The sequence below is a fragment of the Ectobacillus funiculus genome, assembly GCF_004138295.1.
In the GTDB taxonomy this organism is placed as follows: domain Bacteria; phylum Bacillota; class Bacilli; order Bacillales; family Bacillaceae_G; genus Ectobacillus; species Ectobacillus funiculus.
On sequence record NZ_SCFM01000046.1, the window covers coordinates 1 to 55,265 of the forward strand.

57 protein-coding genes, 4 tRNA genes and 1 riboswitch are annotated in these 55,265 nt (G+C 42.8%); of the genes, 17 read left to right on the forward strand and 44 right to left on the reverse strand.

Annotated elements, in window-relative coordinates; translation table 11 throughout:
- The 3 genes from EP737_RS26075 to EP737_RS20840 form a co-directional block, all read right to left on the reverse strand.
- The coding region (locus EP737_RS26075) for a hypothetical protein (RefSeq protein WP_205650993.1) at positions 1-244 on the reverse strand (244 nt) is incomplete at its 3' end.
- Between the two features lie 450 nt (positions 245-694).
- Positions 695-838, reverse strand: a complete 144-nt coding sequence (locus EP737_RS20835; RefSeq protein ID WP_129730597.1) for a glycogen biosynthesis protein GlgD — start codon at positions 836-838, stop codon at positions 695-697.
- Between the two features lie 16 nt (positions 839-854).
- Positions 855-1,118, reverse strand: coding sequence for a DUF2524 family protein (locus EP737_RS20840; protein ID WP_129730599.1), 264 nt, complete (start codon positions 1,116-1,118; stop codon positions 855-857).
- Positions 1,119-1,304: 186 nt separating this feature from the next.
- Between EP737_RS20840 and mnmL the strand changes: the two genes are divergently transcribed.
- Complete coding sequence (gene mnmL, locus EP737_RS20845) at positions 1,305-2,258, forward strand: tRNA modification radical SAM protein MnmL/YtqA (protein WP_129730601.1); 954 nt, start codon at positions 1,305-1,307, stop codon at positions 2,256-2,258.
- Positions 2,255-2,827, forward strand: coding sequence for a tRNA 5-(aminomethyl)-2-thiouridylate-methyltransferase MnmM (mnmM, locus tag EP737_RS20850; RefSeq protein ID WP_129730603.1), 573 nt, complete (start codon positions 2,255-2,257; stop codon positions 2,825-2,827). Before mnmL ends, mnmM begins: the two co-directional genes overlap by 4 nt.
- A gap of 247 nt (positions 2,828-3,074) precedes the next feature.
- On the opposite strand, the gene EP737_RS20855 is transcribed toward mnmM, so the two are convergent.
- The gene (locus EP737_RS20855; RefSeq protein ID WP_129730605.1) at positions 3,075-4,130 is read right to left on the reverse strand and encodes a tetraprenyl-beta-curcumene synthase family protein; all 1,056 of its coding nucleotides are present in this window, start codon (positions 4,128-4,130) and stop codon (positions 3,075-3,077) included.
- Position 4,131: 1 nt separating this feature from the next.
- Positions 4,132-4,923: an alpha/beta hydrolase gene (locus EP737_RS20860; protein WP_129730607.1), complete on the reverse strand. Its 792-nt coding sequence runs from the start codon at positions 4,921-4,923 to the stop codon at positions 4,132-4,134.
- 75 nt (positions 4,924-4,998) lie between these two features.
- Between EP737_RS20860 and EP737_RS20865 the strand changes: the two genes are divergently transcribed.
- The 3 genes from EP737_RS20865 (at position 4,999) to EP737_RS20875 (ending at position 7,629) form a co-directional block, all read left to right on the forward strand.
- Positions 4,999-5,514 carry a gamma carbonic anhydrase gene (locus EP737_RS20865; RefSeq protein WP_129730609.1) on the forward strand — a complete coding sequence of 172 codons (516 nt, stop codon included), beginning with the start codon at positions 4,999-5,001 and terminating at the stop codon, positions 5,512-5,514.
- A gap of 416 nt (positions 5,515-5,930) precedes the next feature.
- Positions 5,931-6,470, forward strand: coding sequence for a phosphatase PAP2 family protein (locus EP737_RS20870; protein WP_129730611.1), 540 nt, complete (start codon positions 5,931-5,933; stop codon positions 6,468-6,470).
- 16 nt (positions 6,471-6,486) lie between these two features.
- A complete protein-coding gene (locus EP737_RS20875; protein ID WP_129730613.1) occupies positions 6,487-7,629 on the forward strand; it encodes a glycosyltransferase family 4 protein in 1,143 nt (380 codons plus the stop codon).
- A gap of 186 nt (positions 7,630-7,815) precedes the next feature.
- On the opposite strand, the gene EP737_RS20880 is transcribed toward EP737_RS20875, so the two are convergent.
- The 16 genes from EP737_RS20880 to EP737_RS20955 all read right to left on the reverse strand — a co-directional run bounded on the left by EP737_RS20880 (position 7,816) and on the right by EP737_RS20955 (position 21,404).
- Complete coding sequence (locus EP737_RS20880) at positions 7,816-8,007, reverse strand: hypothetical protein (protein ID WP_129730616.1); 192 nt, start codon at positions 8,005-8,007, stop codon at positions 7,816-7,818.
- Complete coding sequence (locus tag EP737_RS20885; protein WP_129730618.1) at positions 8,000-8,530, reverse strand: QcrA and Rieske domain-containing protein; 531 nt, start codon at positions 8,528-8,530, stop codon at positions 8,000-8,002. The genes EP737_RS20880 and EP737_RS20885 overlap by 8 nt, the downstream gene beginning before the upstream one ends.
- A gap of 26 nt (positions 8,531-8,556) precedes the next feature.
- Entirely contained in the window at positions 8,557-9,099 is a 543-nt protein-coding gene (locus EP737_RS20890) for a 4Fe-4S dicluster domain-containing protein (RefSeq protein ID WP_129730620.1), read from the reverse strand.
- Positions 9,100-9,112: 13 nt separating this feature from the next.
- Entirely contained in the window at positions 9,113-11,254 is a 2,142-nt protein-coding gene (locus EP737_RS20895; RefSeq protein ID WP_129730622.1) for a molybdopterin oxidoreductase family protein, read from the reverse strand.
- 14 nt (positions 11,255-11,268) lie between these two features.
- The gene (locus tag EP737_RS20900) at positions 11,269-12,417 is read right to left on the reverse strand and encodes an MFS transporter (protein WP_129730624.1); all 1,149 of its coding nucleotides are present in this window, start codon (positions 12,415-12,417) and stop codon (positions 11,269-11,271) included.
- Positions 12,418-12,629: 212 nt separating this feature from the next.
- The gene (locus EP737_RS20905) at positions 12,630-13,319 is read right to left on the reverse strand and encodes a Crp/Fnr family transcriptional regulator (RefSeq protein ID WP_129730626.1); all 690 of its coding nucleotides are present in this window, start codon (positions 13,317-13,319) and stop codon (positions 12,630-12,632) included.
- A gap of 21 nt (positions 13,320-13,340) precedes the next feature.
- Positions 13,341-14,354: a ThiF family adenylyltransferase gene (locus EP737_RS20910; protein WP_129730628.1), complete on the reverse strand. Its 1,014-nt coding sequence runs from the start codon at positions 14,352-14,354 to the stop codon at positions 13,341-13,343.
- A gap of 5 nt (positions 14,355-14,359) precedes the next feature.
- Positions 14,360-14,848, reverse strand: a complete 489-nt coding sequence (moaC, locus tag EP737_RS20915) for a cyclic pyranopterin monophosphate synthase MoaC (RefSeq protein WP_129730630.1) — start codon at positions 14,846-14,848, stop codon at positions 14,360-14,362.
- A gap of 12 nt (positions 14,849-14,860) precedes the next feature.
- A complete protein-coding gene (gene moaD, locus EP737_RS20920) occupies positions 14,861-15,094 on the reverse strand; it encodes a molybdopterin converting factor subunit 1 (RefSeq protein ID WP_129730632.1) in 234 nt (77 codons plus the stop codon).
- On the reverse strand, positions 15,091-15,546 hold the full coding sequence (locus EP737_RS20925; protein WP_129730634.1) for a molybdenum cofactor biosynthesis protein MoaE: 456 nt from the start codon (positions 15,544-15,546) through the stop codon (positions 15,091-15,093). Before EP737_RS20925 ends, moaD begins: the two co-directional genes overlap by 4 nt.
- A complete protein-coding gene (gene mobB, locus EP737_RS20930; protein ID WP_129730636.1) occupies positions 15,539-16,048 on the reverse strand; it encodes a molybdopterin-guanine dinucleotide biosynthesis protein B in 510 nt (169 codons plus the stop codon). The genes EP737_RS20925 and mobB overlap by 8 nt, the downstream gene beginning before the upstream one ends.
- Entirely contained in the window at positions 16,039-17,304 is a 1,266-nt protein-coding gene (locus tag EP737_RS20935; RefSeq protein ID WP_129730638.1) for a molybdopterin molybdotransferase MoeA, read from the reverse strand. Before EP737_RS20935 ends, mobB begins: the two co-directional genes overlap by 10 nt.
- Before the next feature lie 228 nt (positions 17,305-17,532).
- Positions 17,533-18,105: a molybdenum cofactor guanylyltransferase gene (locus EP737_RS20940; RefSeq protein ID WP_129730706.1), complete on the reverse strand. Its 573-nt coding sequence runs from the start codon at positions 18,103-18,105 to the stop codon at positions 17,533-17,535.
- Complete coding sequence (locus tag EP737_RS20945; RefSeq protein ID WP_129730640.1) at positions 18,102-18,611, reverse strand: MogA/MoaB family molybdenum cofactor biosynthesis protein; 510 nt, start codon at positions 18,609-18,611, stop codon at positions 18,102-18,104. The genes EP737_RS20940 and EP737_RS20945 overlap by 4 nt, the downstream gene beginning before the upstream one ends.
- Positions 18,612-18,625: 14 nt before the next feature.
- The gene (gene moaA / locus EP737_RS20950; protein ID WP_213084044.1) at positions 18,626-19,648 is read right to left on the reverse strand and encodes a GTP 3',8-cyclase MoaA; all 1,023 of its coding nucleotides are present in this window, start codon (positions 19,646-19,648) and stop codon (positions 18,626-18,628) included.
- 430 nt (positions 19,649-20,078) lie between these two features.
- Positions 20,079-21,404, reverse strand: a complete 1,326-nt coding sequence (locus EP737_RS20955) for a NarK family nitrate/nitrite MFS transporter (protein WP_129730644.1) — start codon at positions 21,402-21,404, stop codon at positions 20,079-20,081.
- Between the two features lie 206 nt (positions 21,405-21,610).
- Between EP737_RS20955 and EP737_RS20960 the strand changes: the two genes are divergently transcribed.
- Positions 21,611-22,117, forward strand: a complete 507-nt coding sequence (locus tag EP737_RS20960) for a hypothetical protein (RefSeq protein WP_129730650.1) — start codon at positions 21,611-21,613, stop codon at positions 22,115-22,117.
- 312 nt (positions 22,118-22,429) lie between these two features.
- Here the strand turns inward: EP737_RS20960 and EP737_RS20965 are convergent, their stop codons facing one another.
- The 3 genes from EP737_RS20965 to metK all read right to left on the reverse strand — a co-directional run bounded on the left by EP737_RS20965 (position 22,430) and on the right by metK (position 25,571).
- Positions 22,430-22,633, reverse strand: coding sequence for a hypothetical protein (locus EP737_RS20965; RefSeq protein ID WP_129730652.1), 204 nt, complete (start codon positions 22,631-22,633; stop codon positions 22,430-22,432).
- 120 nt (positions 22,634-22,753) lie between these two features.
- Positions 22,754-23,575: a DUF2785 domain-containing protein gene (locus tag EP737_RS20970; protein ID WP_129730654.1), complete on the reverse strand. Its 822-nt coding sequence runs from the start codon at positions 23,573-23,575 to the stop codon at positions 22,754-22,756.
- 796 nt (positions 23,576-24,371) lie between these two features.
- A complete protein-coding gene (gene metK, locus EP737_RS20975) occupies positions 24,372-25,571 on the reverse strand; it encodes a methionine adenosyltransferase (RefSeq protein WP_129730656.1) in 1,200 nt (399 codons plus the stop codon).
- 142 nt (positions 25,572-25,713) lie between these two features.
- A riboswitch (SAM riboswitch) is annotated at positions 25,714-25,823 on the reverse strand.
- A 302-nt stretch (positions 25,824-26,125) separates the two neighbouring features.
- On the opposite strand from metK, the gene pckA reads away from it, so the two are divergent.
- From pckA to EP737_RS20995, 4 genes are all read left to right on the forward strand, one after another.
- Entirely contained in the window at positions 26,126-27,712 is a 1,587-nt protein-coding gene (gene pckA / locus EP737_RS20980; RefSeq protein ID WP_129730708.1) for a phosphoenolpyruvate carboxykinase (ATP), read from the forward strand.
- A 223-nt stretch (positions 27,713-27,935) separates the two neighbouring features.
- Positions 27,936-28,934 carry an ABC transporter substrate-binding protein gene (locus EP737_RS20985; RefSeq protein ID WP_129730658.1) on the forward strand — a complete coding sequence of 333 codons (999 nt, stop codon included), beginning with the start codon at positions 27,936-27,938 and terminating at the stop codon, positions 28,932-28,934.
- A 12-nt stretch (positions 28,935-28,946) separates the two neighbouring features.
- The gene (locus EP737_RS20990; RefSeq protein WP_129730660.1) at positions 28,947-29,714 is read left to right on the forward strand and encodes an ABC transporter ATP-binding protein; all 768 of its coding nucleotides are present in this window, start codon (positions 28,947-28,949) and stop codon (positions 29,712-29,714) included.
- Between the two features lie 34 nt (positions 29,715-29,748).
- Entirely contained in the window at positions 29,749-30,516 is a 768-nt protein-coding gene (locus tag EP737_RS20995; protein WP_425455945.1) for an ABC transporter permease, read from the forward strand.
- Between the two features lie 185 nt (positions 30,517-30,701).
- On the opposite strand, the gene ytkD is transcribed toward EP737_RS20995, so the two are convergent.
- Positions 30,702-31,211, reverse strand: a complete 510-nt coding sequence (ytkD, locus tag EP737_RS21000) for an RNA deprotection pyrophosphohydrolase (protein WP_129730664.1) — start codon at positions 31,209-31,211, stop codon at positions 30,702-30,704.
- A 77-nt stretch (positions 31,212-31,288) separates the two neighbouring features.
- Positions 31,289-31,603, reverse strand: coding sequence for a hydrolase (locus EP737_RS21005; protein ID WP_129730666.1), 315 nt, complete (start codon positions 31,601-31,603; stop codon positions 31,289-31,291).
- 407 nt (positions 31,604-32,010) lie between these two features.
- On the opposite strand from EP737_RS21005, the gene ytzI reads away from it, so the two are divergent.
- Complete coding sequence (gene ytzI / locus EP737_RS21010) at positions 32,011-32,169, forward strand: YtzI protein (RefSeq protein WP_129730668.1); 159 nt, start codon at positions 32,011-32,013, stop codon at positions 32,167-32,169.
- Here ytzI and EP737_RS21015 read toward each other — a convergent pair.
- Positions 32,166-32,639 carry an S-ribosylhomocysteine lyase gene (locus EP737_RS21015; protein ID WP_129730670.1) on the reverse strand — a complete coding sequence of 158 codons (474 nt, stop codon included), beginning with the start codon at positions 32,637-32,639 and terminating at the stop codon, positions 32,166-32,168. The two genes, ytzI and EP737_RS21015, sit on opposite strands and share 4 nt — an antisense overlap.
- A 125-nt stretch (positions 32,640-32,764) precedes the next feature.
- Between EP737_RS21015 and yidD the strand changes: the two genes are divergently transcribed.
- Entirely contained in the window at positions 32,765-32,995 is a 231-nt protein-coding gene (gene yidD, locus EP737_RS21020) for a membrane protein insertion efficiency factor YidD (RefSeq protein WP_205650994.1), read from the forward strand.
- Here yidD and EP737_RS21025 read toward each other — a convergent pair.
- From EP737_RS21025 to EP737_RS21055, 7 genes are all read right to left on the reverse strand, one after another.
- Entirely contained in the window at positions 32,992-33,555 is a 564-nt protein-coding gene (locus EP737_RS21025) for a beta-class carbonic anhydrase (protein WP_129730672.1), read from the reverse strand. The genes yidD and EP737_RS21025 overlap by 4 nt on opposite strands.
- 205 nt (positions 33,556-33,760) lie before the next feature.
- On the reverse strand, positions 33,761-34,873 hold the full coding sequence (gene menC / locus EP737_RS21030) for an o-succinylbenzoate synthase (protein WP_129730674.1): 1,113 nt from the start codon (positions 34,871-34,873) through the stop codon (positions 33,761-33,763).
- Positions 34,870-36,321 carry an o-succinylbenzoate--CoA ligase gene (locus EP737_RS21035; protein ID WP_129730676.1) on the reverse strand — a complete coding sequence of 484 codons (1,452 nt, stop codon included), beginning with the start codon at positions 36,319-36,321 and terminating at the stop codon, positions 34,870-34,872. The genes menC and EP737_RS21035 overlap by 4 nt, the downstream gene beginning before the upstream one ends.
- 215 nt (positions 36,322-36,536) lie before the next feature.
- A complete protein-coding gene (menB, locus tag EP737_RS21040; protein WP_129730678.1) occupies positions 36,537-37,355 on the reverse strand; it encodes a 1,4-dihydroxy-2-naphthoyl-CoA synthase in 819 nt (272 codons plus the stop codon).
- A 1-nt stretch (position 37,356) separates the two neighbouring features.
- Entirely contained in the window at positions 37,357-38,184 is an 828-nt protein-coding gene (menH, locus tag EP737_RS21045; RefSeq protein ID WP_129730680.1) for a 2-succinyl-6-hydroxy-2,4-cyclohexadiene-1-carboxylate synthase, read from the reverse strand.
- Positions 38,174-39,937: a 2-succinyl-5-enolpyruvyl-6-hydroxy-3-cyclohexene-1-carboxylic-acid synthase gene (menD, locus tag EP737_RS21050; protein ID WP_129730682.1), complete on the reverse strand. Its 1,764-nt coding sequence runs from the start codon at positions 39,935-39,937 to the stop codon at positions 38,174-38,176. Before menD ends, menH begins: the two co-directional genes overlap by 11 nt.
- Positions 39,934-41,331, reverse strand: coding sequence for an isochorismate synthase (locus EP737_RS21055; protein ID WP_129730684.1), 1,398 nt, complete (start codon positions 41,329-41,331; stop codon positions 39,934-39,936). The genes menD and EP737_RS21055 overlap by 4 nt, the downstream gene beginning before the upstream one ends.
- 193 nt (positions 41,332-41,524) lie before the next feature.
- Here EP737_RS21055 and EP737_RS21060 point away from each other — a divergent pair, with 193 nt between their 5' ends.
- The gene (locus EP737_RS21060; RefSeq protein WP_129730686.1) at positions 41,525-42,478 is read left to right on the forward strand and encodes a 1,4-dihydroxy-2-naphthoate polyprenyltransferase; all 954 of its coding nucleotides are present in this window, start codon (positions 41,525-41,527) and stop codon (positions 42,476-42,478) included.
- A 248-nt stretch (positions 42,479-42,726) separates the two neighbouring features.
- Positions 42,727-43,467 carry a TraR/DksA C4-type zinc finger protein gene (locus EP737_RS21065; RefSeq protein WP_129730688.1) on the forward strand — a complete coding sequence of 247 codons (741 nt, stop codon included), beginning with the start codon at positions 42,727-42,729 and terminating at the stop codon, positions 43,465-43,467.
- A gap of 98 nt (positions 43,468-43,565) precedes the next feature.
- Here the strand turns inward: EP737_RS21065 and EP737_RS21070 are convergent, their stop codons facing one another.
- Positions 43,566-43,766, reverse strand: a complete 201-nt coding sequence (locus EP737_RS21070; protein ID WP_129730690.1) for a cold-shock protein — start codon at positions 43,764-43,766, stop codon at positions 43,566-43,568.
- 321 nt (positions 43,767-44,087) lie between these two features.
- On the opposite strand from EP737_RS21070, the gene EP737_RS21075 reads away from it, so the two are divergent.
- On the forward strand, positions 44,088-44,873 hold the full coding sequence (locus EP737_RS21075; RefSeq protein WP_129730692.1) for a TIGR00266 family protein: 786 nt from the start codon (positions 44,088-44,090) through the stop codon (positions 44,871-44,873).
- Positions 44,874-45,194: 321 nt separating this feature from the next.
- Positions 45,195-45,920: a lipase family protein gene (locus EP737_RS21080; RefSeq protein ID WP_129730694.1), complete on the forward strand. Its 726-nt coding sequence runs from the start codon at positions 45,195-45,197 to the stop codon at positions 45,918-45,920.
- A gap of 262 nt (positions 45,921-46,182) precedes the next feature.
- On the opposite strand, the gene EP737_RS21085 is transcribed toward EP737_RS21080, so the two are convergent.
- From EP737_RS21085 to glgB, 5 genes are read right to left on the reverse strand one after another with little or no spacing between them, the layout of a single operon-like run.
- A complete protein-coding gene (locus tag EP737_RS21085) occupies positions 46,183-48,591 on the reverse strand; it encodes a glycogen/starch/alpha-glucan phosphorylase (RefSeq protein WP_129730696.1) in 2,409 nt (802 codons plus the stop codon).
- Between the two features lie 19 nt (positions 48,592-48,610).
- Positions 48,611-50,041 carry a glycogen synthase GlgA gene (glgA, locus tag EP737_RS21090; protein WP_129730698.1) on the reverse strand — a complete coding sequence of 477 codons (1,431 nt, stop codon included), beginning with the start codon at positions 50,039-50,041 and terminating at the stop codon, positions 48,611-48,613.
- The gene (locus EP737_RS21095) at positions 50,038-51,063 is read right to left on the reverse strand and encodes a GlgC family sugar phosphate nucleotidyltransferase (protein ID WP_129730700.1); all 1,026 of its coding nucleotides are present in this window, start codon (positions 51,061-51,063) and stop codon (positions 50,038-50,040) included. Before EP737_RS21095 ends, glgA begins: the two co-directional genes overlap by 4 nt.
- 17 nt (positions 51,064-51,080) lie before the next feature.
- Positions 51,081-52,211, reverse strand: coding sequence for a glucose-1-phosphate adenylyltransferase (locus EP737_RS21100; protein ID WP_129730702.1), 1,131 nt, complete (start codon positions 52,209-52,211; stop codon positions 51,081-51,083).
- Positions 52,159-54,093, reverse strand: coding sequence for a 1,4-alpha-glucan branching protein GlgB (gene glgB, locus EP737_RS21105; protein ID WP_129730704.1), 1,935 nt, complete (start codon positions 54,091-54,093; stop codon positions 52,159-52,161). The genes EP737_RS21100 and glgB overlap by 53 nt, the downstream gene beginning before the upstream one ends.
- Before the next feature lie 696 nt (positions 54,094-54,789).
- On the opposite strand from glgB, the gene EP737_RS26625 reads away from it, so the two are divergent.
- Entirely contained in the window at positions 54,790-54,915 is a 126-nt protein-coding gene (locus EP737_RS26625; RefSeq protein ID WP_281278913.1) for a hypothetical protein, read from the forward strand.
- A 12-nt stretch (positions 54,916-54,927) separates the two neighbouring features.
- Here the strand turns inward: EP737_RS26625 and EP737_RS21110 are convergent.
- The 4 genes from EP737_RS21110 to EP737_RS21125 form a co-directional block, all read right to left on the reverse strand.
- Positions 54,928-54,999: transfer RNA gene (locus tag EP737_RS21110), tRNA-Glu, on the reverse strand.
- Between the two features lie 4 nt (positions 55,000-55,003).
- Positions 55,004-55,094, reverse strand: a tRNA-Ser gene (locus EP737_RS21115).
- A 3-nt stretch (positions 55,095-55,097) separates the two neighbouring features.
- A tRNA-Asn gene (locus EP737_RS21120) sits at positions 55,098-55,172 on the reverse strand.
- 19 nt (positions 55,173-55,191) lie between these two features.
- Positions 55,192-55,265 (reverse strand) — tRNA-Ile (locus EP737_RS21125).

Below are 55,265 nucleotides of genomic sequence, written 5' to 3' on the forward strand. Positions count from 1 at the left end.
AAAAATTTGTGTAGCTAAGCCAAACTTTTTCATGTACATCCTCCTTGTTAACGCTTTCATTTAGAACTAATGAATCTGAAATCATCTTATAAACCGATCTACAAAAAACGACAAAAACCTTCAAAACTATTTTTAAAAAATTTAAGCGTTTACAGCTTTTATAATTAAAAAAAATTTTTCTCAACTCATTCGCGGCCTTAGGCATAGCTTCTATCCCTTCTTTTATGGGGATCCTTCTCCACATCTATCAACTTAAGAAATAGGTTGTTCCTCAAAACAAAAAATCGGGCTAAATTCTCATAAATAACTATAGAGGGATAAAATCGCTTACAAGTAATGCACCTCCATTATAAAAAGGAGTTCACATTCTTCCTTTAAAGAATGTGAACTCCTTTCTCTTTGTTTATTTGATAGATCCCATGGATCTGTTATATCTACAGAAATATTGATAGTTGCTTCTCTTAGCGCTTTGCCCCAATTTTACAATATTTATAATTTCCGCTCGATCCTCTTCAAATAAAGAATGCGACATAACACACGGCTCGATACTCTAGCTTATCAAGTGACGGAGAAATATAAAAACAATTGGCAAGCCCTCAGAGGAACCTTAAGTGCTGATAGTGTTTCTCTGAGGGCTCTTTTCATTTAATAATTAGGCAGGTGAACTGCCGTTTCGTTTATCGTCAGTACGATATTATTGCTTTGCTCTTTGAGGCTGTCCTTGACGTGCATAGTTTTTCTTTGCTTGCACAACTGGGTCCATCTCATTGGAAAACTCCTGGTTATGACCGTTTTGTGTTTTTTGTTCTGGATTGTTTTGCTTTGAGCGTTTCTTCATTGTTCCATTTCTCCTTTTAATGAAGTGTGGTAATCATTTCATGCTGCATGTTGCGCAGTTGGATCAGCGCACGGTCAATCCGCTCACGCTGCTGTTCATTCGCATTATGCTCCATTTTTTCAAGAGCTATCACAGCTTGCTCAAGCTGCAATTGCGCGTCTGAATATTCCATCATATTGTAGTGCTCCTGTTGCTTACCTCGATCAAGCTGCTCCTTTGCATATTGCAATGCTTGCTCCGCGTTGTCAATGCATTGGTTTAACGAATCACGTGTCGTCATGCTTAACCCCCTAATGTTTCTGTATATCACTAACTACCAAACGGCAGGATGCGCCGATGGAAGTCTCGTTTTATTATCTCCCATCCTGCAAACTATATGAGCCCGTGTGCTATAATGAATACTGTTTCCTTTTGAATGGATCGAATCGCTCACATAAATAGTACTTGCTCAAAGGAGGGACATTCGATGAATAACCCATTTCCGTATTCAACCGATAACAAACGTTATCACACATGGAACTACCATCTGCGCCAAACATTTGGCAGCAAGGTGTTTAAAGTATCATTAGATGCAGGCTTTGATTGCCCAAACCGCGATGGTACAGTTGCCTTCGGCGGTTGTACGTTTTGCAGCGCTGCCGGCTCTGGTGACTTTGCGGGTAATCGTACCGAGGATGTAATTACACAATTTCATACCATTAAAACGAAAATGCACGAAAAATGGAAGACAGGCAAATATATGGCCTACTTCCAAGCATTCACAAACACGCATGCCCCGCTCGATATACTGAAGCGAACATTTGAACCTATTTTAGAAGAAGAGGGGGTTGTTGGCCTTTCCATCGCAACCCGTCCCGATTGTTTGCCCGATGATGTTGTGGAATATTTGGCGGAGCTTAATGAACGCACGTATTTATGGCTTGAGCTCGGTTTACAGACGGTTCACGAACGAACTGCTCAGCTCATCAACCGTGCGCATGATTATGAGACATATGTAAGAGGAGTGGAAAAGCTGCGCAAGCATCATATTCGAGTTTGCTCTCATATCATTAACGGATTACCTCTTGAAAATTATGACATGATGATGGAAACAGCGCGCGAAGTCGCAAAGCTTGATATTCAAGGCATTAAAATCCATTTGCTTCATTTATTAAAAGGCACGCCGATGGTCAAGCAATATGAAAAGGGACTGCTGGAACTCCTCTCCTTTGACGATTATATAAAGCTTGTCGTTGATCAGCTCGAAATTATTCCACCGGAGGTCATTGTGCACCGCATTACAGGGGACGGTCCGGCTGATTTAATGATTGGCCCGATGTGGAGTCTGCGCAAGTGGGAAGTGCTCAATACAATTGATGCGGAATTTGTACGCCGGGGCAGCTGGCAAGGAAAATTTGCGGAAAAGGGGATGAACCTATGAAGCTTGAACGCATTTTGCCGTTTGCGCGTACCCTGCTGCAAATGGCAGTAAAGGACGGAAGCTATGCGGTCGATGCAACAATAGGAAATGGACATGATACAGCACTTCTCGCCCAACTTGTCGGAGAAGCTGGAAAGGTGTTCGGCTTTGATATTCAGGAACAAGCAATTCTTAATACACAAGCTCGGCTTACTGAACAAAACTTGCTGAGCCGCGCGATATTGTTTCATGAAAGCCACGGCAGACTGCTAGAAATGCTGCCTGCCGATGCAAAGGGAAACGTAACAGGCGCTGTGTTTAACCTCGGCTACTTGCCAGGTGGTGATAAAAGCATCGTCACAAAGCCAAATTCAACCATTGATGCAATTGAACAGCTGCTGCAAATCATGGCTCCGGAAGGAATTATTGTGCTCGTGATTTATCATGGTCATGAAGAAGGACAAGCAGAGCGTGATGCAGTCGTAGAATTTGCGATGAATCTTGACCAGCAAATGGCGCACGTACTGCGATATGAATTTATTAACCAGAGTAACCATCCGCCTTTTATCATTGCGATTGAAAAGCGATAGTTAGTCAGGAGCGTATCTTACGTAAAAAACACTCGGTAAACGAATCGGCGCCGAGTGTTTTCTGTCACTGTAGAAAAGTATAAATTTCCAGCTAGCAGTGCAATTCGACGTAGCCGGAAATTTTAGGAATACAGTGTAAGTGCAGCTATGCCTCTAGCTTCTCCTAACGGCTCGCTAATCAGCGAGCTTCTTTCTACAATTTGTTTTAAATTGTCGATAACGTTTGAAGCTAATGTACTCCTTTCTCCTAAGCCCGCATACGGTACAGCCTCGCATTCACATAAAAGAAATAGGAAGCAGCTCCGCCATATTTGACGATGCGACGCGCCATTTGCTGCATTTCTTTTTGCTCCGACACCTTTTGGTCAGACAAATAGATGCCAAGCAGCCCTTTGCTGATCAAACGGTGAAATTTTGAGTGCGGTAAATCCTGTAGATATCTATCTGTTTCTTGCACAAAATGTTTTAGGCGTTCAAGCGTTTCTTCACGACTTTCATAATAGCTGCAAAAATTCAAATCGCCACCGAGCCGATCTTCCTCCTGATCAATAAAATAATCAAGCAAAATATGCAGTCCCTGCAAATAAGGGAAGTAGCCCTTTTTAATTTTGGTAATTTGTGATTCACTTAACTCATGATGGAAGGAATATGCTACTAAACAGAAAATACCGAGTGTTGAACCAGCACAAGCGGAAAACTCATACCAGCTCATCGCAGGAAGCTGTTCTTTATGTAGAGCAAACCATTCCTGAAGCCGCCCTTCTCTTTCTGTGAGAGCTACGTGCTTGTGCACCTGCAGGTCACAATAGTAACGAGCAAGCTCCTGCAATATGCCAGCTATTTTCGGATAATGCTTCGTATGCTGCAAAACATCCTGGCACGTTCGGACGAGTGCCTCCAAATAACCGCCATCATTCTGATCTTCACGGAAGCGATAATAATTTTCTGTAGCGCTTCCCGGAGTAAGCGCATGAAGCATCGACTCATGTAATGCTTCAAAATCAAGCGGATCCAAGGAGGTACTGCGGTCGCATAAGTTATCTAAATAATCACTGATGGTTTGATAGGCAACAATAAAACGAACGCATTCATTCATCCCCGAGCCTGCCAAAATGGCAAGAATGCCGCCCCCCTCACAATGAAACGTTTTATGTTCAATGCTTGCGAGCGCCTGCTTACGCAGCTCCTCATTTGGAATACACTGCGCCCGCTCCGTCCATCTCATCAGCTCCTGGTGCACTGGCGGCATTACATTCCGATATACCTTAGACATAAGAGATATAGGATTTGTAGGAATCTTCACTTTACTTCACTCCTTTTACTACATGCACTTCAGTAAAAGCTTTCGCAAACGTAAAAATCTGTTCACGTTCATATTCATTAAACAATTCATGATAGCACTCTTTCCATTCCTTATACGCTTTATCACTGCTGTCCACTTCATTAAACCATTTACGTACTTGCATCCGGTCCACTAGTTTGTCCTCGTACGCCTGCATAATCAGGAGCGGAATATCCGGAAAGTTCAAAATCCTCTCGTGCGCAATCGAGACCGCTTTTTTCAGCTCAATAAACCAGCGCACCGATACCTTTTGCAAAAGTAAAGAATCGTTCTCCATAGCATCGCGAATATCCCTATTGCGCGTTGCCATCTCGGCTGTTAATCGGGAAGAAAACTTCATTTTTGGTGCAAGCACATTCAATACCTTTGCGGCAGCCTTTAACGGCATAGAGGGCTCTGCCAATACTCCTAAACATGGCGAGCTTAAAATGATGCCCTGCACCCGCAGCTCGATTTCCTGAAGAAGACGAATGATAATCAATCCCCCCATACTGTGACCAAGCAAAAAAATAGGAAGATGGTAGTGTCCTGCTTCTCTAATCCATTTTCGCACCGTATGTATATATTCCTCAAAGCTGTTAATATGTCCTCGTTGTCTTGAAGATGTCCCATGCCCCGGTAAGTCCCCCATGACAACATGATAGCCGGCAGCTGTCCACATATCGGCAAGCGCTGTGTAACGGCCATGATGCTCCATCGCTCCGTGAACAATCACCACAACAGCTTTGGCCGCTTCAGCTTCCCATTTCCACATGTGCATCCCCCTATTTTCATTTCAGGATATTGTTGATACACTAACAGTACATAAAAAGAAAGGCGGTTTCGATTGATGATCTATCCATATAAGGATAAATACCCAAGCATCGCAGACAGTGCTTTTATTGCTGATTATGTCACAATTACAGGAGATGTGACAATTGGCGAGTACTCCAGCATTTGGTTTAACACTATTATCCGCGGTGATGTGTCTCCTACAATTATCGGTGATCGTGTAAATGTGCAAGATTTATGTGTACTCCACCAAAGCCCAAGATGTGCACTCATCTTAGAAGATGATGTAACAATTGGCCATCAGGTTACTTTACATAGCTGTACAATCCGAAAAAACGCGTTGGTTGGCATGGGCTCTATCGTACTTGACGGAGCGGAAGTTGGAGAAGGTGCGTTTATCGGTGCCGGCAGCCTCGTACCGCAAGGAAAAATCATTCCTCCGAATACATTGGCATTTGGACGTCCAGCAAAGGTAATCCGCGAACTAACAGAAGAAGATAAACAAGATATGGCCCGCATTCGTCGCGAATATGTAGAAAAAGGACAATTTTATAAAAGTGTACAAAAGAAATAGATCAATATAAGAAAAGCGGACAAGACCCGCCTTTTATGGCAGCATAGGGGTGGACCGGAGTAAAAGGCGCTTTTGCCTTTTGCAGAAGTTCAGCCCTATGCTGCCATTTTGGGCCTTGGGAGCTAGACATCACCCCGAAAAGTTCTACTTTCTTACAGTGTAAAAAATGACACTTATCTTAAACACGGATCGCCTTTACTCTCGTAGTAAAATGCTGTATTCCATTATGAAACATGCTGCAGCTTGGATATAGAAGTTTGCAGTGAGCTTACGTCCACCAACTTCTCTCTCCTTTTCTCCTATCACTGTTTAGAAGCCGCCCACTATTCTTTACAATCCCTTATCACTTTCTCAACAAATTCTTATTACAATGGAAATGCAATACGAAATATACTGACATTAGGGAGGTGCTGCTGATGATAGCACGTTCTATCAACGCCTTATATGAAATAGAGTGTTGCATTTTCAAAGGAATTAACCGTTATTTTGAGCGAAAGGTGCTAAACATATACTTTCGCACAATCACACACGCGGGCGGGGCAAAATGCACCATTCTGTCTGTATTGCTCCTCATGCTCCTATCAAAGGGCACAATTCACAAAACGGCAATAGTAAGCATGGCTTCCCTTGCTATCAGCCATATTCCGGTGCAGATTTTCAAGAAGCTGTATCCACGAAAACGCCCGTATATGATGATTGTTGGAACAAAGCATCATTTGAATCCGTTGCAAGACCATTCCTTTCCATCCGGGCATACGACTGCTATTTTTTCGGTCGTCATCCCATTCATTGTTGATGTACCTGCATCCATATTTTTGCTTCTTCCTCTTGCCTTAAGTGTCGGTGTATCTCGTATTTATCTTGGTCTTCACTATCCATCCGATGTGCTGGCAGGCATGTTTCTTGGAACGCTCACTGGCATTCTGTCTTACTTTCAAATTATACAACTACTGTAAGTGGGGAGGGCGTCTTATGAAAATCGCTATCTTTACTGATACCTTTATACCACAAGTAAACGGGGTTGCGAAAACATTAGAACGCTTCACAAGATACCTGCAGTGTAACGGTATAGAATACTATGTATTTGCGCCTGAAAATACCACCGAGGACAGCTTTGTTACAAATGTCAAAAAGATGAAAAGCCTTCCGCTTTCTATCTATCCGGAATGCAGACTGGCGATTCCAAATCCAGTCTTTATAAAAAAAGAATTGCAACGTTTTCAGCCTGACCTCATTCACATCGCAACCCCCTTCAACATGGGACTGTTTGGCATGTATTACGCGAAGAGGTTAGGAATCCCACTTGTCGGATCGTATCACACTGATTTTGATGCTTACTTAAAACACTACAAGGTCGAGTTTCTCTCTCGCTTTCTCTGGAATTATTTACGCTGGTTCCATAGCTCTCTTCAAAAAACATTCGTTCCTTCCCATGAAACACTAAAACAGCTACAGAACAAAGGATTCCGAGACTTGCATATTTGGGCACGCGGTGTTGATTGTAACCTCTACCATCCACATTATGAGAAACAAACCGTGCGTGATACATACGGCATCGGAGCGAAGTATATTCTCTCATACGTGGGACGGATGGCTCCCGAGAAGGATATCGATACACTGACAGAAATTATTCAAAAAATAAACCAAACGCTTGGAGACTCTGTTCACTGGCTCCTCGTCGGAGATGGACCGCTCACAGAAGAAATGAAAGCAAATGTAACTAAAAACGTAACATTCACTGGCTATCTAAAAGGAAAAGAACTCGCGGCTGTCTACGCTTCCTCAGATCTCATGGTGTTTCCATCGGCAACAGAAACATTTGGCAACGTTGTGCTAGAATCTCTTGCTTCCGGTACGCCTGTAATTGGAGCGAACGCGGGGGGTGTAAAGAATATTTTGCAGCATGGCACAACAGGATATCTATGTAACCCAAAAGACACTGATGCATTTTGCGCTGCAATCGAGGATCTTCTCGATTCTGGTTCCATAATTGAGAAGATGGGACAATCCGGACGAGAATACGCCTTGTCACAAAATTGGGATACGATTTTCGAAAAGCTTCTCGGTCATTACAAGGATGTCATTCAAGCACCTCAAAATAAATTGTTAGCATAGTTAAAAGCATGTTCATTCAAATTCTTTTCTCAATCAAGAAAACTCGCCAATTGGCAAAGATAGAGGCACAGTTGCACTTATATTATATTCCTAAAATTCCTATCTATCCAAGTGATCTGACTCCGAGCTGCAAATTTATACTTCCTATAGTGCAGAAAAGCAAAGGCCGCTCACCTTTGCTTTTTATTAATTATATTCTAATTTTCTCCAGTTGATATATGCCGTCAATGCTACAATCACTGAGGCTATACTCACAATCATACAGGTTGTCACTGCGCCATATTCCCTGCCGTAGTACGCTTCGATCGTATGCTGTAACGATATAACATTCACGATAAGTGAAGTCATAATGATAATTACCCACCCTCGTTTACTCATGACGATACTTCCTTCCAACCGCATATACAGCACCGCCAGCTACCTCTAGCTCGATTAGCGGTAATTCTCTTTGCGGCGGTCCTTCCATCGGATGTCCTGTTTTAATATTAAAAAAACCGCGGTGGCATGGACAAACAAGAATGTCACGCTCTTTCTCATAAAACACCGGGCATTGCAAATGCGTACATTTATTATTGTACGCCACAAGCTCCCCCTCCACTGTATGCACCAAGATAGCGGTATCCCCTTCTGTCGGATAGCTAAAGTTTACAGAGCTCCCTTTTGGCAAGGAAGCTAAATCCGCAATCTTTACACGCGCATCCTTATCTGCCTTTTTATTGGCACTGACAATTTGGAACGGGATAGTAGCAAGGCCGAGTGCCACCGTCGCTCCTGTCATGGATTTAATAAATGCACGGCGGTTATACTTGACATCATCCCCACGCTTTAAATTTTCTATTAGATTCATCATATCGTGCTCTGTTTCTTCACGATGACGCTTTTGCTTCCCCTGTTCACTCATCGAATGTTCCTCCCTTTCAAACGGGACTACTCAGAATAGACACCGAAAAATTCCGGCACAAAGTTCCATTTATTTCCTTTAGACGGTTTTTTGCCTTCAATTAAGTTCATACGAGCACGACTGCGGCGAAGAGCCTGCATTTCATCAAAATCAATGAAACGAATCGCTTCACTTGGGCAAACTGATGCACACATTGGCGGGATGTCTTCTTTTGTACGGTCGTAGCACATATCACATTTGTACATTTTATTAGCTTCAAAATCGAACTTCGGAATCCCGAATGGACAACCGAATGTACAGTTACGGCAGCCAATACACTTTTCTTCCATTGCAGAAAGAACAACACCCTCTGCGGTAATTTGGATCGCATTTGCCGGACAAACACGTGCACATGCCGGATCCTTACATTGCATACACATCATCGGAAAGGTTTGACGACTTTCCATAAAGTCTACATATTCTACATAGTTGCGTTCTTTATATTCATGATCGCCGCACTCTCGGCATGCCGCCTGACAAGAGCGGCAGCCGATGCAGCGTTCGAATTCTAAATACATAACCTTTTTCATAGTATAATCCTCCTTACGCCTTCTCGATTTTCACTGCGCACACTTTGAATTCCGGCATGCGTGAATATGGATCTAAAGCAGGGTTTGTTAATTGGTTCACAGATAACTCTTTTCCCCAGTGATATGGAATAAAAATGGTATCCTTGCGAATTGTTTTTGTTAAACGAACATCTACTGTCATATGACCACGGCGCGTAGTAAGCTTGACTTTATCACCGTTTGCCAAATTGTTGCGTGCTGCAAGCTCCGGATGCATCTCTGCATATGGAAGCGGACATTGCTCCATTAAGAAGTCTACGCGACGTGTTTGGTTACCAGATAGGTAGTGGAACACAACACGGCCTGTTGTGAGTACAAGTGGATATTCCGCTGATTGTGTTTCACCTGGTTCTGTCCAATTAAATACACCTAGGTTCGCTTTCCCATCCTCTGTACCAAAGCGCTCCTTGAACATATGAGGACTTCCCGGATGATCCTTAGAAGGACACGGCCAAAACACACCGTCCTCCTTATCAATTCGATCCCATGTAATACCGTAATAATCCGCTGGACCACCCTTAGATGCCACACGGAATTCCTCAAAAATTTCGTGTGCTGTTTGATAAGGGAAGAACCTCCCTTTTCCCATACGCTCAGCAATTAAGCTGACAATTTCCCAATCAGGCTTGCTTTCTCCGAGAGGGTCGCGCACTTTACGAATGCGAATCACGCGTCCTTCTAAATTTGTTGTTGTTCCGTCATCCTCTGCCCAAGTTGTTGTTGGCAGGACAACATCCGCATGCTCTGCTGTCTCAGATAAGAAGAAATCACTAACCACTAAGAAATCTAATTTTTTAAACGCTTCATTGACATAGTTACCGTTTGGTGCAGAGACCGCAGGGTTACTACAGATAACATGCATACCGCGAATCGTATTGTTATGAATTAAGTCAAACATCTCATAAGCGGATACCCCTGGCTGCGGCATATCCTTCGGGTCAATCCCCCAAACGCCTGATATATATTCTACTGCTTTCGGATCTGTCAGCTTACGGTAGCCTGGTAGCAAATCTGCTTTTTGTCCATGCTCACGTCCGCCTTGCCCGTTTCCTTGGCCTGTAAATGTACCACACCCTGAAGCAAATTTTCCAACCATACCACGAAGCAGCGACATTGTAATGTACATTTGGACATTGTGCACACCTTTAGATTGTTGCTCAACCCCGCGTGCAAACATGACAACCGAACGCGGAGATTGACCGTAAATATGTGCTGCTTTTACTAGCTTTTCTACAACTACTCCTGTAACCTGCGAAGTATATTCAGGTGTACAATGTGCAACAGATTGTTTTAATTCCTCGAAGTTGTTGCAACGCTCTTGTACGTATTCATTATCGACATAGCCCTCTTTGATTAACAAATGAATTATACCTGCAGCCAATGCAGAGTCTGTACCTGGCTTTAAGTCCAAGTGCACGTCAGCAACGCGCGCAATTGGAACCTCACGCGGGTCAGCTACAATTAATTTCGCACCTTTGTCTTTTGCTTTCCAAAGCCATTGCGTGCTTGTTGGATGACATTCTGCTGAGTTAGAGCCCGCTAGGAAGAAGCAATCTGTATGCTCAAGCTCTGGCACAGGCAATGTCATACCACGATCGATACCAAAAGTTTTCAGCATACCACCTGCTGCAGAGCTCATACAGAAACGGCCGTTGTAATCAATATAACGCGTTCCAAGTCCAACCCGTGCATATTTTCCTACTAAATAGCACTTCTCATTTGTCATCGATACACCACCAAATACGCTAAGCGCATCTTTGCCATGATCGCGCTGGATGCGTTTGAAGTTTGATTCAATGTAATCTAACGCTTCCTTCCACGATACAGCATGAAATTGTCCATTTTTCTTAATCAGCGGCTTTGTAATCCGATCCGGATGCTCAATTGTTTGGTAAGCGGTCACACCTTTTGGACACATTTTCCCTTTTGTTACTGGCCAATCGTAGCGTGGCTCTACCCCAACTACCTTTCCTGTTTTCTCTTCCACACGAATATGTATACCGCATTGCATTCCACAATAGCAGCAGTGGGTTGTAATTAGCTTTTCACCTGGTTTATGCAAATTTTTCACATTATCCCTTGTCACAAATTGATCTTGCTTTACCAACTGGCTCATCTTTACTCACCTCTTCATTTTGTTGTTACTTCATCTTGTTTTACTTGATAAAACTCCTCCGAACGCTTTTGTCCAAAGCCTGGCACATGAATACTGTTATTTGTTTGAATTGGTCCGTACGGGTTGCCGATCGCTTGCTCCATATTCAGCTGCTTCATCACACGCAGCCGTCTGCGGCATGAAGGACAGTAGTCTGCTAGATATGAGCCATCTGCAAGCTGCAAATCAAATTGCTGTGCTGCTAAAATGGCCTTTACATCTGAAATCTGATCATCATTGCTATACTTTGTACCGCACTTCTTACATGCTCTCGTATCCACCTTCACAACCTCCTGATAATTCATCGGAACAGCTGTTGCAAGCGGGCGGATCGGAACATGAAAGAGCTTGCCGAATGGAAAATAGATAAGAAAAAACACAACAGAAATCTGATGCACAATTGTTATATAATGATGAATAAATCCTTTTAGAAATACATAGGAAAGAGTAAGCATCAAGCCTGTGACTGCTGCACTGAGCAATAAAAGAAGCGGTAAAATGTCAAACTCAAATCGCTGTGTTACCCGAACATCCTTATTGATTGTGCGGCGAATTAGCGCCATCGTTGCACCGATTAGCAGCATCATTGCAAAAATGTTAAGCGAGTTGTACATAAGTTCTGCAACAATCCCATGTGCCTGAATTTTTATTACCTGATGGTTAAACACAATGACACCGTACGTATGAGCATCTATTAAGTTGAAACGAAACAAACCAAACGTTAAACCAAACGTAAATGCTAACGAGCCAATACAGCCCCATGCAATTAAAAAGTGCTGCAACCCACGATAGATACCGCGTTTAAAAATAAATTTTTGCAGAAAGATATTTTCAAATCCTGTTTTCAAAACAGACACAATATTTCGTTTGACGCGATTGGCTGATTTTAAATTTTGCAGGCTCCGTTTCATAACCTGATATGTTGCCGGTCTTGCAAACCAAAAGTAAACACGAATCGTCATCCCAATAGCAAATATAATAGAAGAAAGTAAATACCCGAGCGTCGCTAAATCAATATAGATAAATTGATCGGTAGCGTACCAAACTGTCAAAACTAACAGTACTGTTATAACAAATGAATAAAACCGCGCTTTTGAATAAAACTTGCGCTCGATTATATTCATGTCGTTTCCCCCCTTATTTTTAAAAGCCGCCTTGTTGCCTTCATTATACGCATGAGTGAGCAGAATCACTGTGACGCATGTCACATATTTATTTGACAATGTAGTGACAGTTGCCCTTACCTAAAGTTTCATACTACGGCAAATTCACTTCTAGCTGGAAATTTATACTTTCTTAAAGCGAAAAAAAGCAGCTACCATTAGATAGCTGCTGCTTATTCGATATTACAATATGAAGTTGGGCAATTTTCACAATTAATCTCCTGCTTCAAATACTCTAAATCATGAATGATAATTTTTCTTCCTTCAAAAGAAAGAATACCCATCCCCTTCAATTCATTTAGAGCACGGTTCACACTTTCCCGAGTTGTTGAGCTGAAGTTCGCTAAATCCTGATTTGTCATTTGTACATCAAGTAATATACCGTTTTCTACTGGTACACCGTAGCTATTGGTCATACGAATTAAAGTGGAATAGAGCGCTCCCTTCTTTCCATACAAAACAAGGTCGCGGAACTTCGTATGCTGCTTACGAATATGATCGGTCATAACAGGCATAAAATCTGCTGCAAACAACGGATTTGTGAGCAATTCTCTTTCGATTGCTTCATTCCTGATGACAAGTACCTCACTATCCTCAAGTGCACGTGCGCTAAACAAGTATTTTCCGTTTTTCGCAAAAATCATAAGCTCTCCCATAATGGAGCTTGGTCCGCACAGACGCAAACAAAGCTGCTTTCCATCACCTGAAAGCTTATTAATTTGAAATTTCCCTTTTAACACCACAAAAAATCGATCTCCATCCTGACCTTCTTGAAACAAATGAGCTCCTTTTCTTACCTTCAATGTTTGATAGGCCAGTTTGGATAAACAGTCTACACTTTCGGTGCTCAAAACTGTCGGCATTGATTTGCTCCCTTCTGCACGTTATCCAAAATAACGCTGATAGATAGAACGAGCTTCTGTAACATCCTTCGTTCCATGGATAAGCACTCTGCCATCACGGAACAGGACAATACGGTGCCTTTCCAGCTGCATCATAGCCAAATACGGATTGCTCTGTATATTATGTCCAGAACGCTTCAGGTGCGAAGCAAGCTTTTCTAACTCAAACGGCTTCGTTCCCCGCAGCTGAACTGTATCTCTGCCACATAAAACAGCCGCCTTGCTTCTATCTTCTTCCGTTAATGCCGGATACGTTCTTTCTTCCCCACATGACGGACATTTCTTGCTCTTTCGCTTCCCAACACGTAAAAACATATGCTCATTATTCCAAATATCGAACAAAGCCAATGACGGTCGCACTGCTTGCATATTTCCAGTCAGTATTTTTAAAGCTTCCGCTGCCTGATAAGACACTGTCATACCAATAGCAGGACCGATTACACCCGTGGTATCGCACGTTAAACTATAGGATGGAAGATGCGGGAGCAAACAGCGAAAACAAGGCGTTTGTCCCGGAATAATTGGCATCGATAGCCCATAGCTACCTGTACAAGACCCGAAAATCCACGGTATATTGTATGCTTGCGATGCATCATTAATGAGAAGACGTGTTTCAAAGTTATCTGTTGCGTCTATCATAACATCGAGTCTCTGTTCGCACATAGTGTTAATTTCATCAGGTGTAAGATCTAAGACATGCGTTGTAATCTCTATCTCGCTATTAATGCGGCTGAGCCTATTTCTCGCCGCAATTGCTTTTGGCAGTCCTTGCTCAGCATCACGTTCCTCATACAGCTGCTGCCGCTGTAAATTGCTCCAATCTACATAATCACGATCAACAATTGTAATTTTCCCCACACCTGCGCGGACAAGCATTTCAGCATTGCCGCAGCCAAGAGCACCAGCTCCAACAATGAGCACATGTGCCTCCCTCAACAATTTCTGCCCCTGCTCTCCAATTGGTGAAAAAAGTGTTTGCCTTGAATATCTATCCATGCAGGTCACGCCTTTAACCGTTTATAGTCACCATTTTTCCCGCCTGTTTTCTCCATTAAATAAGTCGGACCAATGATAATCCCCTTATCAATCGCCTTACACATATCATAAATCGTTAACGCACAAACAGAAGCTGCTGTTAAAGCTTCCATCTCTACCCCCGTGCTGCCTTTTGTTTTCACGAAGGATTCAATATGCAGTTCGTACTCATCGTCCCGCTCCTCCCAATGAAACGAAAGGTCTACTCCCGTTAAAGAGAGAGGATGGCACATTGGAATGATGTCTGCTGTTTTCTTTGCACCCATGATTCCAGCCACTTGTGCGACGGATAAGACATCTCCTTTTTTCACTTCACCCTTGGTCATTTTTTCATATACTTCCTTAGACACAATAACACTCGATGCGGCGTGTGCTGTACGTGCTGTTTCATGTTTTTCGGAAATATCCACCATGCGTGCTTTTCCTTCCGCATTGAAATGTGTAAATTCACTCATCTTTTTTCCCCCTTATCCCCCGCTTACCGGTGGAATCAGTGCCACTGTATCACCAGCCTGAATAACATCCTCATCATCAGCAAATTCTTCATTTACCGCAATCATGATGCTTTTCGTATCCAAGAATTCGTACTTCTCCTCCAGCTGCTTTCTTAAATCTGCTACTGTTATTGAATTTTCCTCTATTTGCAAATCACGTGTGCCGAATTGCTCACGTAAATGAGCGAATAATAATACTGTAATCATCCTTCATTCACCTCGGGCTTGCCATTTTCGTATGAAATCGTTCCTTGCTGATTGCCGATCCAGAGCTCGCCATCTTCCCAATGCTCCTTCTTCCAAATTGGAACCATTTCTTTAATCCGCTCAATCGCATACCGGTTTGCTTCATATGCATCGGCGCGATGAGGAGAAGACGTAGCAATCACAACCGCTGCTTCACCAATTTCCAAGCGGCCAACGCGATGCACAATTGCAGATTTTGCTCCTGGCCATTTTTCTGCTATTTCCCTGCCGATTTGCTCCAGCTTCGCCTTTGCCATTGGAACATACGCTTCATATTCCAAATATAAAGTTTTTCTGCCCTTTGTAATCTCGCGCACCGTACCGATAAAATTTACAACCGCGCCAGCATTTCGGTGCATCACCTGCTCCGTTACCTCCTGAGCAGAAATAGGAGATGCTATAATTTCAAACATGCCTCTTCCTCCTTAAATAGCCGCTCATCCATGCACAATACAGTTCCTCCTCCTGAACGGAGAAAACAGGAAAATCGCTCTCAATTGGTATCCACGATACAACGGCAATAACATTAGAAAGCCGTAATAACTTCCGATCTTCCTCACTGCGAATGCAGACAATTTTTTCATACGGCTTCTCTTTATATCCTTCTATGAGCAACACATCGATGTTAATGGAATGGCATAGCTCTATCCACTGCTCTAATTGAAATTGTTCATCCTGAATCGTTATCGCAAATGTTCCGTCTCCCTCTACCGCAGCAGCAAGCGAACCCGCATGCATATGACGTGTCGAATCCTTCCCCTCAGGAAGGGCTGGTTTTCCGCCATGACCGTGATGCTTAAAAGAAGCAACACGTAAGCCCTCCTTCGTCAAAGAAGAGATAATCTGTTCCGCTACTGTTGTTTTGCCGCTATTTTGATAGCCGGCAATTTGCAAGATGACAGGTCTCACTTCCATTCCCTCATACCATCCTGCCCCTCAATCAGCACAACCTCAACCATGCTTCCTGCCTGCCAGCCTCTTGTACCGCCCGGCAGAACCATAAAACAGTCCGCTCCTGGGAGTGAGGAAACAATATTAGATTTATCCTTCCCTGATGGTTGAACGTACAAGCGGCCTCCCTCAAAGGACAGCTTGCTTCTCACAAACCGCGTAAATGGGTTCGCCTTTAACACGTCCTGCTTTAGCGTTGCCTCTACTTTTTGCAAATAGACATTCTCCATGCCAAGCATCGTCCGAATTACCGGTCTTGTAAACAATTCAAATCCAACATAGCAAGCGGATGGATTACCTGATAACCCAAAGAGAAGCTGATCTCCTAATGCCGCTGCCGACGTCACACTTCCTGGGCGCATCGCAATTTTATTAAATAGAAGCTCTGCACCAAGCTCCTTATAAACAGCTGGTATATAATCAAAATCCCCAACAGAAACACCGCCTGTAGTCACGACAATATCTGCTGCCTTCAGCGCTGCTCGCACCGTCTCTAACGTTTGTTCAAATGTATCCTTCACAACGCCGAAGGAAACCGGTTCAGCACCGCTGCGGAGCGCCTGTGTGTAAAGCATAAAACCATTGCTATTGCGGATTTTCCCTGGCATAAGTGGTTCATCTGTGCCAAGAAGCTCACTTCCCGTTGCAATAATCGCAACCTTGGGCTTCCGGGTAACAGGAACCTTCTCATATCCAAAGGTCGCTAATAACGCGATAACGCCAGCATTAATATACGCCCCTTTCGTAAGGAGACGCGTTCCTTCTTCTATATCTTCTCCAACGCTGGAAATATTTTCGCCTTCTTTAAGCTTTCGTTTTAACTGAACGAATGTCTTCCCATCCCGCTCTTCTTCCTTTGTAAGTTCACGCATAATTACAGCATTTGCCCCATCAGGAACAGCACCGCCTGTCATAATTTTGACTGCTTGTCCTTCTTGCAATGTACCATGCCACACATCACCAGCAGCCACAATCCCGAGGAGCTCCAGCCAAATTGGATTGTGTTCTCCTGCTTCCTTAGTTGAACTCGCCCGAACCGCATAGCCATCATACGGAGAACGAATAAACCAAGGAACCGGGTGAGGTGCATACACATCACGGGACAACACCCTGCCCGCACTCGCTGTTAATTCTATGTATTCTTCTTCTATTTGTTTTGGAAACTGCATCAGCTTTATCAACGCTTCTTCAATCGGAATTGGCTTTCGAAACAGTGTCACTAGAACCACCCCTTTGTCCTATTTGTATTGTATTATCTTTTATCTGTTTAGCCAAGAAAACATCCTATCCCATGCTTATGAAGACGGGAGCGTTCGGAATACGTGCATTGATTTACTTTTGCATGTATTATCATTTAAATTTCTTGCTATGTCGAGTTCGCTTCTAGCTGGCCCTTTATCCAATCTTAAAGTGTAAAGAAACAGCCGATCCCTTCATACGAAATCGGCTCATGGTAAATTCATATAGTCTTCCTTCGTGTTCACATTTACGAACGCTTGCGTGTCTATTCCTAGCCTTTCCTCTTTGACGTACGCAACTGTGCATAGAGAAAGAAGCCCCTTCATGCTTCGTTTACCTTCTTGTAACAGCAACCCCAGCTTCTCTTTTACACTTTTGTGATAGCATGCGAACAATGGTTGTATCCGTCCCGCTACAATCGGAACAACCGCATCCACGTTTTCCTCTACTCTGCCGACTATTTTCATTATAATTTCATTTGTTACAAGCGGAACGTCACAAGGCAAGACAATATACCAATCGCCGGCTGATGCTTCCATTCCGGTTAAAATACCAGCAAGGGGCCCCATCCCGCTATACTCTTCCAAATCCTCGCGTACAACAACCCCAGGTAGATGAACTAGTTCCTTAAGATGACTAATCACGACAATTTCATCTACGCTAGGCTGCAGCGCATCAATAGAATAGGTTAGAAATGACTTCCCCTTCCAATGTTGAAGCGCCTTCGGTTCCCCAAATCGGTGTGACTGTCCGCCAGCTAAAACAATGCCAACCGTCCTCATTGACGGTTCAATTCCCATACAACATGCCCAAGTTCCGGCAAAATAAGCTTATTCATCGCAAGACGGACAGCACCTGTAGAGCCTGGCATGGAAAACACTGCCTTTCTATCAATCGTACCAGCAATCGCACGGCTCATGATCGCTGCACTTCCGATATCCTCCGTGTAACTTAGCATCCGAAACAATTCGCCAAACCCTACAATTTCTTTCTCAATGAGTTCACGCACTGCCTCAATCGTTACATCTCTTCGCGTAATACCTGTACCGCCGTTTGTAAGAACGACATCAATATGAGGATCATGGCAGCCGGACAACACAGCCTGCTGAATGCTTTCTTTGTCATCTGTTACAATCTCGTAAGCACCGACCGTTATCCCGTTCTCTTCCAGCAGTCCAATCATAGCAGCGCCGCTTTTATCCGTTTCCTTTGTTCTTGTATCCGAAATTGTGATCACCTTACAGCGAACATGCTCCGCTCCTCGTCTTTTATGCTCTTGTACGCTCATACACTATCCCCTTCTTACCCGCCGATATACGACATTTCAATCGGCTTTCTTTGTTTTCCTTGCTCATAATAGGAGGACCGCTCCTCAGAATAACGATCATCACGCTTTTCCCATGTCCCGCATATTGTTGCAAACAGTTCCTCATCTGAAGCACCGGAACGGATAAACTCACGAAGCGGCGTGCCCTTTTCGGCAAACAAACATGTGTATAGGTGACCATCAGCCGATAAACGTGCACGTGTACACGAAGAACAAAAAGCTGCGGATACAGAAGAAATAAAACCAACTTCTGCTTGAGTACCTACATAACGATACCGCTTCGCTACCTCTCCTGCATAATCAGGAGCAATAGGCTCAATCGGCGTCTCGCTATGAATCATATCGTGAATTTGTTTGCTTGTAATTACCTCATCAAGCTTCCAATTATTCGTTGAACCTACATCCATAAATTCAATGAATCTAAGTGTAATTCCCTTTTCCCTGAAGAAATGGGCCATCGGCAATATTTGCGAATCATTCATACCTTTTTTCACGACCATGTTAACCTTGACTTTTAACCCGGCTTGCACGGCTGCCTCAATTCCTTCTAATACTGTTTCGGAACGAACACCTACTCCGTTCATCTTCGTAAATATATCATTATCGAGCGCATCAAGGCTCGCATTAATCCTTTGGATACCCGCTTGCTTTAAAATCGGTGCATATTTCTTTAACAAAAGACCATTTGTTGTAAGAGACAAATCCTTCACTCCATCAATTGCTGCAAGCATCTCGATGAGCACGGGTAAATCCTTGCGAAGGAGCGGCTCTCCTCCAGTCAAGCGAATCTTTTCTACACCAAGGCGGACAAATTGTTTGGCAAGCCGAGTGATTTCCTCAAAGGTGAGCAGTTGCTCACGCGGCATAAAACAGTGATTCGGACCAAATTCCTCAATCGGCATACAATAAATGCAACGAAAGTTACAGCGGTCTGTCACTGAAATGCGCAAATCACGGAGCGAACGTTTATGCGTATCCTGTACTTTTCTCTCTTCCATCGCAGCGCTCTCCTTTCTGTCACTCTTACTCTTGTTAGAACATCTTTTATTGTAACGCTGAAACGTTAGAAATTCCAACATAAACGTTGTAGTTATTAAGAAAAGCGGCTACATCCCGCTCTTGCTCCCGCAGTAAAACATCCTTTGCATAAAATGCACGGCTTTAGCGAAATTAATCCTTCATGGAGGCTTTCCCTTTATTTTCACCATAGAAGGCGCCTTTTTCCTTTGGTGTTGAAGTTATTTTGTGAAGGAGTAAGCCATGGGAGCTAGATAGCAATCCAAAAATCCCCTTTTTGTTGCGTGAGAAAATCTGACACATCTCTACTATATCCCTAAAATTTTCGACTACGTCGAATTGGCATCGGGCTAGAAATTTATGCTTTCTTACATTGAAAAAAAGGGAAAGAGTACTTCTTTCCCTTTAGCATTAACATTTTATTTTCGCATTCTTCCTTTGATAGAAATACCAATTTAAACCAAAGGAAATGATATAAAAGACGATAAAAACGTAGAATGCTGTTGCATGTGTTCCTGTCGTTTCTACAGACCATCCAAACAATTTCGGAATAAAGAAGGAGCCGTAAGCTGCAAACGCTGCTGTGAATCCTAGTACTGGTGCAGCTTCTTTAACAGGAAAGATGTTTGGAATCATTTGGAACGTAGAGCCAGAACCAATACCCGCTGCCACAAATAATACAAGGAAGGATGCTAAAAAGCCATTAAAATCCTTTTGAGCCAAGAAATGAATAACCCCTAGCGCCCCGATTGTCATCACAACAAGCGTAAATGCCGTTACTCTAGAGCCGCCAAATTTATCAGAAATCCAGCCGCCAATCGGACGACCTGCTGCTGCTAACAATGCACCTAAGAAGGCAAGCGATAATTTTTCAGGGAATTGTGCTTTTAATAATAACGGAAATGCTGCAGAATACCCAATAAAGGAACCGAATGTTGCAACGTATAACCAAGTCATAATCCAAGTATGTTTACGCTTTACAATCACAAATTGTGCAGCTGGAGATTGCTTCACCCCCGGAACATTATCCATTCCGAGTAATGCTGCAAGCGTTACAATGATAATTGGAATGACCCAAATAAATGCTGCATTTTGCAGCCAAAGCTCTTGACCATTTTGCAATACTTGCCCTTCGCCGCCAATTGCTGCGAATGTGCCAGTTGTAATAATTAAAGGTGTAACAAACTGCACGACGGAGACACCCATGTTTCCTAGACCGCCATTAATACCAAGTGCTGTGCCTTTTTCTTTTTTTGGGAAGAAGAAGCTAATATTTGCAACAGAAGAAGAAAAGCTTCCGCCGCCAAGTCCACAAAGCGCTGCTAATAGAAGCATAGTGGAATATGGCGTGTCTGGATTTTGCACCGCCACTCCAATTCCAATTGCCGGAACTGCGAGAATAGCTGTAGAGAATACAGTCCAGTTACGTCCCCCAAACTGTCCCACACCGAACGTATATACGAAACGAAGTGTTGCGCCGACAAGGCCCGGAATTGCCGCTAATGTAAATAATTGCTCTTGCGAAAAGGCAAAACCAATATCATTTAATCTTACTGCAACAACAGACCAAATTTGCCAAACAATAAAAGAAAGCATTAACGCTGGAACAGAGATCCAAAGATTTCTTGTCGCATGGCGTCTTCCTTCCGCTGCCCAAAACGTTGGGTTTTCAGGATCCCAGTTAGCACCGATACGACCTTGTTTTTTCTTAAACTGTTTCTCTACAACAGTGGCCATATACATTCCCCTCTCTGCATTTAAGTTATTTTCATTTCAATTTTGATAGTATGGAGTGCGCTCTCTATGCTTTTATCTTATAGTGGTTGTAGAAAAAGAAATGTGATATTTATCACAAAATCAGGCTTACCTGTGACCATGTTCACAGAATATTCATCACCAGTAAGCCATAATAAAATTACAATAGTAATGAAGGGGGCTTTACGATGTTAAAGACGAGAATTACATATCAGACTGGCAATCCCGCGGAGTATATCCAAGAGCTTACCACAAGCGCTTTAGATAAATTGGTTACGATAGAGGTACGTGAGGAAACGAAGGAGGTTTCTGTTTCTTTTTCCGAAAAGCTATCATACGCACAATACGCCTTAATCCATCGTTTTCTTGTTATACTGGCAGAAAAAATAAATGGACGCATCTTCGATAAAGGCAGCATGCTCGGCTATTTGCAAGATGGCACCCCCGCTTATATCGTAACAAACTGGGATGAGTGGAGCCGCTTTTTACATGAGAAAAAATTGCACTCCTCTCAAGGAGAATATGTCCATGTATACGCGGACAGCGAACTCCTTGAAAGCGGTATTTTATTGGAGTATGAAATGAGCAAGGAAGGAGAGGCATTTGCAATTACAAGCTGCACATTACTTACTTCAGAAGGGGAAGTAACCCTTCATGGGGAGGCGCTTGTATTAGAGGCGGAGCAGAGATTTTAAAGAAAACTCGCCGATTGGCAAGCCCTGCCTTTGGGTGAAGACAAAGGCTTAGTTGCACTTATACTTTATTCCTAAAATTTCTGGCTACGTCGAATTGTCTTCTAGCTAGAAATTTATACTTTCTTAGAGTGTAAAGAAAACTCGCTGACTGGCGAGCCGGTAGGCGAAGACAGAAGCGTAGTTGCACTTATACTGTATTCCTAAAATTTCTAACTACGTCGAATCACTTCTAGCTAGAAATTTATACTTTTCTACAGTGTAAAAAAATCCCCACCAAGCGGGGATTTTCATCGGTTCTATCAATAAAACGATTTACATCTGTTTCTTCTTAGCCTTTTGCATAACAACGATCAAATAAAACATAGCTAAAAAACCAACTACTCCAAATCCTAGGGAGAGATAATCTGGTGTTTCAAAATTTTGTCTATTTGTTATCCATTGATAAATCGATTGAAGTGGAGCAACCGCAACAATCACTAATACAATCCAATAACCATAGCCCGAGATTTTCTTCATCATACACACTCCAATATTAGCTACACATTAGAAGCCTTTTTTGCTTCCCAAGTCCTGCTTTTCATAATACTGTAAATATTTAAAAAGGACTGTCCCATTTAGCAGGAACAGTCTTTCCTTTCATTCATGCTCCCGTAATCTTAGCTGCTGCAACGTCTCACGTAACATGGATGCAATATTATCATCTGTTACTCGAAAATATAAGCTGCGCAAAAACATCTTGATGTTTTGCGTTACAATATCTCGAGCCGGCTGCACTGCCTCTTCTAGCTCAACAAAGTTTACAATCCACGCTGCCATATACATTTCATTAATAAGTCCCTTTTCCCAAAGCGCAAGTACCACACGTACAAAATGTTCATCTTCGAAATGAGCATACACTTGCTCTCCCTGACACACCTTTTCCTTAATCGCCTCTAACATCGCATATGCAAGAGATGCCTGCTCTGTTGTTAAACAACGAGCAATTGCAGCAAGAGCATCAGCTGCCTGCACAACAGCCTGTGCTTTTCCTTTTTCTTTTATATATCCTCTCACATCTTGTTCCAAATACAGATACTCTATCATTTGCTCGGCAACACTCTCTAGCTGCTCCTCTGATAAAAACGGATCACGTTCATGAAAAGATAGAATAGCAGCCAAAACAGAAGCAGAAGCAGCTCGCCGAAACACAGAATCTGTTCCATCCTCACCAATTCCATACAATAAATAATCTGGACTTAACGCTTGAAGCAATAGGCCCCTTAGCTCCTTATGACGAAACACCCCGTTTGCAATCCAGCTTGCTAAAACCTCATAAATCAACTCACGGAAATCAGCATCAGTTGAACCAATTTCCTCCATAATTATTTGCGTATACGGATAAGCATCCGTATCATCAGGCACCGCGTACCTGTGATCTCGAATGAGGCGCAGCTCAGACTGTACAGTATCTTGTTCCATTTTCATCTCCCGCCCTTTACACAATTGTAGATAGATCGATCTTTGCTATGTATAACACCTTTCAAGCATATAACATACAGCCAGAACAATGCTACTCGTTTCACTAAAGAAAACTCGCCGACTGGCGAGCCCTGCCTTTGGTCGAAAACAGAGGCGTAGCCCTACTTATACTGTATTCCTAAAATTTCTCACGACGTCGAATTGGCTTCTAGCTAGAAATTTATACTTTCTTAAAGTGTAATAAAAGCCTTGAGTCACGTTCTTTGACCCAAGGCTTTTCACACATATGTGATGGAATTGTATCCGAATGCACTTGTCATTCTTCTGTTGCTCTCTAGTTTATAGCTGTGTATCATATATCCTCGTATCATACATCCTTTGTATTTGTACTTTATGTACAACAGAATGCATAATTCTTTCATGTTCGGATCCTTTGGAGGTAGTCCAAACCACCCCGCTTAAGAATACACTCAGACAAAGCAGCCAAAACAAACACGCAATTTTATTAATCATTGCAGTCCATCCTTCCTTTCCCCTTTACACTGGTTATGCTCCACAAAGGGAACGAACAGAAAATGCATCTGCAGGCTTATTGTTTGAGGAAAAGAAACGATGCACTCATTCCTTTTTTTCACAACTACAGGGAACCGAACAGCCCGTGTTGATCTTGTAGCTGATTGGCGTAGCTCTCCTTATACTGTATTCCTAAAATTTCCGGCTACGTCTCACTTCTAGCCGGAAATTTATACTTTTTCAAATAAAAAAGACCCATGCGCTGCATAGATCTTTTTCATGATTATACCCCTGCTTGCTGACGAAGCGTATCAGCTTTGTCTATACGCTCCCAAGTAAGGTCAAGCTCGTTGCGGCCAAAGTGACCGTACGCTGCTGTTTTCTTATAAATCGGGCGACGTAAATCAAGCATTTTAATGATACCTGCTGGACGAAGGTCAAAATTTTTACGAATCAAATCAACCAATACATCCTCAGACACTTTTCCTGTTCCAAATGTATCAACAGAAATAGATACTGGCTGCGCTACACCAATCGCGTATGCAAGCTGTACTTCCGCTTTATCCGCAAGCCCTGCTGCTACGATGTTTTTCGCAACGTAACGAGCGGCATATGCTGCAGAACGGTCTACCTTTGTAGGATCCTTACCGGAGAACGCACCGCCGCCATGGCGAGCATACCCGCCGTATGTATCAACAATGATTTTACGGCCTGTTAAACCAGCATCCCCTTGCGGTCCACCGATTACGAAGCGGCCTGTTGGGTTAATAAAGTATTTTGTATTCTCATCAACAAGCTCAGCTGGAACAACTGGCTTAATTACATATTCTTTAAGATTACGCTCGATTTGCTCATGCGTTGCTTCTGGATGGTGCTGCGTGGAAATAACGATTGTATCAACGCGAACCGGCTTTCCATTTTCATCGTATTCAACCGTTACTTGTGTTTTACCGTCCGGACGAAGGTACGGTAATGTATCATCCTTGCGCACTTCTGTTAAACGGCGGGATAACTTGTGTGCAAGAGAGATTGGAAGAGGCATAAGCTCTTTCGTTTCGTTACATGCAAAACCAAACATTAAACCTTGGTCACCAGCACCGATTGCTTCGATTTCTTCGTCAGACATAGAGCCTTCACGCGCTTCCAGCGCTTTATCTACACCCGCTGCGATATCGGCAGACTGTTCATCGATAGAAGTTAATACCGCACATGTTCCAGCATCAAAGCCGTACTTTGCACGAGTATAGCCAATTTCACGGATTGTTTCACGAACGATTTTTGGAATGTCCACGTATGTAGAAGTTGTAATTTCACCAGCTACTAGCACTAAACCTGTTGTTACCGTTGTTTCACAAGCTACACGTGCGTTTGGATCGTTTGTTAAAATCGCATCCAAAATAGAATCTGAAATTTGGTCACAAATTTTGTCCGGATGCCCTTCGGTTACAGACTCGGACGTGAAAAGACGACGCTTGTTTGTCATTGGTAAACCTCCCCTAATCTATTATGTACGGAACTCATCCCTAAATTAAATTGTCATACGACATTCTTAAAATTCCCAAGAAAGCAAAATAAAAAACCTTTCCATCTGAGGAAAGGTTGAATGTGTCATTTCTTGCCTTTCACTCTTATCGTTCAAAGCATTGCTGCCTTGCATCAGGTTGAGCACCTTTACCTTTTCGGTCAGGTTGCTGGGCTTCATAGGGCCTGTCCCTCTGCCAGCTCGGGATAAGAGAGTATCCGTCTTAAAGCTATAGTATAGAAATAACACTACTTTGTCAATTCATTCCCCTTAAATTTCAGCAAAAAAATCCTGCTTATTATGTGTTGGTACATGTATTCTAAAACGAATAATAGTACACACCAATTCATCTAATAACATCTTGATCAATTTTTATAACAGGAAAAATCCCCAAAAAGTGTAAACACACAAACATAAACCAATAAATAGTATACACTATTTATAACAATGTGTTATACTTTTTATGGGTAATGTGAGATATTTTTCTATAATTCAAACAAAGGATGGTTTTGATGATGAATACTGCGAATGTCCAAATCGGGTTAACTGAACTATTAAACGGAAGCAATGCACATGTTCAATTAAGCGTACCGCAATTGGTAGAAAAGGTTTTAATCCGAGAAGAAGGAAGCCTAACTTCAACAGGTGCTGTTTCTGTTTCAACCGGAAAATATACAGGACGTTCCCCCAAGGACAAATTTATTGTCAGCGAAGCATCCGTCAAGGATAAAATTGACTGGGGCGTAGTGAACCAGCCAATTGCTGAAGAAACCTTTCACCACTTATACACAAAGGTACTGGAGCATTTAAGAGAAAAAGAGGAGCTTTTCGTATTCAAGGGCTTTGCTGGCGCAGACCGTAACTACCGCCTTCCCATCCAGGTTGTAAATGAATTCGCATGGCACAACTTATTTGCCCAGCAGCTATTCATCCGCCCGACAACACAGGAGCTTGCAAACCACGAAGCACAATTCACCATCGTGTCTGCTCCGACATTCAAAGCAGACCCAGCACTCGATGGAACAAAATCGGAGACATTCATTATCATTTCCTTTGAAAAGCGGATTGTACTGATTGGAGGTACAGAATATGCAGGAGAAATGAAGAAATCCATCTTCTCCATTATGAACTATTTGCTTCCAGAGAAAGATATCCTTTCTATGCACTGTTCGGCCAATGTAGGGGAAGAAGGAGACGTTGCACTATTCTTTGGTTTATCCGGTACAGGAAAAACAACCTTGTCTGCCGATTCAAACCGTAAATTAATCGGTGATGATGAGCACGGTTGGTCTGACAACGGCGTATTCAATATTGAAGGCGGCTGCTATGCAAAATGCGTAAATCTATCCCGCAAGAAGGAACCTCAAATTTTCGACGCGATTACTTTCGGCTCTGTATTAGAGAATGTTGTGTTAGATGAGAATACTAGATTTGCAGATTATAATGATACCTCCTTAACAGAGAATACACGTGCCGCGTATCGGATTGATGCAATTGAAAATATTGTACTTCCAAGTGTTGCCGGTCATCCGAATACAATTGTCTTTTTAACCGCGGATGCATTTGGCGTACTGCCTCCTATCAGTAAATTAACAAAGGAGCAAGCCATGTACCATTTTTTAAGTGGCTACACAAGTAAGCTTGCCGGTACAGAACGCGGTGTTACATCTCCGCAGGCGACCTTCTCAACATGCTTTGGCTCCCCGTTTCTGCCATTACATGCATCCCGCTACGCAGACATGCTTGGTCAAAAGATTGAAAAGCACGGAGCAAAGGTATTCCTTGTGAATACTGGTTGGACGGGCGGAGAATACGGAACTGGAAAACGAATGAACCTTGCGTATACGCGTGCAATGGTGCAGGCTGCGCTAAGCGGTGAGCTCGACCGTACGGAAACGGTGAAAGACGATATTTTCGGTCTAGACATTCCACTTCATGTGCCAGGTGTACCAGATGATGTCTTAACACCGAAAAAAACATGGGCTGATCCAGCTGCCTACAAGGCAACAGCATTAAAGCTTGCGGCACAATTCAAAGAAAACTTCAAAAAGTTCAAAACGGTTCCTGAGCGTATCGTGAAGCTTGGCGGTCCCATGATGTAACCTGTGTTGTCTCATACCGCTTAGGGAAAGCCTACTCTTCTAACAAAACCTTGGCTTGTTGGAAACGAATTATATTAGAAAAAGAGCAGCCTATCGTGGCTGCTCTTTTTCTAATACAATCTTGGCTATTTCCGTTCTGGGACAAGCAAAAATTTTTCTAGGCGCTCACATATGGGCGTTTTTTCACATACAGTAAAATAGGCTTACTTTAGGAGGTGCATCTATGAAAAAGCTGGTTAGCGTATTAACAATTATAATGTTAAGCTTCTTTACATTTGTCGCATGCAATCAAACAAAACAAGTAAATATGCAAAAAGTTCGTGTCGGAGAGGTAACACACTCCTTATTCTACGCACCATTATATGTGGCGTTACAAAATGGATATTTCAAAGATGAGGGTCTGGACATTGATTTACAAACAACAGCTGGCGGCGACAAAACAATGACTGCGCTTCTCTCAAATGGCATTGATATTGCTCTCGTTGGTTCGGAAACATCGATTTATGTGTATAATCAAGGGGCGAAAGATCCTGTTATTAACTTTGCACAGCTCACACAAACAGATGGAACATTTCTCGTTTCCCGCAAGAAACTCGACTCCTTTAACTGGAGCGACTTAGAGGGAAGTGTATTTTTGGGGCAAAGAAAAGGCGGTATGCCGCAAATGGTTGGGGAATACGTCTTGAAGAAATACGGGATCAACCCGCAGCAAGATTTAACTTTAATTCAAAACGTTGAGTTTGCCAATATTGCAAACGCCTTTGCTTCTGGTACAGGTGACTTCGTTCAATTATTTGAACCAACCGCAAGTATTTTCGAAAAAGAAGGAAAAGGTTATATCGTAGCATCCTTTGGCAAGGAATCCGGTAAAGTTCCCTATACATCTTTTATGACAAAAGAAAGCTACTTAAAAGATAACAAGAAGGTCATCGAAAAATTCACAAGAGCCCTCTATAAAGGGCAGCAATGGGTGGATACACATAGTCCGGAAGAAATCGCAAAAGTAGTAACACCACTCTTCGAGGATACACCACAGGATATTATCGTTAAGGTCATTGAGCGCTATAAAAACCAAAACTCTTATGCAACAAATCCGATTTTAGATACAGAAGAGTGGAACAACCTGCAAAGTATTATGAAGGAAGCTGGAGAACTGCCAAAAGAAGTGCCATATGACATATTAGTGGACACTTCGATTGCGGAAAATGTCATTAATCAATAGGAGTGATTCCGCATGAGCTTTTTGACGATCCAAAATTTATACCATTGCTTTTTCGATGCCAAGGAAGCGAGGCTCGTGCTGGCTGATATTCATCTTCAGGTGGAGCAGGGAGAATTCATTTCTTTCTTAGGACCAAGCGGCTGCGGCAAAACAACTCTTCTCTCGATCATCGCCGGATTGCTTCGGCCGCTAGAAGGAACCATTGAGATTGAGGGAGAGCGTGTATGGAGACCGACCTCCTCAATCGGCTATATGCTCCAGCAGGACTACTTGTTTCCATGGAAAACAATCGAGGAAAATATCATGACGGGTCTTCGCATTACTAAGGCATATAATGAAGACAAAAGGCTGCAAGCACTGAAGCTGCTTAGTGAAGTTGGACTCAAAAATGTCGAGACGCTGTATCCGCGCCAGTTGTCAGGCGGTATGCGCCAACGAGTGGCGCTCGTGCGTACACTTGCCACCAATCCCAAAATACTGCTGCTAGATGAACCATTCTCAGCTCTAGACCATCAAACCAAAATCAAGCTGGAGGAACTCGTGTGCACCTTGCTGAAGCAGTTTAAAAAAACAGCTATCCTTGTCACTCATGATATCGAAGAGGCTATTTCTATGAGTGACCGCATTTTCTTGCTCCACACCAATCCCGGCCGTATTGCTAAAACCATTCTCGTCCCAGAAGATATTCGTTTACTTTCTCCATTTCAGGCACGCCAGCATCCAAAATTCAGGAATCTATTTCAATCTATATGGAGGGAGCTGGAAAAACTTGAAGTATAAAAACTTAGATTTATCCTTCCTGCATCGAGCATATATACAAAAAGAACAAAAGAAAAGGCGAGCCATCGCATTGTTACAGGCTTTCATATTAGTTATCTTCTTTGTTCTTTGGGAGATCGCAAGCCGCAGCCAGTGGATTGACCCGCTGCTTTTCAGCTCCCCTTCCAGGATTTTTAACATGCTGGCTGACAAACTACTGGATGGCTCATTATATCCTCATATTTGGACGACGCTTCTAGAAACATTTACTGGCTTTCTTCTTGGTACTGTCCTCGGAACACTTATTGCAACGATATTATGGGCCTTACCGTTTCTTGCTAAGGTTCTTGATCCGTATCTCGTCGTATTAAATGCCATGCCAAAGGTAGCACTCGGGCCAATTATTATTGTTATTTTCGGACCGACCATTACATCCTCCATTGCCATGGGTGTGATCGTTTCCATCATTATCACAATTCTTGTTATTTACTCTGCATTTCGTGAGGTGGACCCAAATTATTTAAAGGTGCTGCAAACATTCGGCGCTAATAGATGGCAATGCTATCAGAAGGTTATCCTTCCTGCTTCATTGCCAATCATTATTTCAACCTTAAAGGTAAACGTTGGTCTTTCTTGGGTTGGCGTTATTTTTGGTGAACTTCTTGTTTCTAAGCAAGGTTTAGGATACTTAATTAGCTATGGCTTTCAAGTATTCAACTTTACCCTTGTTCTTATGAGCGTTTTGCTTACATGCGTATTGGCTACTGTTATGTATGTGCTTGTCGAGTGGTTTGAACGTATATTAAGTCAACATATCGAATGAATATATGTAAAGAAAACTCACCAATTGGCGAAGACAGAGGCGTAGTTGCACTTACACTGTAATCCTAGAATTTCCGACTGCGTCAAATTCGCTTCTAGCTGAGAATTTATGCTTCCTACAATGTAATACAAACAGACCTAGCCTATAAATGACTCGGTCTGTTTGTATATAGATATATATCTGCTTTAGAATTCCTGTACTTTGCTCTCTAGCATCCCTGTGCTATGTAAACAATGTTTTTGAATATACGCCAGGCTGTGCCGCAGCACATCGTCGCGCATAATAAAGCTAAAGCGCTTATCCTCTTTAATGTCATCCGGTATCTTCTTAAGCAGAACAGATCCGTTTGTTTCATTGTAATGTGTATGATCCTGCAAATCGCTAATTGTAGCAAAATAAATATTCTTAATAATAATTTTATCCCTTCCTGAGACCTTATATTGTCCTATATATTGCAAATAGGATACAATCCCGCCTGTTTCTTCCCGCACTTCACGTACAGCGGCTTCTTCAGGTTTCTCTCCGTCCTCTACTTTTCCACCCGGAAATTCTAATCCGCGTCGTAAATGATGCGTCAGCAGCCACTCATCTCCACGCCGGCAAACAACCCATACATGCTTAGGTTCATGGGAAAACGGACGATCTTCAAAGGATAACTGTACTGTATTGTGGTAATAATCTTTAAAAGTGTACATTCACACGCTCCCCTAACAATTGTGGCGAATTTTTCTTACCACAAATTGTAGCACATTCTTCGCGCCTATGCCTATTATTACAGTCCGTCTATAATGCCCAATTGCGCGATGATTTCTTGTGTCTCCTGATTGCTCAGGCTATAAATCATTTGATATGCTTTTTGAAGGCTATCGTCATATTCATGGTTTTCTGGGTCATGATGATACTCAAGGAATGGGATATGTGATCTAACAAAGGTTTTTAAATCTGCCTGATATGCTTCATCGAAATATTGACGAAGCTGCACAATTTCTATATCGCTTGCTTGAATTTCAAAGCTGTACGTATTCGCGGATTTCACCTTAGAAATCTCACCGTCTGCAATCGATACATAGTATGTTTGTTTCTCCATTTATTATCCCTCACTTTGCGAAATACTACGGTTCCTTAAACAGTGCCATCGCGCTGATAATGTCTCTATTCCTAATTGTTCCTAATTAATATAAGAAATATGCAGAACGCTGCGGACATGGTACTATGTAAGAAAAGCCTGTTTCGCTGTCTCAAAGAAAAGGGAAGGCCAATAACTGAAAAAAGGCGGGCCTTGGGAGCTAGATATCACCCCGAAAAGTTATACTTTCTTATCTTGCTTGTAAAGAAAACTCGCCGATTGGCGAAGATAGAGGTGTAGCTGCACTTACGCTGTATTCCTAAAATTTCCGATTATGTCGAATGGCTTCTTGCTGGAATTTTATACTCCTACAGTGTAAAAAGAAATACATTCTTATCCTTTAAAGCAGGAAAGGGGAGGAGAGAGGAATGTTTCATATACTAGTTATTGCTGTAATAGTTGTGATTGTTGTGCTGCTTTTATCTGTTGTCACAATTAATAAGGGCTACTCTTACAAACACTCTGTCGATCGTGCCGAAGATAGCCCTTATGTAAAACAAGACGAGGATAAACCCTCAGGTCATTAACCGAATACTTTTTCCAACTCGGCTTTTTCTTGTTGTAGCCAGAAATTCATAAGACGCTTTGCACCTTCTAAGTCATGAAGCTTAGCCTGCCCACATTGCGTTTCGTTTGCAGCTGGAACCTCTACTATTTCAACCGCGTCCTTCATCGTGTCTTCTAATAAATCGATGATTTCACGAACAGTCGGCGTACCGCTGACAACAAGATAAAAGCCTGTTTGGCATCCCATTGGAGAAATATCGATAATATCAAAATGACCGTATTTTTCTACATGCTTTCTTAAGTTATAAGCAAGCAAATGCTCTAATGTATGAATAACATCCGGCTTCATCGCCTGCTTATTCGGCTGACAAAAGCGAATATCAAACTTATTCACAACGCCGTCGCTCCCTACATGGTGAACACCGCAATGTCTCACATAGGGCGCTTTTACAATATTATGATCAAGCTCAAAGCTTTCTACTGATGGCATAATCAAATCCTCCTTTTTTCTGGATGTGCTGCATTGTATTCACATACACTCCATAATGATATTTGAAAGTTGGATTTTAGTAAAGAATACTGTCTAAAATAATGACAATGAAAAGGAGCCAGCCCATGAAATCTATGCTTCTCGCACTGATTCGCTTTTATCAGCTCGTAATCTCTCCGATAAAGCCGCCGTCATGCCGTTTTTATCCCACATGCTCACACTATGGTTTAGAGGCAATCCGCCGTCACGGCGCGGCAAAAGGAGGCTGGCTCACAATCAAACGTATTTGTAAATGTCATCCGTTTCATCCAGGCGGCTTTGACCCTGTGCCGGAAAAAACGGAAAAATATCATTAGGCTTCGTACCCGTCCGTAACCAAATCAAGACGTCCTGTTTTCGGATCAATAACCAAGCCATGAACCGGTATGCCCTCTGGCATTAATGGATGCTGGCGGATAATATCGACACTATGCTTCACGCTATCTTCTACATTTTCAAAGCCATGTAGGAAGCGTTCTAAATCAATGCCTGAAAAGCGAAGTGTATCCAGTTTCTCTTCCGAAACACCGCGAGCCTTCATTTTCTCGATTGTCTTTTCTGCTTGCAGACTTGCCATACCGCAATCGTAATGGCCGATAACACATACCTCGTCAGCGCCAAGCTCGTATAAAGCAACAAGGACGCTGCGCATAATACTACCAAATGGATGGGCAATAACCGCTCCAGCCACCTTTATAATTTTAACATCCCCATTGCGAATGTTCATTGCCTTTGGAAGAAGCTCAACAAGTCTCGTATCCATGCAGGAAATAATAACGAGCTTTTTCTCAGGATATTTATCTGTTTGGAACTTCTCATATTCCTTCTCCTGCACAAACTTCTCGTTAAAAGTTAACACTTCATGTAATAAACTCATACATTAATTCCTCCTTTATTTAATCTTCCCTTGCTTGAAAACAAGTCAAGAGGAAGAGGTTAAAAATAGCTAAGAACTGACCCTCTACTTTTTACAGCTGACAAAAAACACCATGATTCACAAGATTCTGTAACATTTTCGACAAAAAATGCTCACTTCTTCACTATACAACAAATCAGATGGTATGGGAAGAAGTCGAACTTACTCATAAGTGATTTTCAAGTACGATTGTTTGCATTGTGATATTCCTTAGCCTTTTCCGGTTCACCTTATACCCGAGACCCGGCACAGATGATACAGGCACTCTTCCATCGGACAATGTTATGTCAGGAATAATCACATCCTCTTCCCAATGGCGTGAAGATGCAGAGATATCACCCGGAATCGTGAAATTTGGGAGAGCCGCAAGCGCCACATTTTGAGCACGAGATATGCCGGTCTCAATCATCCCCCCGCACCAAACTGGAATATGATGAGCTTGGCAATAATCATGAATACGAATCGCCTCGGTCAATCCTCCCACTCGCCCCGCCTTAATATTTACAACGCGGCAGCTTCCAAGCGTGATCGCCACGCGGGCATCTTCAAGAGAATGAATACTCTCATCTAAACAAATGGGTGTTTGCAGCTCTTTTTGCAGCAATGCATGATCCAAAATATCATCATCAGCTAACGGCTGTTCAATCATCATCAGTCCGAAATCATCAAGCTTCTTTAGCTGATCCTTATCTTGCAGTGTATAAGCCGAGTTAGCATCAGCCATGAGAGGGAGATTGGGAAACGCCTGACGAATCCCTTGCAGCAGCTCAGAATCATACCCTGGTTTAATTTTCACTTTAAATCTTTGATACCCCTCCGCAGCATAGCGTTCAATTTGCTGGAGCATGTGCGGCAACGTATCGATTCCAATTACTACTCCTACTTCAATGTCGCTTCGTACCCCGCCAAGCACTGCTGCGAGCGGTTGATTTTTATGCTGTGCATATATATCCCAAATAGCCCCTTCAAGTCCTGCCTTTGCCATACGATTTCGCTTCACATTTGAAAATAGCTGAGGCAGCTCGCTTGGATGTTCAATAGTCCTCCCCAGTAAGCTTGGAACAAGAAATTCACGTAACATATGTAAGGAGGTTTGAACAGTCTCCTCCGTATACCATGGCTGCGAAAAGGCAACGACCTCTCCCCAGCCAATGCAGCCGTCCATATCCTCTATTTCAATTAAAATACTCTCCCGCTCCCGATATGTTCCGTAGCTTGTTGCAAAAGGAAAAACGAGCTTCATTTCCGTAATATGGAGCGTGACTCGCTTAATGTTCATACGAATTCTCCCTCGACCTTTTTCTTCAGTTCGCGACGCAACAGCTTATTGGAAGCATTGCGCGGCAGCTCGTCTACAAATTGAATCTCCCGAGGAACCTTATAGCGGGCCAGCCTTTTGTCGCAAAACACAAGAAGTTCCTCCTCCGTGACGGGACTCGTTCCTGCTTTTCGAACAAACGCAACCGGCACTTGTCCCCATATTTCATCCTTTCGTCCAACAACGCCTGCTTCTTCTACGTCTGGATGAGCGAGAAGCACCTCTTCAATTTGGGCAGGATAAATATTCTCTCCTCCAGAGATAATCAGGTCACTCCGGCGATCAAGTACATACAAAAATCCTTCCTGATCCACGTAGCCAATATCACCCGTTCGCAGCCAACCCTCCTCTAGCTGCACATCTCGCTTAAAGTACCCCTTTGCGACATTCGGCCCTTTAACAACAATTTCCCCTGGTACATTTGCAGGAGCTGCCTCTCCGTTTGCTTCGATCCGTAGTTGACAGAAAAATAACGGCTTACCCGCTGAACCCACCTTTGTTAGCATATAATCCGAGGACAGAGTACAAATTTGCGAAGCGGTCTCTGTCATACCATACGTTTGGTATACAGGGATATCTTTTTTCATACACTCCTCTAACAAAGGCTTCGGAGCGGGCCCACCGCCAAGAAGCACGCAACGCAGCGCCTTTGGATACGTATTCTCCCCAAGACCGCGCACCATATCTGTAAGCACCTTCGTTACAACGGAAATGATCGTAACGCCCCTTTCTTGAATTGCTTGATTTAGGGCGGCTGCATCGACCTTCTCCATAAGTACAACGCGCATGCCGTATATAACACTTTTCAGCAGAATCGACAAACCTCCAACATGAAAAAAAGGCAGACAGGCAAGCCAGCAATCATTCTCCCGAAACCCTATATTAAGCGCAGAACCGACAGCGCTGCTCCAATGGTTTCCATATGTCAACAATACACCCTTTGGGTTCCCTGTCGTGCCGGATGTGTATATGATCGTCATGACGGTATCCGAATAAAAATCCTCTTGTATAACATAAGGTTGCTCCTGAAGGGAGGAGAGCTCTCCTATTGTATATGTAGTCACATGTCTCCCATAATGCCGAAGAGCCTCGTCTGTTAGCAAAAGGGACACTTCAGCATCGTTCATTTGCCAGGCAAGCTCTTCCTCTGAGAGCCTCGTATTTAGCAGCACAGCAGTCGCTCCGACATAGGCTAAGGCATGAATTGTCAGCACCATTTGTATGCTGTTACGCATTAAAACTGCAACCTGGCTTCCTTCCTCAACTCCAGCGCTGCATAGCTTACCGGCAAGTGAAGCAACTCTTTGATGAAGCTCCCGAAATGTCAGCCGCTCCCTCTCTGTTTCAAGAGCAATGCGATCCGGTGTTAAAAATTCTCGTTGCTTGAGCCAATTTGGCATTGTCTCCATCATCATCACTCCTTTCTACGGATTGCGGTAAAATTTTGATAGTAACGAAAACACGCCGATTGGCGAGCCCCGCTCTTGGGCGAAGACAGCGGCGTAGTTGCACTTATACTTTATTCCTAAAATTTCCAACTACGCCGACTGGCTTCCAGCTGGAAATTTCTACTTTCTTACAGTGAAAAAAAGACTTGATGACAATGCATCAAGCCTTTTTTCTATCAAGGAAAACGAGGGAATTGACCGAAATCTGGCTTGCGTTTTTCCTTAAACGCATCCCGTCCTTCTTTTGCTTCCTCCGTTGTGTAATACAATAATGTTGCATCTCCAGCAAATTGCTGAATACCTGCAAGACCGTCTGTATCTGCATTAAAGGCTGCTTTTAGGAAACGAATTGCTGTTGGACTTTTCTCTAAAATTTCCTCACACCATTTTACTGTTTCTTCTTCTAGCTGTTCAAGCGGAACCACTGTATTTACAAGGCCCATGTCCAGCGCTTCCTGCGCGTTATATTGACGGCATAAATACCAAATTTCACGCGCCTTTTTATGGCCAACAATACGAGCTAAATAACCTGATCCGTAGCCAGCATCGAAGCTACCTACCTTCGGTCCAGTCTGGCCAAATACCGCATTATCCGCTGCAATCGTTAGATCGCAGACGATGTGAAGAACGTGGCCTCCGCCAATTGCATATCCTGCTACCATTGCAATAACCGGTTTTGGAATCACACGGATTAAGCGTTGTAAATCAAGTACATTCAAACGAGGAATTTCGTCCTCTCCTACATATCCGCCGTGACCGCGTACCTTTTGGTCACCGCCGGAACAAAATGCACGACCGCCTTCACCTGTTAAAATGATCACACCAATAGAAGCGTCATCACGCGCACGCGCAAATGCATCAATTAACTCAGACACTGTTTTTGGACGAAATGCGTTATGTACTTCTGGACGATTGATCGAAATTTTAGCGATACCGTTGTATGTAGAATAAATAATATCTTCATACTTTCCTTGTTGTACCCATTCAAAAGCCATGTTATAAACCTCCTTCTAAATATTGTGCTTGGAAAAAGCTCCTTACTATTGTATCAAACTTTTCTGGTTGTTCCACATGAATTGTATGACCCGCACCAGAAACTTGTACAAATTCAGCATTAGGAAGCCGCTGCTCCATACATTGTAAAATACGGAGAAACTTTTCGTCATATTCTCCCCCAAGCAATAAAACGGGCATGCACAGCCTATGCAAGGAACTCCACCAAGAGGGCTGCATTCCCGTCCCCATACCGCGCAAGCTATTTGCTAAACCGAGCGGGTTATTTTGCAAACGCTGCTGCCGCATTTGTTCCCTCACAGAATAGGGCAGCTGCTGTTGAGAGGCAAACAAGGGGATATTCTCCCACCTCTCCACAAAAGCCTCTAGACCATGCTCCATGATAAAATCTGCCTGCTGCTGATCTTGCCGCTTGCGTTCCTCGCGCTCCTCTTCACTTTCTAAACCCGGGGTGCAGCTCTCAAGCACAAGCGACCGTACCCGTTCTGCATATAAAGAAGCAATCGTAATAGCAAGCCGTCCCCCCATTGAATAGCCGAGCACATGCGCCTGTTTTATCTTTAAAGCATCAAGAAGGGCAATCATATCAGCAGCAGTCTGTTCAATGCTGTAACGCGCCCAATCGCTCGGGCTGTCCGTTTTCCCATGACCCGGCAGGTCAACAGTAATGACCTGTAAGTCATGGCTCCACAAGGGAAGAAAGCGGCGCCACACATCTTTACTTCCGGTAAAGCCATGCAGCAGTAAAAGCGCGTCACCGCTTCCTGTAATTTCATATTCATAATGCATGCCACCAAGCTTAATCAGCATTACGGTTCCCTCGCAGCCTCTCTGTTACAGACGTGGAAATGGTTGCCCACAAAGCACGATGCATTTGCAGATTGGATTCACGGTTTGTACGAATCTCAATCACATGTAAGCCGTTAGAGGAAATGCCGTTAGCTACTGCACTCCGGAATTGCTCCCATGTTTTTGGACGGCTGAAAACCCCATGATACATGTTGACAACATGCTCGTAATCAAGTCCGAGCGGCGTTCCAAATAGTGCTTCAAAATGCTTCTTCTCTGCATATTGCGGCAAAAACGAAAAAATCCCCCCGCCATCATTGTTAATCACAACGATTGTCGCATTTAAGTTGTGCAGTTTTGCCGCCAATAATCCATTTAAGTCATGATAAAAAGACAAATCGCCAAGGACAAGCACAAGCGGCTCATAATGCGTACTAGCACCTAAAGCGGTCGAAACAGTTCCATCAATTCCGTTCACGCCGCGGTTGGCCAAAATGTTGATCTTTTTATCTCTCGTCAAAAAGAAAGTGTCCACGTCTCGAATCGGCATGCTGTTACCTACAAAGAGTGCCGATTGATCCGGTAATACATCTGCCAGCTCCATCATCACACGCCCTTCAAATGGCTCTTCATCCAAACCAGCGTAGGATAGGTGCTCGCGTGCAAGTGCATTCAGCTCACGCCACATACGAAGCCAGGCTGTTTCCCTCTGATTTGCAGAAGCAAATGCGGTTAATTGTCTGCAAACAGAGACCTCGTCCGCATATATCATCTCGGATGCAATTAAAGCAGGGTCACGCCAGCCCCCTTTTTCAATCACGAGATGGACTGCTGACGTTCTGGACTGTATATACTGTGTTAATGCTTTCGAAACAGGCATAGCTCCAAAACGAATGATGATGTCCGGCTGCAAATTCTGAATCTCCTCATTACGCAAGAAGGCATCATAGCACTCTAACACATTTTCTTTCTCGTGCTTACCGCTGCGCACATTAGAGAGCGGATCTGCCAAAATTGGGTATTGATATGCTGCGGCGAAGGCAGCAACCTCTTCAGCAAACGAAGGATCATTCATTTCACCGCAGACAATCAGCCCCTTTTCCATAGATGCAAAACGTTTACTTAGCGATCCCGCATGGAAGGGTGGAAGGACTGAATTCCCAAACGTAACAGATGTATACTGATTCGCGCGCCCAGCCTTCCCTCCTTCCCAAAGATTTGGCAGAGAGAAATTCGGAATAAGCGGCTCCCGAAGCGGAAAATTCATATGAACAGGACCGCTTGGCGCCCCGTTCATGACAGCAATGGCTCTTGCCGTCGTCGTACGAACGTATTGATACATTCGTTCTGATGCTTCAGGCAACGCCATTTCGATAAACTCCTTCGTAAAGGATCCAAACAAGTTCAGCTGATTCATGGCTTGCGGCGCCCCTACATCTCTCAGCTCGTGCGGTCGATCGGCCGTTAGAATCAGCAGCGGCACACGGGAGTGAAATGCTTCACTTACAGCCGGCCAATAATTGGCTGCCGCTGTACCAGATGTACAAAGAATAGCTACAGGCCTCCTCTTTGCCTTGGCAATGCCAAGCGCAAAATAAGCAGCCGATCGCTCATCCACATGTACATAGGTTTTCATGCTTTCATGCTCTGCCATTAGCATAGCTAACGGCGTTGAGCGGGAACCGGGGCTGATGACGGTTTCGCACACGCCAAGACGTGTTAACTCATCAACAAAAGCCCCTAAATAATAGGATAACGCTTCTGTATAGCTCATTTCATACTTCCTCCTAATGCGGATAGCATAGGTTTGAACTTCATTTTTGTTTCTTCATACTCCATGTGCGGCTGTGAGCTTTCTACAATACCGCACCCTGCAAACAAGGAAGCATTCGCCCCCCGTATAAGTGCAGAACGAATCCCAACCGCAAACTCTCCATTTCCCTTATAGTCAATCCAACCAATTGGACCTGCATACAAACCGCGGTCTAGATCTTCTTGTTCACGAATCAGCTCCATCGCCTCTTCGCGCGGGGTACCTCCCAGAGCAGGAGTGGGGTGCAATTTCTCTACCATTTCAAACAAATTGCACACCCCCCTCCCTTCTACTGGCGTATAGAGATGAATTAGGTTCTTTGTCCTCATAACTCCGGGCTGATGCGGAATATTTACCTCAGTGCAAACGGATGTCATAACCTTACGGATCATATCTACAACATAGCGATGCTCTACTAAGTTTTTCTCATCCTGCAGCAGTTCTGCTGCATTCTGTTCATCCTCCTCTTCCGTATTGCCGCGTCCAATAGAACCGGCTAAGCACATAGAGGTGAACAATTGGTCTTCCTTTTTAACGAGCCTCTCAGGCGTTGCACCAAGAAAGCAGGTATCTTGATAATCAATTGAAAAAATATAGCAATCCGGCTGTCCGATGCGTAATGCTTGAACAATATGCGCCGAATCAAATTCATTTTCTGCTGTTAATCGCAATTCACGCGCTAATACAACCTTTTGCACACGTCCTTGCTTCATTTCACTTTGAACGGCTTGAATTGCTTCCATCCAGCTTTTCGTTTGTACCTCATGTTGGCTAACAATAACGCTTCCTTGTTCTGACAAAGGCTGTCTGCTATGCTGGAGCAGCTGTTCCTCCATATTTTGCATACGCTCATACAGATCCTCTGCACAATCATCATGCCCTACAAGCTGATTAATTGTCAGCCAAGATTCTCCTTCCTTCATTGTAAGCAGGAAGGACGGCAATACTAAGACTGTATCGGAAAGCGTCTCCCAAAGCTGCGTTTTCTGCTTTAGCGGATCAAAGGAAAATCCGCCAAACAGCAGAGGTCCTGTCCCAAACGAATAGGCCGGTCCGTGCACAATGACACCATTTAGAAGCTGCTGCCATCGATTCTGCGTATCCTGAAAGCGCTTTTGAGAAGAATTTGCTATAGTGAAAGCAGATCCAATTCCTGCGAAAACTATATGTTGTTCTGGATCGGACCAATAAAACCGCTCCGTGTACCCGAATTGTTTTGCGGCCGCATAAAAAAGAAGCGGATCTGTCCACTCTACCTTCTTTACGGCACTGACTAATACTTTCGTGTCTATTGCAGCTTGTTGTATAGCAGTAAGGAGCGATTGATGTAATCCCTTGTGTTCTGTTCGAAGCACTTTGATTTCCCCCTTACTCGGGTAAACATACTGAAATTACCCTTGTATTTTTAAGATACACCCCGAACGAAACCTGTGTCAATCTTTAGCATTTTTGCGGAAATTACAGCCTTCTGAAGGAAAACGTTGACACTGTATACGTCGGTTACCTAAACTTAATTTTGTACTTTATGTGACAAAAAGGAGGATTCTTATGAATATGAAAATAGAAACGAACTCCTCTTTTACAGAGCCGAAAACAAAGCAGCGAAAAAGCTGGCATGTATGGTGGAACTTACTTCGTCCACATACGCTAACAGCTGCATTTATTCCGGTTTTTATCGGAACTGTTTATGCACTTCACATCGGAGGGATCGATAAGATAAATCTTCCTCTTTTTTTTATGATGCTTCTTGCCTGTATTCTCATACAAGCGGCAACGAATATGTTCAATGAATATTTCGATTATAAAAGAGGTTTGGATCATGAAGGCTCTGTAGGAATTGGAGGCGCGATTGTACGCGAAGGCATCCAAGCAAAAACAGTCTTATATTTGGCATATAGCTTCTTTGCTGCTTCTATGCTAATCGGCATTTACATTTGTATACATTCGAGCTGGTGGCTTGCCTTAATCGGTCTTCTTAGTATGGCCGTCGGTTATTTTTACACGGGCGGTCCTCTGCCAATTGCTTATACACCGTTTGGTGAAGTAACAGCTGGATTATTTATGGGCGTTATTATTATCGGGATCGCTTTCTTTATCCAAACAGGAACGATTGTACCGGAGATTATCATCCTGTCGGTTCCAACCTCTATCTTAATTGGAGCTATTCTGCTTTCGAACAACATTCGCGATTTAGACGGGGATCAAGAAAATGGCCGTAAGACGCTGGCTATTCTCGTCGGGCGTCAAAATGCGATTCGCGTGCTAGCTGGGATGTTCATCATCTCTTATATTTGGTGTGTCGCACTTGTTTTTACAGGCATGGTATCGGCTTGGATTTTTATCGTATTTCTGAGTATTCCTAAAGCAATCGCTGCGACAAAAGGCTTCATTGGCAAACGCATTCCGCTTGAAATGATGCCGGCAATGAAAGCGACTGCGCAGACGAACACCATTTTTGGATTCCTGTTTGCACTTGGTTTATTATTGGATTATCTCTTTTAAAACGCAGGCCTTACCTGCGTTTTTTTACACTTTAGGAGGATAAAATTCCAACTGGAAGCGTATTGAATCGTTAGAAAGTTTTAGAAATAAAGTGTAAATACAGCTATGCTTCTCTCTTTGCCTAACGGCTCGCCAATCAACGAATTTTAGCAACCGAATTGAATGTTGGCTTACACGCTTCCCTTCCTTATATTTTTAGCAAAATGGTTCATACTACAAAAGAGATTACACAGAGGAAGGTGACCAGTATGCTTTCTCAACAACAGCTGGACGAGTTCAAAGCAACGCTGCTCCATGAAGAAAAAGAACTGGAATACAGCATTCAAATGCATCACAATAACGATAAAGATGGCATGCGCGACGCTACAAGTGAGCTTTCTCTATACGACAACCACCCAGGCGATACAGCGACCGATTTATTTGAGCGAGAAAAGGATTTTGGCATCATTGAATTTCGTGAAAAGCAACTAGCGGATGTAAGATATGCATTAGAAAAGATCGAAAATGGCACATATGGTATTTGCGAGGTATCTGGCGAAGAGATTCCTTTTGAGCGTTTAGAAGCTATGCCGACTGCTACAACGCTGATAGAACATACACATAATAAGCTCCGATTGGATATACGTCCAGTTGAGGAAGAGGTGTTGTACCCGCCTTTCGGTATTCATGATATGGACAACAAAAGGGAAAATGTTGCGTATGATTCCGAGGATAGCTGGCAGGATGTAGCGAATTACGGAACATCGGAGACGCCTTCTGATTTTGAAAGACGCGATAGTAAGCACTATAACTCCATGTTTAATGAATCTGATGAGCCCATAGGATATGTAGAGTCATTTGAAAACTTCATCGGAACAGATATATATGGAAAAAATCCACAGGTCTACCCTGGAGACGACCATGAGCTGTATGAAGATATGATTGATGACTACGACGAGCAAGCCTATCGAGGAGACCTCTCAGAAAACAGTTATTATCCGAGACAATAGGACAGTTGTTTCAAACAATATGAACGATACACCTTTCAATATAGTTGCTTGCCATAATACAAAAAGAGCATTCCATTACTGGAATGCTCATTATCTTATTACTTCTTTACTACGTTAGCAGCTTGTGGTCCGCGGTTTCCTTCAACAACTTCGAAAGAAACTTCTTGGCCTTCTTCTAAAGTTTTGAATCCTTCTCCTTGGATTGCGGAGAAGTGAACGAATACGTCGTTTCCGTCTTCTGCTTGGATAAATCCGTAACCTTTTTCACCGTTAAACCATTTTACTTTACCTACTTGCATTGTAGTACCTCCTAAATATAAGAAAAAAATGAAACTATTTACCCCACATATAGGAGGATATAAAGAAAACGATCTGTTCCAAGCATGTGACGAAAACATCAAACCATGGGTAAAGACGTGCTTTATTTCCGAAAGACTATATGTAGTTCAATAGTTACTTTAATTTATCATGAAAACGTATATTCAGTCAACTGAAAACTACGGATTGAATTGTAAAAAATAACAAAAAATTCATTCCACTCTTACTGTCTTTTCGATAAAATGGAGATATACATACAGGATAATAGGCAGGGCAGCAAACAACAGGAGAGGTGAATTAAAATGAAGGCACATGAAATTGATTACAAGCTTTACGGAGATGACATGCAATTCGTCGAAATTGAGTTAGATCCTCGTGAGAGCGTCATCGCAGAAGCTGGTGCGATGATGATGATGGAAGATGGCATTGACATGGAAACAGTGTTTGGTGACGGCTCTGAGCCAAAAGGACTGTTTGGAAAATTAATGGGTGCTGGAAAACGAATGGTAACTGGCGAAAGCTTGTTTATGACTGTTTTTACAAATAACAGTAGCGTGAAACGCCGTGTATCCTTTGCAGCATCCTACCCAGGAAAAATTGTTCCAGTAGACTTAACGCAATACGGCGAAAAGATTATTTGTCAAAAGGATGCATTTCTTTGCGCAGCAAAAGGAGTCTCTATCGACATTGAGTTCACAAAAAAGCTGGGCACAGGCTTCTTTGGCGGGGAAGGCTTCATTATGCAAAAGCTTGAAGGTGATGGCTTGGCTTTTATGCATGCTGGAGGAACAATATACAAACGTGACCTGCAGCCAGGAGAACGTCTCCGTATTGATACAGGCTGCCTTGTAGCAATGACAAAGACAATCAACTACGATATCCAATTTGTCGGCAATGTGAAAACAGCTTTATTCGGTGGAGAAGGACTATTCTTTGCCACATTAGAAGGTCCAGGTACTGTCTGGATTCAATCCTTAACCCTCAGCCGTTTAGCGCAGCGTATCGCTGGCTCCGCAGCAGGTGTTAAAGGCGGTGGAGAAGGCAGTGTTCTTGGAGGAATCGGTCGTATGTTAGATGGGATCGATTAACAAAGCGAACCAGCATCGAAAGCGATGCTGGTTCGTTTCATATTTCACTGTAAGAAAGTATAATTTCCAGCTGGAAGATCCTTCGATGTAGCAGGAAATTTTAGCAATACAGTATAGATGTAACTATGCCCCCGTCTTCGCCCAAGTACAGGACTCGCCACAGTTTTCTCCCGCCCATTCTCATCGATTGATATGTTTTTTTAAAAGCAAGTACAGCTTTGTCAGGTTGGGCTCCAGCATCCAGTCTGCATGATTGCCTCTGTCTCCTCATATATTGGATAGTGTTTGCGCATCACGATATAGGGCTAAGGGGGGTCCAATATGTTATTTTCAGCCGCCGACAAAGAGCTCGCCATGCTTCTGGCTGACTGCTGCGAGTTAACGTATGAACAGTACAAACAAAACGGTGTATTTCAACCGCCAAAAGGCTTTCAGCATATATGCGGTTTTCAAGCCCAAGCCATCGGAACAACGGAATGGTTCGGCTTTATTGCCGAATCAGAACAAGAGATTGTTGTCGCATTTCGCGGGACACAGTCCGACACTGATTGGATTGCCGATTCTCTCATCAACCAGCGTATCTATCCGTACACAGCAAACAGCGGTCTCGTTCACAGTGGCTTTCTTTCTATCTACGAAACGTGTCGTGATTCTATTATGGAAACGCTTGTCACGCTTCCAAAGCAAAAAAGATTACTTGTAACCGGTCATAGTCTAGGAGGCGCTCTTGCCATCCTCCATATGCTTGATGCTAGAGTAAATACTTCATTTGCAGATTATATGATGTATAATTTCGCTGCCCCCAAAACAGGCGATATCGCTTTCCGCAACTACTACAATTTACAGGTCTCCAAAACCTTCCGGATTGTCAATCTTTTTGATGTGGTCCCACTCCTCCCGCCACACAAGATTAAGTTTGAAAAAGCATCTCAAGAATATGAATATTTTCATGTTAACAATAGCATCACATTTACCTCAAACCTTGGATCTATATCTAAAAATCATCACATTACCACCTATAAGTCGGCAATTGAACGCTGGCCATGAAAGGTAGACGACATCCTCAAACAGTTTGCCAAATAGAGATAGATATCCCCAGAAACCTCGCCGATTGGCGAGCCTGTCCTTGGGCGAAGACAGAAGCGTAGTTGCACTTGCACTGTATTCCTAAAGTTCACAATTATGTAAAATGAACTTCTAGCTGGAAATTCATACTTTCCTATAGTACAACAAATAACCCGCGCTATCGACGCGGGTTATTTACATTGATTTTCTCCTATAGAGATAATCAGTATCCAAAATTCTGTATTCACTTTCTAGCAAAAACAGGATTAATGTGCCAAATATCAGAAGCATATTGGGAAATGGTACGGTCGCTTGTAAAATAACCCGACCGCGCTACATTCGAGATGCTCATTTCGAGCCAACGGTTCCGATTTTCATAGGTCTTTCCAACCAGATCCTGCACATCGACGTACGGTGCAAAATCACGGAGTACAAAATATTCGTCGTTTTGGACAATAAGGGAGTCGTAAATGGCTTCAAACTCATCTCCCCCATCCGGGAAAAATCCATTGATAAGCTGATCAACTACCTTTTTAATTCGTTTATCATGATGATAGTAGTCACTAGAACGATAGCCCCCGCTTTGATAATAGTGCAGCACCTCTTCCGCCGTTAGACCGAAGATGAAAATATTGTCCGTCCCTGCTTCTTCTTGAATTTCAATATTCGCTCCGTCTAATGTGCCGACTGTTACTGCTCCATTCATCATAAATTTCATATTTCCTGTACCAGATGCTTCCTTGCTGGCTGTAGAGATTTGTTCGCTCACATCAGCGGCAGGAAAAATATCTTCAGCTAAGGAAACACGATAATTTTCTAAAAAGACAACCTTTAAACGGTCCCTTGTTTGCGGGTCATTGTTCACCTTCTCTGCCACTTCATTAATCAGCTTGATGATTTTTTTCGCATAGTAGTAGCCTGGAGAAGCCTTTGCCCCGAAAATAAAAGTGCGTGGATGCATCGTAAAGCTTTGATCTTCCTTCAAACGATTGTATAAGTGCATAATATGTAGTACATTCAGCAGTTGTCGTTTATACGCATGCAGACGCTTTACCTGCACATCAAAAATTGAATTCGTATCAACCCGTACTCCTGTTTGTTCTTCGATGCGCTTTGCCAGCAACTCTTTTCGCAGCTGCTTAACGCCATGAAATTTCTCACGGAATGCGGCATCTTGCTTATAACTCGCAAGAGCCTGCAGCTCCGTAGGCTTTCGAATCCAGCCTGGACCAATTGTGTCAGTAATTAGGCTTGCAAGCTGCGGGTTTGCCTTCAGCAGCCAACGTCGATGCGTAATACCATTTGTTTTATTGTTAAACTTTTCAGGATAATACTCATGAAACAGCTGCATCTCCCGCTTCTTCAGAATATCTGTATGAATTTTTGCAACACCGTTCACACTATGGCTTCCTGCAATGGCAAGGTGTGCCATCTTAACAAGATCATGAGCGATAATGGCCATGTCCTCAATGCGCTTCCAATCATACGGATACTTATCCCATAAATCACGGCAAAAACGCTCGTTAATCTCCTCCACAATCATATAGATACGAGGCAGTAACGGTTGAAAAATACGAACAGGCCATTTTTCAAGCGCCTCGGATAAGGTTGTATGATTCGTATATGAGACTGTATTTACGGTAATATTCCAGGCTTCCTCCCAGCTAAGCTTTTCCTCATCCAGCAAAATGCGCATTAATTCAGGAATAGCTAAAACAGGATGGGTATCATTAATATGAATGGCAACCTTCTCATGTAGGTTTCTTAATGTTCCATTTCGTTCGCGATGCAGCTTTACAATATTTTGTAGACTGGCTGACACAAGAAAATACTGCTGCTTTAGGCGCAATATTTTCCCTTCATCATGTGTATCATCAGGATACAGAAACTCTGAAACAGCCTCTGTTTCTCGTTTATATACGAGTACGTTTTGATTATTCGGCGGAAACGGCACAGGCTCCGCATTCCACAGACGCAGCGTATTCACCGTTTCTGTATCATATCCAACAACTGGGATATCATATGGCACCGCCATAATGACCTCCGCCTTACGATGATGAAACTCTAACTTTCCACCTATCTTGGATGTTTCTACATTTCCCCAAAAGCTAACTTCAACCGCTTGATCATGACGGCGCACTTCCCATACATTCCCGTGACGAAGCCATTGCTCTGGCAGTTCAACCTGATAGCCATTTACGATCTTTTGATCGAACAAACCATGCTTATAGCGAATCCCACATCCATGTCCTGGTAAATTCAGAGAAGCCAAAGAATCAAGAAAGCATGCTGCAAGCCTTCCAAGTCCACCGTTCCCAAGTCCAGCGTCCGCTTCATTTTCCTCTAACTCGTTCAAGCTAATCCCTAGTTCTTGAAGTCCTTCCTCGCACGTTTTCCAAATGCTGAGATTCATTAAATTACTGCCTAATAAACGACCGAGCAAAAATTCAATAGACAAGTAGTACATTTGTTTATGATTTTCTGTACGATTCCTCTCATTAGTAGCAATCCAACGGGAGCTAATATACTCCCGAATCATATGTCCTAATGTATTATATTGATCTCTTGGTGTGGAGTCTTTGAAGCTTTTCCCGTACATGGTTTCGAGCTTATCCAAAAAAGCTGCTTTAAAGCCTTCTTTACTTGAAAACATGCGCCTCACCTCTCTATCACTAGTCGATTAAGCTTTCATACAGCTCCTTATACTGTCTTGCTGACTGTCCCCAGCTGTAATCCCCACTCATCGCTCTCTTTACAAGCGTATCCCATACTTCTTTTTGGTGATAGCACGAAACAGCTCTCAGAATAGTATGCAGCATATCATGCGCATTGAAATTCGCAAAACTGAACCCGTTGCCTTCTCCTGTACTCTCATTATACGACTGTACTGTATCGTTCAGTCCCCCTGTCTCTCTTACAATCGGCAGGGTGCCATATTGTAAAGCTATAAGCTGTCCAAGACCGCACGGCTCAAATAAAGATGGCATTAAAAATAAATCAGCACCTGCATACACTTGATGTGCGAGCGATTCATTAAATCCTATGTATACCTTCACCTTGTCAGGATACCTAGCTGCCATTTCGTTAAAAAAGCTCTCATACTCCCGATCCCCTGACCCAACAACTAAAATTTGTACATCCTCAGCTGCTAATTCATGAAATACACGCTGGACTAAATCAAGCCCTTTTTGCTTTGTAAGGCGGGTTACCATAGAAATGATAGGTACATTTGCACGTTCCGGCAATTCAAACCGGCGCTGCAGCGCACGCTTGTTCTCCTGTTTAAGCTCTTGTGTTGCTTCACTATATTGCACTGCAATTTCTTGGTCAGTGCGCGGATTATAAAAAGCATCATCAATTCCGTTCACAATACCAGCTAGCTTATAGTTACATTCCCGCAGTAAGCCGTCTAGCTTTTCTCCAAAAAATGGGTATTGAATTTCTTCTTTGTATGTCGGACTGACCGCCGTAATCACGTCAGATGCGACGATGCCACCCTTCATAAAATTCATATTTCCATAAAATTCAAGCCGGTCATTTGTGAAATGCTCAGTTCCAAGACCAAGCAAATCGTGCATCACACTAGAAGGGAATATCCCTTGGAATTGTAGATTATGGATTGTAAATGCAGTTTTTATATTTGAATACGGTTCAATTCCCTTATATTGCTCTTTCAACAAGTAGTTGGCCATTGCTGTATGCCAGTCATGACAATGTAAAACATCCGGAATAAAGTCCAGATGTGGAATACTCTCCAACACAGCTTTAGAAAAGAAGGAGAAGCGCTCACCGTCATCATAATGACCGTACAAAGAATCCCTTTTAAAGTAATATTCGTTATCTATTAAGTAGTACGTAATGCCATCTAGCTCTGTTTCGAAAATACCACAATGCTGATTACGCCAGCCAAGCTGTACTGTAATCACTTTTCGCAAAGTGCTGGATTCACGTAACCTCTCTGAGATAAGGCTATATTTGGGCAACATTACGCGTACGTCCATGCCAAGCTTTTTCAATTCCTTTGGGAGCGCACCCGCTACGTCGGCAAGACCTCCCGACTTAATAAATGGTACGCACTCAGATACTGCAAATAAAATATTCACGAATTCATCAACGCTCCTTGTACTGTTCCTTTTTCGACTACATACGGAACCTCTGCTGTCCCCGTTAAAATTGTTCCATCCTCAATTTTAACATCTTTGTCGATGATTACGCCGTCTAGTACACAATTCTCTCCAATTTGGCTTTTTTGCATAATGATGCTATTTCGGACAATAGAACCTTTTCCAATTTTCACAGAACGGAAGATAATACTATTATCTGTCTGCCCCTCAATAATGCTGCCATTGGCAATCATGGAATTGCCTACTTTCGCTTCCTTGCCATATCGTGTTGGAGGCTGATCCTTTACTTTTGTAAATATAGGCTCCCCTGTCATAAATAATTGTTTCCATACTTCCGGCTTTAACACTTCGATGCTGTGCTTATAATAACTCTCTATTGAATCAATGATTGCAACATAGCCATCATACTCATATTTATGTGAGCATAAAGTACTGCATTGCTCTTTAACAACATCTATTAAACTATGGAATCCTTTATCTTTATATTGATGAAATAGATCCAGCAGCAAATCCTTTTCCATAATATATGTTTGCAGGGATTGTCCATCATGAAGTACTTCTGTAATGTCCGCCCCTGCTTCAATGTGACGCCTTAAAATTGGTTTGAAGTTCATTGCAGCGACAATATGACAATTCGTAATCACAATATATTTTTGTTTGCTTCGCAGAAAATAGTCCATATTTCTAGCAATATGATTGAAGGAACCAAATTCTTCGTTATCACCTTGACTGTTTGGCGTAAATACGAACAGGCCATCTCGTTTGCGATCCAAATCCCACTGTTTACCAGATCCGAGGTGATCCATTAAGGAACGGTTCTTATGCCCAGTAAAAATCGCTACGCTATGAATGTCAGAATTAACCATATTTGATAACATAAAATCAACTAAGCGATACCGCCCCCCAAAAGGAAGGGCAGCTAAAGAGCGATGCTGTGTCAGTGCCTGTAAAGATGAAAAGTCATACGTTGCGTTAATAATTCCTAACATGGATTCGTTCATATTTACCTAGTCCCCCTTCAGATTTCATCAGCCAAGAGAATAACATCCTCGTTATTTTTTAACGGACGAATAACAGCATTGTCCTCTATGATCATTCCAGGCGCAATAATTGCCCTTTCAATTTTTACATTTTTCCCTATACGTGCATCCGGCATAATAACGGAATCTTTTATGCTACTTCCTTCTCCAACAATCACACCCTGAAACACTACAGAATGCTGGATTTCTCCCTCAATCATACAACCTTCATTTACAAGCGATTCCTCTACAACCGCATTCGGTGCAATATACTGCGGAGGCTGATTTGGATTAACGGAATAAATGCGCCAATCCCGGTCATACAAATTAAGAGTGGAATCACCTTTTAACAGATCCATATTCGCTTCCCATAGGCTTTTGATTGTTCCAACGTCCTTCCAATAGCCTTGAAATGGATATGCAACAATTTTTTTGTTTTCGTCAAGTAAAAGCGGGATAATGTCCTTGCCGAAGTCATTGCTTGAATCTGGATTTCGCTCATCCATCTCCAAAAATTCTTTTAGAATAGACCACTTAAAAATATAAATCCCCATGGATGCAAGGTTGCTTTTTGGGAACTGCGGCTTTTCGTCAAATTCCACAATCTCCATAGCTTCGTTTGTATTCATAATGCCAAAGCGGCTCGCTTCCTCCCAAGGCACCTCAATAACAGAAATAGAAACATCTGCATCCTTCTCGATATGATAATCAAGCATTTTAGAATAATCCATTTTATAAATATGGTCACCTGATAAAATTAAAACATACTCAGGGTCATATTGTTTTAGATAGTTTATATTTTGATAAATTGCACTTGCCGTACCTGTATACCACTTTACGCCTGATGATTCCGAATAAGGGGGCAGCACTGTAACTCCCCCATTATTTCGATCCAAGTCCCAAGCACTGCCGATTCCAATATAAGAGTTAAGCACAAGAGGCTGATATTGTGTAAGAACACCGACTGTTTCAATGCCTGAGTTTACACAATTGCTTAAAGTGAAATCAATAATACGATATTTTCCCCCAAACGGTACAGCAGGCTTGGCTAAATATTTTGTAAGAGCACTTAAACGACTACCTTGTCCCCCGGCCAACAGCATGGCTACGCACTTTTTTCTCTGTCCCATCGCTTTTATTCCCCTTCCTTGCTTTCGCTGGTTTTAATATAGCTATTCCAAAAGGCGGTATTGTCATTTCAATATGAGACGGCTGATTATGATATGGCTCATGAACCGTTTTGATTCTTTTTCCATTTATTTGCCCAGACCCTCCATATTGCGTGCCATCACTATTCAGAATTTCTGAATACGAATTGAACGATGGAACTCCTATTCGGTAGTTCTCATACACACGTTCTGTAAAGTTACAAATAACAATCAGCATATCGTCTTCCTTGTTCCCTTTGCGAATGAAGGAGAAAATACTTTGCTCACGATTATCCGCATCAATCCATTCAAAGCCTTCATGTGTATGGTCAAGCTGCCAAAACGGTTTAGAATTCCTGTACAGCGTCATTAATTCTTTGAAATAATCATTCATCAGACGGTGCATTTCAAACTCATGAAGATCCCAATCCAAGTCTTCTAGGTCTTTCCATTCATCAAATTGCCCAAATTCCCCGCCCATGAACAGCAGCTTTTTCCCGGGATGTGTCATAAAGTAGCCATATAGAAGCCGAAGTTGTGCAAATTTACGCCAATAATCTCCAGGCATTTTATTTAAGAGTGATTTCTTTCCATGTACCACTTCATCATGAGAGAGCGGCAAAACAAAGTTTTCCGAATAGGCATACAGCAAAGAAAACGTGATTTTATCATGGATATGCTTCCGATGCTCCGGCTCGCATTCCATATACTTTAGCACGTCATTCATCCAGCCCATATTCCACTTATAATTGAAGCCGAGACCCCCTTCATATGTTGGAGCCGTTACAAGAGGCCAATCGGTAGAGTCTTCTGCGATCATAAGAACACTTGGATCATACTCGAACACTGCCTCATGCAGTTTCTGTAAAAAAGAAACGGCTAATTCATTTTTTTGAAACTGTCCATGTGCATTCCAATACAGCATGTTCGCAACAGCATCAACCCGAAATCCATCTACATGATAATATTTCAGCCAAAATAATGCGTTGGAAATGAGAAAACTCTGAACCTCAGGCTTTCCTACATCAAAGTTTGCTGTCCCCCATACTGGATTTTCCCTTACATGGATGTCTGTGTATTCGTATGTAGGTTCTCCATCAAACATATATAACCCATGTGCATCCTTACAATAATGCCCAGGCACCCAGTCTAAAATCACGCTGAGGCCATGCTCATGACAACGGTCAATAAAATACATTAAATCCTCAGGCTTACCATAACGGCTTGTTGGAGAATAGTAACCGGTTCCTTGATATCCCCATGAGCGATCATATGGATGCTCAACAAGCGGCATAATTTCAATATGTGTAAACTGATGCTCCAGAACATATGGAATCAGTTCTTCTGCCATCTCACGATATGAATAAAAAGAACCATCCTCTTTTAGCTTCCACGAACCAAAATGAAGCTCATAAATGGCCATAGGTTCTTCAAATACTTTCTTTCGCTTTTTAGCACGCATCCATTTTTGATCATTCCACTTATATTCTCCCAAAGGATGGACAATAGAAGCTGTATGCGGCCTTAATTCAGAGAAAAATGCATAAGGATCTGCTTTTAACAGGACTCGGCCGTCCTTTGTTTGAATCGCATACTTATATAACTCTCCTTGACCAATACTTGGAATAAACAAGGACCAAATGCCCTCGGAATTTAGCTTCTCCATTACATAATCTTCTCTGCTCCAGTCGTTAAACTCACCAACAACACTGATGCTTTTAGCATGGGGAGCCCAGACAGAGAAACGAGTCCCCTCAATTCCATCCTCGGTTGTTATATGTGCCCCAAAGGCCTGATAGCTTTCGTACAAACTCCCTTCATGGAACAGATGAACTTCGTAATCTGTAGGATGGGTTGTAACCATGTGTTTCACCTCACAAAGATAAATAACATTTCTTACATAAAGGTATTCTGTAAAAAAGCTTAAATCCCTTGCAAAATTCGAGCAAAATCCCATAGTTTCGTTCGCTAAAATATGTCATTTTTCGCCGAATCGGGCGTTTTATATCATATATTGGCGATAAATAAATTAAAATCGTTTTGAACCTAAAAAGCGTTATTCCTTTTGGAGAAAAACTTGATTTTAATATGGCATGTTATTCTTTTAAGTTATACTTTTAGAGGAAATAGCGATATTAATGATCCACATAACTTTATTAAAAAAGCTTTGATCAATTGTAAAATATTTCATCAACAAAAATGAACCAGACGTTTTCAGAGAAGAGCTAGAGGGGGGATTTAATTAGATCCTTGCAGTAGACAAAATAGGGCACAGTCAACTACCCATCGCTTAAACGTTAACACGTTTTTCCCACAAGGGGACTTCCGTTGGTCGAAAGTGGGGGCTTGAAAAAGCTTAGTTGTCTAGTCTGAGTCTCTGGTATATGGTGAGCCATAGCGAGGGACTACGTTGGGTCAATCAATACGGCTTTGTGTGATTCCCAAGCACAATCTGTCGTTCAGGCGCTGTAACAGTTCTAAGAGGTAGGAACGGTCAACCTGGTGCAGGAAGCTGATTCAACATGGACGAAGGGAAACAAACTCTAAGGAGGAACGAAACTTGCGAGTATTCGTTATGAATGTACGTGGAGAGATGCTGATTTGTTCCTTTTTACTCTGCCGTAATTGGCTAGCGGGTTTCTTTCTTAAAGCACAAAATAAAAAAGAGTTAGCGAAATTTCGCTAACTCTTTTTTATATGACCCGTACGGGATTCGAACCCGTGTTACCGCCGTGAAAGGGCGGTGTCTTAACCGCTTGACCAACGGGCCTAAATGGCAGAGAAGAAGGGATTCGAACCCTCGCACCGGTTACCCGATCTACTCCCTTAGCAGGGGAGCCCCTTGAGCCACTTGGGTACTTCTCTGTATGGCTCCGCAAGTAGGATTCGAACCTACGACCTATCGGTTAACAGCCGATTGCTCTACCGCTGAGCTATTGCGGAATAATTAAATTTTGAATAATGGGCCTAAATGGACTCGAACCATCGACCTCACGCTTATCAGGCGTGCGCTCTAACCAGCTGAGCTATAGGCCC

Bases quoted from the DNA above. Each gene is read 5' to 3' on its own strand.
- EP737_RS21015 (WP_129730670.1), bottom strand. From the start codon at position 32,639: ATGCCATCAGTAGAAAGCTTTGAGCTTGATCATAATATTGTAAAAGCG.
- EP737_RS20940 (WP_129730706.1), bottom strand. From the start codon at position 18,105: ATGAGGACGGTTGGCATTGTTTTAGCTGGCGGACAGTCACACCGATTT.
- EP737_RS20925 (WP_129730634.1), bottom strand. From the start codon at position 15,546: ATGTTTGAAATTATAGCATCTCCTATTTCTGCTCAGGAGGTAACGGAG.
- EP737_RS20840 (WP_129730599.1), bottom strand. From the start codon at position 1,118: ATGACGACACGTGATTCGTTAAACCAATGCATTGACAACGCGGAGCAA.
- EP737_RS20910 (WP_129730628.1), bottom strand. From the start codon at position 14,354: ATGGATAGATATTCAAGGCAAACACTTTTTTCACCAATTGGAGAGCAG.
- moaA (WP_213084044.1), bottom strand. From the start codon at position 19,648: ATGGAAGAGAGAAAAGTACAGGATACGCATAAACGTTCGCTCCGTGAT.
- moaC (WP_129730630.1), bottom strand. From the start codon at position 14,848: ATGAGTGAATTTACACATTTCAATGCGGAAGGAAAAGCACGCATGGTG.
- EP737_RS20880 (WP_129730616.1), bottom strand. From the start codon at position 8,007: ATGAGTAAACGAGGGTGGGTAATTATCATTATGACTTCACTTATCGTG.
- metK (WP_129730656.1), bottom strand. From the start codon at position 25,571: ATGACAAACAAGCGTCGTCTTTTCACGTCCGAGTCTGTAACCGAAGGG.
- mobB (WP_129730636.1), bottom strand. From the start codon at position 16,048: ATGGAAGTGAGACCTGTCATCTTGCAAATTGCCGGCTATCAAAATAGC.
- EP737_RS20945 (WP_129730640.1), bottom strand. From the start codon at position 18,611: ATGAGCGTACAAGAGCATAAAAGACGAGGAGCGGAGCATGTTCGCTGT.
- pckA (WP_129730708.1), top strand. From the start codon at position 26,126: ATGAATACTGCGAATGTCCAAATCGGGTTAACTGAACTATTAAACGGA.
- EP737_RS20865 (WP_129730609.1), top strand. From the start codon at position 4,999: ATGATCTATCCATATAAGGATAAATACCCAAGCATCGCAGACAGTGCT.
- EP737_RS20990 (WP_129730660.1), top strand. From the start codon at position 28,947: ATGAGCTTTTTGACGATCCAAAATTTATACCATTGCTTTTTCGATGCC.
- EP737_RS20875 (WP_129730613.1), top strand. From the start codon at position 6,487: ATGAAAATCGCTATCTTTACTGATACCTTTATACCACAAGTAAACGGG.
- EP737_RS21025 (WP_129730672.1), bottom strand. From the start codon at position 33,555: ATGAGTTTATTACATGAAGTGTTAACTTTTAACGAGAAGTTTGTGCAG.
- EP737_RS21060 (WP_129730686.1), top strand. From the start codon at position 41,525: ATGAATATGAAAATAGAAACGAACTCCTCTTTTACAGAGCCGAAAACA.
- EP737_RS21100 (WP_129730702.1), bottom strand. From the start codon at position 52,211: ATGGGACAGAGAAAAAAGTGCGTAGCCATGCTGTTGGCCGGGGGACAA.
- glgB (WP_129730704.1), bottom strand. From the start codon at position 54,093: ATGGTTACAACCCATCCTACAGATTACGAAGTTCATCTGTTCCATGAA.
- EP737_RS20985 (WP_129730658.1), top strand. From the start codon at position 27,936: ATGAAAAAGCTGGTTAGCGTATTAACAATTATAATGTTAAGCTTCTTT.
- EP737_RS20955 (WP_129730644.1), bottom strand. From the start codon at position 21,404: ATGGCCACTGTTGTAGAGAAACAGTTTAAGAAAAAACAAGGTCGTATC.
- EP737_RS20895 (WP_129730622.1), bottom strand. From the start codon at position 11,254: ATGAGCCAGTTGGTAAAGCAAGATCAATTTGTGACAAGGGATAATGTG.
- moaD (WP_129730632.1), bottom strand. From the start codon at position 15,094: ATGATTACAGTATTATTATTCGCTCATTTACGTGAGCAATTCGGCACA.
- EP737_RS21065 (WP_129730688.1), top strand. From the start codon at position 42,727: ATGCTTTCTCAACAACAGCTGGACGAGTTCAAAGCAACGCTGCTCCAT.
- EP737_RS20965 (WP_129730652.1), bottom strand. From the start codon at position 22,633: ATGAAGAAAATCTCGGGCTATGGTTATTGGATTGTATTAGTGATTGTT.
- EP737_RS21095 (WP_129730700.1), bottom strand. From the start codon at position 51,063: ATGAACGAATCCATGTTAGGAATTATTAACGCAACGTATGACTTTTCA.
- EP737_RS21080 (WP_129730694.1), top strand. From the start codon at position 45,195: ATGTTATTTTCAGCCGCCGACAAAGAGCTCGCCATGCTTCTGGCTGAC.
- EP737_RS20860 (WP_129730607.1), bottom strand. From the start codon at position 4,923: ATGTGGAAATGGGAAGCTGAAGCGGCCAAAGCTGTTGTGGTGATTGTT.
- EP737_RS21075 (WP_129730692.1), top strand. From the start codon at position 44,088: ATGAAGGCACATGAAATTGATTACAAGCTTTACGGAGATGACATGCAA.
- EP737_RS20890 (WP_129730620.1), bottom strand. From the start codon at position 9,099: ATGAAAAAGGTTATGTATTTAGAATTCGAACGCTGCATCGGCTGCCGC.
- EP737_RS20970 (WP_129730654.1), bottom strand. From the start codon at position 23,575: ATGGAACAAGATACTGTACAGTCTGAGCTGCGCCTCATTCGAGATCAC.
- yidD (WP_205650994.1), top strand. From the start codon at position 32,765: ATGAAATCTATGCTTCTCGCACTGATTCGCTTTTATCAGCTCGTAATC.
- EP737_RS20870 (WP_129730611.1), top strand. From the start codon at position 5,931: ATGATAGCACGTTCTATCAACGCCTTATATGAAATAGAGTGTTGCATT.
- menD (WP_129730682.1), bottom strand. From the start codon at position 39,937: ATGAGCTATACAGAAGCGTTATCCTATTATTTAGGGGCTTTTGTTGAT.
- EP737_RS21085 (WP_129730696.1), bottom strand. From the start codon at position 48,591: ATGTTTTCAAGTAAAGAAGGCTTTAAAGCAGCTTTTTTGGATAAGCTC.
- EP737_RS21070 (WP_129730690.1), bottom strand. From the start codon at position 43,766: ATGCAAGTAGGTAAAGTAAAATGGTTTAACGGTGAAAAAGGTTACGGA.
- EP737_RS20835 (WP_129730597.1), bottom strand. From the start codon at position 838: ATGAAGAAACGCTCAAAGCAAAACAATCCAGAACAAAAAACACAAAAC.
- menB (WP_129730678.1), bottom strand. From the start codon at position 37,355: ATGGCTTTTGAATGGGTACAACAAGGAAAGTATGAAGATATTATTTAT.
- EP737_RS20960 (WP_129730650.1), top strand. From the start codon at position 21,611: ATGTTAAAGACGAGAATTACATATCAGACTGGCAATCCCGCGGAGTAT.
- EP737_RS20905 (WP_129730626.1), bottom strand. From the start codon at position 13,319: ATGCCGACAGTTTTGAGCACCGAAAGTGTAGACTGTTTATCCAAACTG.
- menH (WP_129730680.1), bottom strand. From the start codon at position 38,184: ATGCTGATTAAGCTTGGTGGCATGCATTATGAATATGAAATTACAGGA.
- mnmL (WP_129730601.1), top strand. From the start codon at position 1,305: ATGAATAACCCATTTCCGTATTCAACCGATAACAAACGTTATCACACA.
- EP737_RS20885 (WP_129730618.1), bottom strand. From the start codon at position 8,530: ATGAGTGAACAGGGGAAGCAAAAGCGTCATCGTGAAGAAACAGAGCAC.
- ytkD (WP_129730664.1), bottom strand. From the start codon at position 31,211: ATGTACACTTTTAAAGATTATTACCACAATACAGTACAGTTATCCTTT.
- EP737_RS21005 (WP_129730666.1), bottom strand. From the start codon at position 31,603: ATGGAGAAACAAACATACTATGTATCGATTGCAGACGGTGAGATTTCT.
- EP737_RS20900 (WP_129730624.1), bottom strand. From the start codon at position 12,417: ATGAATATAATCGAGCGCAAGTTTTATTCAAAAGCGCGGTTTTATTCA.
- menC (WP_129730674.1), bottom strand. From the start codon at position 34,873: ATGAACATTAAGCGAGTCACGCTCCATATTACGGAAATGAAGCTCGTT.
- ytzI (WP_129730668.1), top strand. From the start codon at position 32,011: ATGTTTCATATACTAGTTATTGCTGTAATAGTTGTGATTGTTGTGCTG.
- EP737_RS21035 (WP_129730676.1), bottom strand. From the start codon at position 36,321: ATGGAGACAATGCCAAATTGGCTCAAGCAACGAGAATTTTTAACACCG.
- mnmM (WP_129730603.1), top strand. From the start codon at position 2,255: ATGAAGCTTGAACGCATTTTGCCGTTTGCGCGTACCCTGCTGCAAATG.